Annotated in this window: 52 protein-coding genes and 1 pseudogene (1 of these 53 running past the window's edge); 16 read left to right on the forward strand and 37 right to left on the reverse strand. The window is 44.6% G+C overall.

Annotated elements, in window-relative coordinates:
• The first annotated feature begins 84 nt into the window (after positions 1-84).
• Positions 85-2,832: a UPF0182 family protein gene (locus tag K6T91_00005; GenBank protein ID MCL6471183.1), complete on the forward strand. Its 2,748-nt coding sequence runs from the start codon at positions 85-87 to the stop codon at positions 2,830-2,832.
• A 72-nt stretch (positions 2,833-2,904) separates the two neighbouring features.
• On the opposite strand, the gene K6T91_00010 is transcribed toward K6T91_00005, so the two are convergent.
• Both K6T91_00010 and K6T91_00015 read right to left on the reverse strand, forming a co-directional pair.
• Complete coding sequence (locus tag K6T91_00010) at positions 2,905-3,063, reverse strand: hypothetical protein (GenBank protein ID MCL6471184.1); 159 nt, start codon at positions 3,061-3,063, stop codon at positions 2,905-2,907.
• Between the two features lie 355 nt (positions 3,064-3,418).
• Positions 3,419-3,826, reverse strand: a complete 408-nt coding sequence (locus tag K6T91_00015) for a hypothetical protein (GenBank protein ID MCL6471185.1) — start codon at positions 3,824-3,826, stop codon at positions 3,419-3,421.
• A gap of 696 nt (positions 3,827-4,522) precedes the next feature.
• Here K6T91_00015 and K6T91_00020 point away from each other — a divergent pair.
• Positions 4,523-5,539: a D-alanine--D-alanine ligase gene (locus K6T91_00020; GenBank protein ID MCL6471186.1), complete on the forward strand. Its 1,017-nt coding sequence runs from the start codon at positions 4,523-4,525 to the stop codon at positions 5,537-5,539.
• Between the two features lie 150 nt (positions 5,540-5,689).
• Here the strand turns inward: K6T91_00020 and K6T91_00025 are convergent, their stop codons facing one another.
• The 7 genes from K6T91_00025 to K6T91_00055 all read right to left on the reverse strand — a co-directional run bounded on the left by K6T91_00025 (position 5,690) and on the right by K6T91_00055 (position 9,649).
• Positions 5,690-6,202, reverse strand: a complete 513-nt coding sequence (locus K6T91_00025; protein ID MCL6471187.1) for a hydrogenase maturation protease — start codon at positions 6,200-6,202, stop codon at positions 5,690-5,692.
• Entirely contained in the window at positions 6,199-6,861 is a 663-nt protein-coding gene (gene cybH, locus K6T91_00030) for a Ni/Fe-hydrogenase, b-type cytochrome subunit (protein ID MCL6471188.1), read from the reverse strand. Before cybH ends, K6T91_00025 begins: the two co-directional genes overlap by 4 nt.
• A 69-nt stretch (positions 6,862-6,930) precedes the next feature.
• Positions 6,931-7,659, reverse strand: a complete 729-nt coding sequence (locus tag K6T91_00035; GenBank protein MCL6471189.1) for a nickel-dependent hydrogenase large subunit — start codon at positions 7,657-7,659, stop codon at positions 6,931-6,933.
• A gap of 83 nt (positions 7,660-7,742) precedes the next feature.
• The gene (locus K6T91_00040; GenBank protein ID MCL6471190.1) at positions 7,743-8,519 is read right to left on the reverse strand and encodes a nickel-dependent hydrogenase large subunit; all 777 of its coding nucleotides are present in this window, start codon (positions 8,517-8,519) and stop codon (positions 7,743-7,745) included.
• Positions 8,519-9,238, reverse strand: coding sequence for a hydrogenase small subunit (locus tag K6T91_00045; GenBank protein ID MCL6471191.1), 720 nt, complete (start codon positions 9,236-9,238; stop codon positions 8,519-8,521). Before K6T91_00045 ends, K6T91_00040 begins: the two co-directional genes overlap by 1 nt.
• Positions 9,239-9,244: 6 nt before the next feature.
• Positions 9,245-9,448, reverse strand: a complete 204-nt coding sequence (locus K6T91_00050; GenBank protein MCL6471192.1) for a hypothetical protein — start codon at positions 9,446-9,448, stop codon at positions 9,245-9,247.
• Positions 9,449-9,460: 12 nt separating this feature from the next.
• Positions 9,461-9,649: a twin-arginine translocation signal domain-containing protein gene (locus K6T91_00055; protein MCL6471193.1), complete on the reverse strand. Its 189-nt coding sequence runs from the start codon at positions 9,647-9,649 to the stop codon at positions 9,461-9,463.
• Positions 9,650-9,983: 334 nt separating this feature from the next.
• Here K6T91_00055 and K6T91_00060 point away from each other — a divergent pair, with 334 nt between their 5' ends.
• The 3 genes from K6T91_00060 (at position 9,984) to K6T91_00070 (ending at position 12,277) form a co-directional block, all read left to right on the forward strand.
• Entirely contained in the window at positions 9,984-11,024 is a 1,041-nt protein-coding gene (locus tag K6T91_00060) for a hypothetical protein (protein MCL6471194.1), read from the forward strand.
• 254 nt (positions 11,025-11,278) lie between these two features.
• Positions 11,279-11,758 carry a ferritin-like domain-containing protein gene (locus K6T91_00065; GenBank protein MCL6471195.1) on the forward strand — a complete coding sequence of 160 codons (480 nt, stop codon included), beginning with the start codon at positions 11,279-11,281 and terminating at the stop codon, positions 11,756-11,758.
• Between the two features lie 27 nt (positions 11,759-11,785).
• Positions 11,786-12,277, forward strand: coding sequence for a hypothetical protein (locus K6T91_00070; GenBank protein MCL6471196.1), 492 nt, complete (start codon positions 11,786-11,788; stop codon positions 12,275-12,277).
• 78 nt (positions 12,278-12,355) lie between these two features.
• Here K6T91_00070 and K6T91_00075 read toward each other — a convergent pair whose 3' ends face one another.
• Together K6T91_00075 and K6T91_00080 are read right to left on the reverse strand one after the other, a co-directional pair.
• Entirely contained in the window at positions 12,356-13,999 is a 1,644-nt protein-coding gene (locus tag K6T91_00075; GenBank protein MCL6471197.1) for an MFS transporter, read from the reverse strand.
• A 101-nt stretch (positions 14,000-14,100) separates the two neighbouring features.
• Positions 14,101-14,370: an AbrB/MazE/SpoVT family DNA-binding domain-containing protein gene (locus K6T91_00080; GenBank protein ID MCL6471198.1), complete on the reverse strand. Its 270-nt coding sequence runs from the start codon at positions 14,368-14,370 to the stop codon at positions 14,101-14,103.
• A 649-nt stretch (positions 14,371-15,019) separates the two neighbouring features.
• Here K6T91_00080 and K6T91_00085 point away from each other — a divergent pair.
• Positions 15,020-16,555: an FAD-dependent oxidoreductase gene (locus K6T91_00085; protein MCL6471199.1), complete on the forward strand. Its 1,536-nt coding sequence runs from the start codon at positions 15,020-15,022 to the stop codon at positions 16,553-16,555.
• Between the two features lie 100 nt (positions 16,556-16,655).
• Here K6T91_00085 and K6T91_00090 read toward each other — a convergent pair whose 3' ends face one another.
• Positions 16,656-17,834, reverse strand: a complete 1,179-nt coding sequence (locus tag K6T91_00090) for a D-alanyl-D-alanine carboxypeptidase (GenBank protein MCL6471200.1) — start codon at positions 17,832-17,834, stop codon at positions 16,656-16,658.
• Between the two features lie 198 nt (positions 17,835-18,032).
• Complete coding sequence (locus K6T91_00095) at positions 18,033-19,148, reverse strand: trypsin-like peptidase domain-containing protein (GenBank protein MCL6471201.1); 1,116 nt, start codon at positions 19,146-19,148, stop codon at positions 18,033-18,035.
• A gap of 137 nt (positions 19,149-19,285) precedes the next feature.
• Between K6T91_00095 and K6T91_00100 the strand changes: the two genes are divergently transcribed.
• Entirely contained in the window at positions 19,286-20,251 is a 966-nt protein-coding gene (locus tag K6T91_00100; protein MCL6471202.1) for a calcium/sodium antiporter, read from the forward strand.
• 48 nt (positions 20,252-20,299) lie between these two features.
• Here K6T91_00100 and pfkA read toward each other — a convergent pair whose 3' ends face one another.
• Both pfkA and K6T91_00110 read right to left on the reverse strand, forming a co-directional pair.
• A complete protein-coding gene (pfkA, locus tag K6T91_00105; protein ID MCL6471203.1) occupies positions 20,300-21,271 on the reverse strand; it encodes a 6-phosphofructokinase in 972 nt (323 codons plus the stop codon).
• 197 nt (positions 21,272-21,468) lie between these two features.
• Entirely contained in the window at positions 21,469-21,933 is a 465-nt protein-coding gene (locus K6T91_00110; GenBank protein ID MCL6471204.1) for a flavodoxin family protein, read from the reverse strand.
• Between the two features lie 333 nt (positions 21,934-22,266).
• Here K6T91_00110 and K6T91_00115 point away from each other — a divergent pair, with 333 nt between their 5' ends.
• Positions 22,267-23,418, forward strand: coding sequence for an NAD(P)/FAD-dependent oxidoreductase (locus K6T91_00115; protein MCL6471205.1), 1,152 nt, complete (start codon positions 22,267-22,269; stop codon positions 23,416-23,418).
• A 61-nt stretch (positions 23,419-23,479) separates the two neighbouring features.
• On the opposite strand, the gene K6T91_00120 is transcribed toward K6T91_00115, so the two are convergent.
• Both K6T91_00120 and K6T91_00125 read right to left on the reverse strand, forming a co-directional pair.
• Positions 23,480-24,712: a serine/threonine-protein phosphatase gene (locus tag K6T91_00120; GenBank protein ID MCL6471206.1), complete on the reverse strand. Its 1,233-nt coding sequence runs from the start codon at positions 24,710-24,712 to the stop codon at positions 23,480-23,482.
• Positions 24,713-24,749: 37 nt separating this feature from the next.
• Complete coding sequence (locus K6T91_00125) at positions 24,750-26,039, reverse strand: erythromycin esterase family protein (GenBank protein MCL6471207.1); 1,290 nt, start codon at positions 26,037-26,039, stop codon at positions 24,750-24,752.
• Positions 26,040-26,627: 588 nt separating this feature from the next.
• On the opposite strand from K6T91_00125, the gene K6T91_00130 reads away from it, so the two are divergent.
• The 3 genes from K6T91_00130 (at position 26,628) to K6T91_00140 (ending at position 28,599) form a co-directional block, all read left to right on the forward strand.
• The gene (locus tag K6T91_00130) at positions 26,628-27,506 is read left to right on the forward strand and encodes a transglycosylase SLT domain-containing protein (GenBank protein MCL6471208.1); all 879 of its coding nucleotides are present in this window, start codon (positions 26,628-26,630) and stop codon (positions 27,504-27,506) included.
• A 283-nt stretch (positions 27,507-27,789) separates the two neighbouring features.
• Positions 27,790-28,314, forward strand: coding sequence for a cytochrome c (locus tag K6T91_00135; GenBank protein ID MCL6471209.1), 525 nt, complete (start codon positions 27,790-27,792; stop codon positions 28,312-28,314).
• A 63-nt stretch (positions 28,315-28,377) separates the two neighbouring features.
• Positions 28,378-28,599 carry an SHOCT domain-containing protein gene (locus K6T91_00140; GenBank protein ID MCL6471210.1) on the forward strand — a complete coding sequence of 74 codons (222 nt, stop codon included), beginning with the start codon at positions 28,378-28,380 and terminating at the stop codon, positions 28,597-28,599.
• Positions 28,600-28,762: 163 nt separating this feature from the next.
• Here the strand turns inward: K6T91_00140 and K6T91_00145 are convergent, their stop codons facing one another.
• From K6T91_00145 to K6T91_00165, 5 genes are all read right to left on the reverse strand, one after another.
• Positions 28,763-30,007 (reverse strand): HD domain-containing protein, encoded by a 1,245-nt coding sequence (locus K6T91_00145; protein ID MCL6471211.1) that lies wholly within the window; start codon positions 30,005-30,007, stop codon positions 28,763-28,765.
• On the reverse strand, positions 29,985-31,289 hold the full coding sequence (locus tag K6T91_00150; protein ID MCL6471212.1) for an HD-GYP domain-containing protein: 1,305 nt from the start codon (positions 31,287-31,289) through the stop codon (positions 29,985-29,987). The genes K6T91_00145 and K6T91_00150 overlap by 23 nt, the downstream gene beginning before the upstream one ends.
• A 329-nt stretch (positions 31,290-31,618) precedes the next feature.
• On the reverse strand, positions 31,619-32,266 hold the full coding sequence (locus tag K6T91_00155; GenBank protein ID MCL6471213.1) for a hypothetical protein: 648 nt from the start codon (positions 32,264-32,266) through the stop codon (positions 31,619-31,621).
• 125 nt (positions 32,267-32,391) lie between these two features.
• Positions 32,392-32,952, reverse strand: coding sequence for a ribosome-associated translation inhibitor RaiA (gene raiA, locus K6T91_00160; GenBank protein MCL6471214.1), 561 nt, complete (start codon positions 32,950-32,952; stop codon positions 32,392-32,394).
• Between the two features lie 349 nt (positions 32,953-33,301).
• A complete protein-coding gene (locus K6T91_00165) occupies positions 33,302-33,505 on the reverse strand; it encodes a cold shock domain-containing protein (GenBank protein MCL6471215.1) in 204 nt (67 codons plus the stop codon).
• A gap of 303 nt (positions 33,506-33,808) precedes the next feature.
• Here K6T91_00165 and K6T91_00170 point away from each other — a divergent pair, with 303 nt between their 5' ends.
• Positions 33,809-34,576 carry a ComF family protein gene (locus K6T91_00170; protein ID MCL6471216.1) on the forward strand — a complete coding sequence of 256 codons (768 nt, stop codon included), beginning with the start codon at positions 33,809-33,811 and terminating at the stop codon, positions 34,574-34,576.
• 358 nt (positions 34,577-34,934) lie between these two features.
• Here the strand turns inward: K6T91_00170 and K6T91_00175 are convergent, their stop codons facing one another.
• The 4 genes and pseudogenes from K6T91_00175 to K6T91_00190 all read right to left on the reverse strand — a co-directional run bounded on the left by K6T91_00175 (position 34,935) and on the right by K6T91_00190 (position 39,221).
• The gene (locus K6T91_00175) at positions 34,935-35,873 is read right to left on the reverse strand and encodes an AEC family transporter (GenBank protein ID MCL6471217.1); all 939 of its coding nucleotides are present in this window, start codon (positions 35,871-35,873) and stop codon (positions 34,935-34,937) included.
• Positions 35,874-36,917 (reverse strand): annotated as a pseudogene (mtnA, locus tag K6T91_00180) (S-methyl-5-thioribose-1-phosphate isomerase). It lies immediately after the preceding gene.
• Between the two features lie 202 nt (positions 36,918-37,119).
• Positions 37,120-38,376 (reverse strand): adenosylhomocysteinase, encoded by a 1,257-nt coding sequence (ahcY, locus tag K6T91_00185; GenBank protein MCL6471218.1) that lies wholly within the window; start codon positions 38,374-38,376, stop codon positions 37,120-37,122.
• Between the two features lie 23 nt (positions 38,377-38,399).
• Positions 38,400-39,221 (reverse strand): purine-nucleoside phosphorylase, encoded by an 822-nt coding sequence (locus K6T91_00190; GenBank protein MCL6471219.1) that lies wholly within the window; start codon positions 39,219-39,221, stop codon positions 38,400-38,402.
• 312 nt (positions 39,222-39,533) lie between these two features.
• Between K6T91_00190 and K6T91_00195 the strand changes: the two genes are divergently transcribed.
• Positions 39,534-40,037: a CAP domain-containing protein gene (locus K6T91_00195; protein ID MCL6471220.1), complete on the forward strand. Its 504-nt coding sequence runs from the start codon at positions 39,534-39,536 to the stop codon at positions 40,035-40,037.
• Between the two features lie 11 nt (positions 40,038-40,048).
• On the opposite strand, the gene K6T91_00200 is transcribed toward K6T91_00195, so the two are convergent.
• The 6 genes from K6T91_00200 to K6T91_00225 all read right to left on the reverse strand — a co-directional run bounded on the left by K6T91_00200 (position 40,049) and on the right by K6T91_00225 (position 47,401).
• Complete coding sequence (locus K6T91_00200; GenBank protein MCL6471221.1) at positions 40,049-41,446, reverse strand: DUF5667 domain-containing protein; 1,398 nt, start codon at positions 41,444-41,446, stop codon at positions 40,049-40,051.
• A 39-nt stretch (positions 41,447-41,485) separates the two neighbouring features.
• Positions 41,486-42,145 (reverse strand): sigma-70 family RNA polymerase sigma factor, encoded by a 660-nt coding sequence (locus tag K6T91_00205; GenBank protein MCL6471222.1) that lies wholly within the window; start codon positions 42,143-42,145, stop codon positions 41,486-41,488.
• A 319-nt stretch (positions 42,146-42,464) separates the two neighbouring features.
• Entirely contained in the window at positions 42,465-44,069 is a 1,605-nt protein-coding gene (locus tag K6T91_00210; GenBank protein ID MCL6471223.1) for a SpoIID/LytB domain-containing protein, read from the reverse strand.
• A gap of 19 nt (positions 44,070-44,088) precedes the next feature.
• Complete coding sequence (locus K6T91_00215) at positions 44,089-44,700, reverse strand: GerMN domain-containing protein (GenBank protein MCL6471224.1); 612 nt, start codon at positions 44,698-44,700, stop codon at positions 44,089-44,091.
• Between the two features lie 58 nt (positions 44,701-44,758).
• Entirely contained in the window at positions 44,759-45,979 is a 1,221-nt protein-coding gene (locus tag K6T91_00220; GenBank protein ID MCL6471225.1) for an N-acetylmuramoyl-L-alanine amidase, read from the reverse strand.
• A gap of 237 nt (positions 45,980-46,216) precedes the next feature.
• Entirely contained in the window at positions 46,217-47,401 is a 1,185-nt protein-coding gene (locus K6T91_00225) for an N-acetylmuramoyl-L-alanine amidase (GenBank protein MCL6471226.1), read from the reverse strand.
• A 321-nt stretch (positions 47,402-47,722) separates the two neighbouring features.
• Between K6T91_00225 and K6T91_00230 the strand changes: the two genes are divergently transcribed.
• Positions 47,723-48,697, forward strand: coding sequence for a glycosyltransferase family 4 protein (locus K6T91_00230; protein MCL6471227.1), 975 nt, complete (start codon positions 47,723-47,725; stop codon positions 48,695-48,697).
• 73 nt (positions 48,698-48,770) lie between these two features.
• Here the strand turns inward: K6T91_00230 and K6T91_00235 are convergent, their stop codons facing one another.
• The gene (locus tag K6T91_00235; protein MCL6471228.1) at positions 48,771-50,135 is read right to left on the reverse strand and encodes an LCP family protein; all 1,365 of its coding nucleotides are present in this window, start codon (positions 50,133-50,135) and stop codon (positions 48,771-48,773) included.
• A 199-nt stretch (positions 50,136-50,334) separates the two neighbouring features.
• Here K6T91_00235 and K6T91_00240 point away from each other — a divergent pair, with 199 nt between their 5' ends.
• Together K6T91_00240 and K6T91_00245 are read left to right on the forward strand one after the other, a co-directional pair.
• Positions 50,335-51,315, forward strand: a complete 981-nt coding sequence (locus K6T91_00240; protein MCL6471229.1) for a sugar transferase — start codon at positions 50,335-50,337, stop codon at positions 51,313-51,315.
• Positions 51,316-51,439: 124 nt separating this feature from the next.
• Positions 51,440-53,677: a glycosyltransferase family 39 protein gene (locus K6T91_00245; protein MCL6471230.1), complete on the forward strand. Its 2,238-nt coding sequence runs from the start codon at positions 51,440-51,442 to the stop codon at positions 53,675-53,677.
• On the opposite strand, the gene K6T91_00250 is transcribed toward K6T91_00245, so the two are convergent.
• From K6T91_00250 to wecB, 4 genes are all read right to left on the reverse strand, one after another.
• The gene (locus tag K6T91_00250; protein MCL6471231.1) at positions 53,674-55,419 is read right to left on the reverse strand and encodes an O-antigen ligase family protein; all 1,746 of its coding nucleotides are present in this window, start codon (positions 55,417-55,419) and stop codon (positions 53,674-53,676) included. The two genes, K6T91_00245 and K6T91_00250, sit on opposite strands and share 4 nt — an antisense overlap.
• 66 nt (positions 55,420-55,485) lie before the next feature.
• Complete coding sequence (locus tag K6T91_00255) at positions 55,486-55,986, reverse strand: DUF4330 domain-containing protein (protein MCL6471232.1); 501 nt, start codon at positions 55,984-55,986, stop codon at positions 55,486-55,488.
• Positions 55,987-56,077: 91 nt separating this feature from the next.
• Complete coding sequence (locus K6T91_00260) at positions 56,078-57,115, reverse strand: DUF354 domain-containing protein (GenBank protein ID MCL6471233.1); 1,038 nt, start codon at positions 57,113-57,115, stop codon at positions 56,078-56,080.
• Between the two features lie 87 nt (positions 57,116-57,202).
• Positions 57,203-57,671, reverse strand: the end of a protein-coding gene (gene wecB, locus K6T91_00265; protein ID MCL6471234.1) for a UDP-N-acetylglucosamine 2-epimerase (non-hydrolyzing). 596 nt of this gene lie beyond the right edge of the window; the window shows 469 of its 1,065 coding nt (coding positions 597-1,065); its start codon lies beyond the right edge, outside the window; its stop codon occupies positions 57,203-57,205.

The following is a 57,671-nucleotide window of genomic DNA, read 5'->3' on the forward strand; positions in this document are numbered from 1 at the left end:
GTCCCCGGTTTGCCGGTTTGCTTTTCTTGTACGCCTTTAGTTTAATTAGGTAGAGGCATTTATCTCTTTGTAACGGAGGTCACTTTGAAAACCAATAAAGCCAAGCTAATTATTGCCCTTTTAATCGCAGCAATCTTCTTAATCTTTGGTCTTTCAAAGTCACTCGTAATTCTATTTACGGACTGGCTTTGGTTTAAGAGCGTGGGCTACGCTTCAGTCTTTACGAGCATCCTCAGCCTACAGGTAACTATTGGCCTCATCGCTGGTTTTGCATTCTTCATCTTTTTATACATTAACCTGCTCATCGCCAAGAAGCTGGCGCCATCTTTTACTTACTGGCGTGGATCTCCTGATGATCCGCTATATAACTTACTTAAGTTCCTCAAGTCGCCGACCTTAAAAAAGTTCTTCAATCTCATAATGCTTGCGATAGCAGCGGTCTTTGCGTTCTTTGTTGGTCTTTCAGCATCGACCAACTGGGAAGTCGTCTTAAGATACCTAAACCAGGTGCCCTTTGGAATAAAAGATCCTATCTTTGGTCAGGATGTAGCATTTCATGTGTTTTCAATTCCCTTTTACGGGGCAATACTTAATATCGGATATTCAGCAATCATTCTTACCATCATCTTGACTGCGCTTGTTCACTGGATTAATGGCAACATATCGCTTCGCCCTGGTGCAAGGACGTTTGCCCCACACGCAAAGGCACATCTTTCGGTGCTTTTCGGGCTTTTCTTTGTCTTGCTTGCGGCAACGCTTAAGCTAAATTCATATGATTTGCTGTTATCCAGCGTCGGTGTGGTCTTTGGGGCAGGTTATACTGATATTCACGCAAAGCTGCCGGCACTTACCATTCTTATCTTTTCATCCCTGGTTACAGCAATTTTGTTTCTGGTCAATATCCACCACAGAGGATGGAAGCTGCCCGCTATCGGTGTCGTTTTTATTATCGCTGTTTATATCCTCACAATAGGAATATATCCTGCACTTGTACAGCAATACTTGGTGGCTCCAAACGAGATTGAAAAAGAAACCCCGTATATTAAGCAGGCCATTAAGTTTACCAACCAAGCTTATGGGTTAAATCAGGTTAAGGAAAAGCCTTTTTCTTCCGAACAAGTCTTGGATAAGGTGGCTATAGACCGCAACAAGCAGGTAATTGATAATATAAGGCTCTGGGATTGGATGCCGCTGGGCAAAACATATAAGCAGATTCAAAGTATCCGTCTTTACTACGACTTTGGTGATGTTGATATCGACCGTTACCTGATCGATGGCAACTACCGCCAGGTTGCTATCTCGGCCCGTGAGCTAGATACTGAAAATCTACCTGACAACGCAAAAACATGGGTTAACCAGCATCTCGTCTACACCCATGGCTACGGTATAGTCGCCAACAGGGTAAATGAGTTCACCGACGAAGGTCTGCCCAAGCTTATTGTTAAAGATATCCCTCCGAAATCAGATACCGAAGTTTTAAAAGTGACAAGGCCTGAGATTTATTTTGGCGAGAAAACAAATGACTTTATAATCGTAGATACAAAGACCCGCGAGTTCGATTATCCGCTTGGAAACGAAAACAGCTACACGAAATACAGGGGCAATGACGGTCTTGTTCTTGATAGCCTGCTAAAAAAAGCGGCTTTCGCTTGGCGTTTTGACAGCATACAGCTCCTGCTCTCCGGATCGCTAACCGATAGCAGCAAGATACTGTTTAACCGTAATATCACTGAGCGGGCAAGCTTGATTGCGCCGTTTTTGCAGTACGAGAGCGACCCATATATTGTCATAGACAAAGGAAGGCTTTACTGGATAATAGATGCTTACACTACCGATAGCAGGTATCCATACTCGCAGCCGTTTGATGAAACAACCAAGAGCAACTACATACGAAACTCCGTTAAAGTAGTGGTCGACGCATATAACGGCGACACCAGCTTCTACCTTTTCGATAAGAAAGACCCAATAATCCAAACATATAAAAAGGCATTTCCAAAACTATTCAAGGACTCATCTGAGATGCCTGCCGGTCTCATGTCGCATATCAGATACCCAGAAGAGCTTTTTATGGTGCAGAGCCAAATGTTTGCAATATTTCATATGACTGACCCACAAGTCTTCTATAACAAAGAAGACCTATGGACCATATCAAACGAGATGATAGAAGGCAAGCAAACTGAGATCGAGCCCTACTATATGGTGATGAGGCTTCCCGGCGAGTCCAAAGAGGCCTACATGATAATGGCGCCGTTTACGCCGAACAAAAAGAATAATATGATCGCCTGGATGGCAGCAAAATGCGACCCTCGGGATTATGGGAAGATGCTGGTATATAAATTCCCTAAACAGAAGCTGGTTTACGGTCCAATGCAAATCGAGGCACGGATCAACCAGACACCTGATATATCGCAGGAGCTTACCCTTTGGAACCAGCAAGGCTCTCGCGTTATAAGAGGAAATCTCTTTGTAATACCAATAGAAGATTCAATTCTTTATGTAGAGCCGCTCTACCTACAGGCCGAGCAAACGGAACTTCCGGAGCTCAAGCGGGTCATCGTTTCGTACGGATCAAAGGTCATTATGGCAGATGACTTAACTAAGGCACTTGATGCAATATTTGGCCAAAGCGAGACCCAGGCTAAATCTAGCGAAAAAACCACCCTAGTCGGCTCCACACCAGTCACACTTATCGACCTGATCAACCAGGCGCAACAGGCTTTTGATAGCGCACAAAAGAAACAGCGCGACGGCGACTGGGCAGGCTACGGCGATGAGTTAAAGAAACTTGAGAAGGCATTGGCCGACTTAAAAGATAAAGCATCTAAGCAGTAAGCGGCAAGCAGCAAGACATAAAACCGCATAGAAAATTACGTTTAGGTGTAGGTAAATAAACCTTATTAAAGTCTATTTGATTCCCATGCGCACGAGTACCTCACGTACTGCACCTGTATCGATATAGCCGCTAAGAACCGGCTTATCGCCGATAAATACCGCCGGGAGCTTGATGCCGTCCCAGTGAACTCTTTCCATAAGGTCGGATATTTCGGAGATATCATCAATCACAGCCACCTGCTATGAAGGTAGATCCTCATCCCATAAGCCGAAGCATGGGCGAATATTACTGTGATTTTAGCTATCTTTACAGAATGCATTTCTTGCTACCTCTCTAAATTAAAGCTAATAGCTTATCCGCTATTTAAGAGTAAGAGGATATTAAATAAAAGAATAATGGTTGACGCTAATAGATGTCCAGGAACAAGATAAAAGATGGCCCATTTTTGAGCCATCTTTCTAAGCTTTCTAGGCTTAATCTCTTTTGTCGGTCTTTGAATACAACCTGTGATTTACTCAAGCTGACCCCACCAACCCCACTTACACAACAAATTGAGGGTTACGGGCTCTACATGAGCTTTGAAAATTACCTTACAAACTTCCTTGCAGTTCTGCTAAGGTTCTGGATCGTCATTTTACCCTTGATGATCTCCTTAGCAATTTCTTTTGCCTTATCCATGTCGGTGTTAGGAACGAGAAGCTCCTTCCTCGGCTTACCAGAAGCTGCCAGACGCTTAATGGCGGCCCTTATCATTGCAGGATTTCCGCTTTTCTCTATCTCGGTTGCGATATCTTTTGGTCTTGCAGCAGCTTTGGTTTTTGGCTTGGCAGCTACTTTAGCTTTCGCCTTCTTAACAACTGCCTTAGCCTTGGTTGCTGTCCCTGCCTTTGCGGAGGCTTTGCTAGCTGTAGCCTTTGTAGTGGCTTTCTTTTTCAGCTTGCTTAAGACAGCATCCTTCGCTTTTGCTTTCGGTTTTGTCTTTACAGTTGCCATGTTCCCTCCTACATCTTATCTGCTTCTAATGGTTGGTATAGTGGACAAAGCAAAGGTTGTATTCCTAGCGATAATTATAATACATAACGCTAAGTATGCAAAGCCTCTATACCAAACTAGTTTAATTAATCGGACAATCAACCTACTACTTTAGTGTTTACTTAAAAAAATTTAAAAATTTTTTTCAAAGTAGTGACTTGATACGAACTAAATCAAGTTAACTCAAGTCGACTCAAGTCGACTTGATTCGACATGGCTGCCAAATTTCTTATTTCCCAATCTCAATCCCAATCCCGCCTTAAAGTAACTTAAATATTTCTATCCGCGCGACTTGGCACTGACTTGGCAGTCATCCTTAACTTTTGCATTCCAGCCAGCATCCTGCAGCATTATTCGAATCTTGCCCGTTTCGCTTTGTATATGCTTATATAATTTATAAGTGCCTTTATTTATCAGGATACTTTAGCTCTTCTTAATCGTAGAGCAATCATATATGATGGGGATAATAAATAATACAATCGCTCTTTTGCAATTCCAAGCGGCACAAGCCTTGATATAGCCAATTGATCATCAAGTCGGTTTACAATGTATTAGATAATAATTATGCGCTAAAAGTTTGGTGCATACACCAAACCAAGTTTAAACCATCGACTGTCTTAATCAACTTACGCCGAAAAATAGAAAGGGTTTTTTATTATGCACAAAAAGACTCGGGTTGGAATACTCTTTGGAGGCAAGTCGGCTGAACACGAGGTGTCACTCCAATCTGCCAAAAGTATAATAGAGGCAATTGACAAGGAAAAGTATGAAGTAGCCCTGATTGGCATCGACAAGCAAGGCCGATGGTATAGTCCTGGCAAAGACTTAAATCAACCATCTCGCTTTCTAAGCTATGGTTCGTTAGAAGCAATTGATGTAGTGTTTCCTGTTCTTCATGGACCATTCGGTGAAGATGGGACGGTACAAGGGCTGCTTAAGCTTGCAGACATTCCTTTTGTCGGAGCCGGAGTGCTGGGGTCTGCCGTGGGTATGGATAAAGACGTCATGAAGCGTCTGTTAAGAGATGCTGGGCTCCCTACAGCCAAGTTCCTTGTTTTCAACCGCTCCTTAAAAAACAAAATCAATTTTGACAAGGTGGTCAAAGAATTAGGCCTGCCGCTTTTTGTAAAACCGGCCAATCTTGGTTCCTCAGTTGGCATAAACAAAGTCAAAAGTAAAGACGATTTCGATTACTCAGTAGCCGATGCTTTTAAATACGATAACAAGATTTTAATTGAGGAGTTTATTAAAGCGCGCGAGATTGAATGCTCTGTTTTAGGAAATGAGGACCCTATCGCCTCTTTACCCGGAGAGATAATCCCACAACATGAGTTCTACGCCTATGAAACCAAGTATATCGATGATGAGGGAGCCATCCTTAAGATTCCGGCAGAATTGCCCGATGATACAGTTAAGAATATCCAGGAGCTTGCAATCAAGACTTTTAAAACACTTTGCTGTGAGGGAATGGGCCGGGTCGATTTCTTTCTCGCAGATAGCGGAGAGATACTGGTGAATGAGATTAACACAATACCTGGCTTTACTAAAATCAGCATGTACCCGAAGCTTTGGGAGGCCAGCGGTATCTCATATAAGGAGCTGATAGACAGGCTTATCCAACTTGCAATTGAAAGGCATAAAAGAGAGTGCGAGTTGCAGACATCGTTATCATAGTCGTAGGCGATTAAAAATTTTTCAACAGTCAGCTAAAATTTCCAAGTAAAAGATATGTAAACCATTACATAACTACAGGTATACATATAGAGCTGCTTAATGTAAACCAATAGCAGTATTTGAGTAGACAATAAACAACGCAAAAGCGCTCTAACTGCATGCAACCCGGCTGAAAGTTTCTAATTCCTTTAAGATAAGTTCCCGCACGCTTGAAATAGAAGATTTTACCGGAGAAGTCAGGATGCCATCCATTGGCCTTACATCCCCAACCTGTACGGCAAAGATAACCACTTCTGGGTTTACTCCAATAAGCCTAGCATTTGCGATAAGATGAGGCACGCCCATCCCATGTATATTGTTCGAGCGCAGGCGTACCAAGCCGACATCGTCGGGCGAAAAGCGGAAAACTGCTCCAGGGTCAGACTTACTGTCAATAGCATCTACCACGATAACCACATCGGATTCTCTAAAATACCTGATAAGCGACATGCCTGCGACCTCACCCACTACAATTCCGATGTCCAACCCAGGAAAATCCACAGAAGGGATGATGGGAAGCAGGTTTTGCACAACCGCAACACCTATGCCGTCATCACCCATCAGCGTATTGCCAATGCCGATGATAGTTATCCTTTTAACCTGCCTCCCATTTTCCACCTTCAAGCTCTTTCTCTTTCGGGCTTAGAGGCCGTCTCTTGCCGCCAGAACATAAGCGGAACTTCGCGAATCTCTTCTGTTAGCACCAAATATATATGTAGAGTAACCGTAGATATGAATATCCACATAATTAAATAGTGAATGATGCGCACATTAACCGGACCACCTAAAGCATATGTGAGCGGTAAAAAGAAGCTTGATGTTGGAGTCCAAAGCTCAAAACCTGTAATCGCTTGTAGGGCAATTAGCACTCCCCAAAGAGCAAATACTGCCTTTTGCAATGGGTTATATTTAGATGTCTTTGGAGGCGTGCTCTGAAGAAAAAAATAATACCTTAGAAGCGGCACCAATGAGCCTTTGTTTTGTTCCTCCGGCGCAAAAAATGTATAATCACGCCGCATATGCCGTGAGCCGGGCGGAGCCGAAAACCCAACAAAAGACCAGTAGAGACGAACAACCGCAGAGAAAATAAATAGAAACATGAATATGAAATGAAGTGTCCGGTCGATCTGCATTGAACCGCTATAAAATGGATTGTGGATAAAGAACCCCGTCCATACCAGCACGGCTATGGATACCAGATGAACCCAATGGGTTACCACCGGTGTTAATGGATGCTCCTGAAGAGTTGTTCTTGTTTTAGACTGCAAACTCATCACTGTCATAACTTAGCAAACCCTAAATTTAAGTACCCGATTATGTTCTGGTTCAATCACGTGAACCGCGCAAGCCATTCATGGGTCAAACGTGTGAACAACCCGCAGTATCTCAAGCGGCTTTGCTGGGTCCACAACTTGCGTTCCTATTAGAGCCTCCTCGACCGGACCGCGTACTCCTTTATCGTCGCGAGGCGATAGATTCCAGTTCGATGGTGGTACAGCTGCATATTCACCAATAACACCGTTTTTTATGCGGATGTAGTGACAAAGGGCACCACGCGGTGCATCCCATCCTCCTATTCCTTCACCGCTTGTAGGTACTGCCTTGTCTATAAAAGTATTAGTTTTACCTGCCCTGATATTTGCGAGAAGTTCCTCAGCCCAGCGAACTGCGTTATCCGCGTTGATTTTAGCCTTAAGTACGCGGGCTGCAATTCGACCAAGGTTTGACATCAAAACCTGTACCTGCCCAGGCGCGCCAATTGCTGCAAGCGTGCTGTCCACAAGCTGCTTTGCCTCGGTTCGGCCCGCAAGATATGCAATAAGTATTTGGGCAAGCGGTCCAACCTCCATTGGACGATCTTCTTTGCCCAGGCGAGCAGCTTGTGTCCAGTCATATTTTCCTTTTACCGGTTCTGGGTTGTTAAGCGGATCAATTCCAGTATATTTTACTCCCTCCACCTGACCCTGCTTTTTAAACACGCCCTGCCCAACATCAAGCGGGTGCTTGCCCTCGCCAAGACTATCCTCAAACCATGAGAATTTTGTGTACATCCTCGTATCGTTTGGGTCGGGCTTTTGCAACTCCAGTTTGCCATCAAATATCGCCCCCCTAGGAAAGAGCCTATCATATGGGTCTTGGCTCTTCTCATCAAATACTCCCCATGTCAGATAGTTGCGATGTCCTTGTCCAGAATTTGCAAGGTCTTTATAGAACGGGACAACGTTAGAAGATCTTGCAACATAACGTTGGTGACAAACTCCTGTACCACCTGCATTCGCCCAATGTAAAACTCGATCTCTTCGACACTCGGCAGCTGCGTAACGCCACCGGGGGCTAAGTTCATAATCATCGGGTACTTTCCACCTAAATATGCAGCAGCATCATTTGCCGCTTGTTGGGCATCTATTGCCTGCAAATAATGAGCTGTAAGCTCGAGATCCAGCTCAGGAGTCAATTTATACCCAGGATGATCCCAAAACATATTGGCAAACGGTCCTAGCTGTCCCGAATTTACAACTGCCCTTAATTGGTCTTGAACTTGCTTTAACGTTGGCGTCGATGCGGTGGCGTTAAGAGCATTAGGGACGTTGACATAGTCAAACGCATTTAAGATATAGAACCACAAGATATGGTCATACCCAACCTGCGCCGCCTCCATCATGTTTCGAATAAGGCGAGCATTATCGCCGATTTTCTCTATTCCAAACGCGCGCTCAGTTGCCTGCACTGAGTTTATTGCATGGGGAGTCGGGCAGACACCACAAATCCTCTGCGCGAAGTGCCACGCATCGCGTGGATCCCGCTCTTTCATAAATATTTCGAACCCACGAAAGAGAGTTGCTGTGTTCCATGCCTCAGTAACTTTGCCGCCCTCAACTATGCAGGTTATGCGAAGGTGACCCTCAATGCGGGTAATCGGATCGATAATTACTTTCGGCATTAGGAACGACCTTCTCCCGGCTCAAATTCTTTTGTGCCTTTCTTTTCTTCAAAAGACTCTCCCCTGCCAAGTCTTCCCGATGCAGCTTGCCCAATTAAGTGCGCTCCAATACCAACCGCTGTTGCTACGCCCAATGCCTCACCTATCCTGGTAGGAGTAAGCCCGATAGCTCCTGGAGGAGCTACGTTTGCTGACTGGTTGCGAAATGGTGTTAGCTTGTCCCAAAAAGCCGGCTCAGCGCAACCAATGCACGGGCCGTTATGTACGCACCAGCTTAAATGACCGTTCCACCTGGTCGTGGGACATGGTGCAAAAGTCTGAGGTCCCTTACACCCCATCTTAAATAAACACCAGCGGTTCTGGGACGCCTCATCCCCAAAAGTTTCGACGAACTCACCAGCTTCAAAATGACCCCGGCGCTCGCAGTTATCATGTATTAATTGCCCATAGAGAAATAGTGGGCGACCGATTGAATCCAGAGGCGGAATTTTACCGATAGTAAGTATGTAGACAAGTGTGCTTATCATATCCTCGGCGTTGCCCGGACACCTTGATATGTTAATAACAGTTGGGCTGGCGATACCGGCGTTCTCTTTCAGGAAAGCTGAGACGCCTTTGGCGCCAGTCGGGTTCGGTGCCGCTGCTTGGATGTTTCCATAAGTCGCACAGCTACCTATAGCAATAGTTGCCTTGGCCTTCTTGTAGGTATCTGTAACTATTTCTTCTTAGGTCTTGCCATGTACTGTCATTGCCCCAGGAATCCCTGTAGCGATAGCACCTTCAACGACGTAATAAAAGTTTCCGCTATCTACTGTATCGCGAAAACTTTTCTCTGCCTGACTACCGGCTGGTGCCATGACCGCCTCGTGGTAGTCAAGCGATATCTGTCTCAATATTAAATTGGCTACGCTCGGCGTCCTGCTTTGCAAAAGGTTGACACTTCAGCCTAGGCATTCCTGAAATAGCGACCAAATCACCGACGGTCTTCTAGCTAGATTTTCCAGGGCTGATGCTATCTCGGGAGCTGCTACCTCCCCTACTCCAATCAAAACTCCTAGCATGCCGCAGAATTTAAGAAATTCTCTTCGCGACACCCGCGGCAAGAATGATACCTCATTATCGCCTTGCATATCTATTCCTCTGCTTGTACTAACTGCTAATATACCTCAACAGTATGAACTAGTGCTAAACTAGATAATGTAAATATATTCTTGCGATTTGCCACACCTGCTGCTGAAACTTATATACCCATTAATACAATCATTAACTACTTAAACGCCGATTTTTATCTTCTAAGCAATACGGATACTTAAGGCAATAAAATTTTTAAGGTTTTGTATGCCATAAATTTATATCTCTACCTGCAGATAGTAAGATTAGAATTCTAGTAGCGGCTGATATAAAGAAATGCTCAGGGGTATATACCGCGCATTAAAATAGAACATTTTCGGCGGGGAGATGCTTATGGAAATAACTGCTTATAACGATATGGAGCTTAGCCAAATAGAAGATATGGTAGATAGCTGGACTAAACAGCCGGTAAGCAAAACCCATCTAGACCCGGTTGAGGCTATCAAAATAACTTCAGGATATGCAATTGAGCAACACCAATGGGCTAATTACCACCAACTCATGGAATTGACTACTAACCAGGATATTAAAGAGCTGTTTGCGGCTATCGGTGCATGGGAGGAATCGCATCAGGCAACCTTTGGTTCACTGGTAGATCCAGAAACAACCCCATTGGAGGCAAGCCTAACACTACAGATGACCGCCATTCAGAGTTTTTCCGACGCCGCCCAGCTTGAGCCAAGCGAAAACTGCAAAATGACGTACGACTACATATTATTAGACCATCTGACGCAGGCAAAAGCCCTCTCAGATACCATGTCAAGTGTTGGTACAAATCCTGAAGGGGTTATCAAGGAAAGCATGCAGTTAATGGAGGGTAGACCATTTAGCAAGCAATACATTCCAACGAAAGATCTGTTGAAGCGGCCCTTAGATAAAAACAGCGACAATATAATGAGCTTCGTTAACCTGCACACCCTTTTAGCTAACGAGAAGCAGCTAAGAAACGAGTTTCAGACGATAAGGAAAATGCTGCCTTCGCAAAATATACGCAGACTCTATAATAGGATAACTTCCGTTGAGACTGAACATGTTACGATGCTTGCATCGTTGCGCGACCCCAACATTACCCTGCTTGAGTACGCAATGATCAATGAATTGATGGAAATAAGGAACCACCAGCTTGGCATGCAGATAGCTAAAAATGATGCCGCGCGGGAAGCTTTTGAGTACGCTTTAAATGGGGACCAGGGACACCTCAGCTGGTTAAGAGATGCCTACTCCAGCATTGAAAAAGGAGATTCGAGCAAATTCGCAATACCGGATAACCTTTTTGCTACACCGCCTTTGCCGGTTAACGATTATGTTAAGCAGGTCATGCAAACACAAATGGGCATAACACCAAAAGGTATGGGCTTTGAGAAAGCCGCATAATCCTGCAGCTTACATATGCTTATTCTTAAAAAGACCGCCTGGGGCAGGCGGTCTTTTTTATGTCTTACTTGGGAATATATAAGTTGGCTTTATCAAAGCAATGCAAAATTAAAAACTAAAAATAAGAATTTAAATTATCTCAAATTGCCGGTTGAACACATAATAGCAATTGGTTTAAACGCAAATAGATCCATGGCTATTTTGATTTTTAATCGGTAAGCATCAGGACGTGATAAGTGCAGGAGGGATATATCGTGCGCACCGCCAAAGATATGTTTGTATACTTTTTAAACGATATGTATTCTATCGAATCGGCCACACTAAGTTTAACCAGAGACCTTGCAAATAAAGCCAGAGATCCTGAAATAAAAAGGGATTTGGAGGAGCATATAGAAGAAACTAGAAGGCAGATGAGACGGCTCAGATCCATTGTGCGCCGGTACGGCGGTAAAATTGCCGCAACGAAGGCGGCTATCTTCTCAATCCTATCTATAGGTTCAAACGCCTTCCAGTGGACACAAACCAATCTCAAACAAGAAGAGTTAAGGATGCTCTATGATGGGATAATGATTGAAAACATGGAGGTTGGGAGTTATAAAGCACTAATCGCAATGGCCAAAAGCCTAGATGATATGCAATCAGTAAGTGAGCTGCTATTAAGCCTTGAAGAAGAGAAAGCTATGTCAGAGAAAACCGAAAAGCAGATATTAAACTATCTAAAACAAGCAGCATAGGAAAGGCTAATATCAAGGAGAGGACCAATGGGCAAAAGTGAGCGCTGGGGTGGATTGATAGCCGGCATTATCTTAATCATAATCGGAATCGCCATACTGCTTATAAACCTTAGATTGGTCGAGCCGGGGTTTATTCTGGTAGCACTGGGAGCATCATTCTTGGTGGCATTTATATTTAAGCGCCTTATCGGATTTCTCATCCCCGGCATGATACTTTTCTGGCTTGGCATTGCCGTAACTTTGAATCAGTCGAATATTCTAAACCCAAGACTGGATGGACCAATTGTATTGACCGCACTTGGACTATCTTTTGTATTCATTTACATATTCATGGGAAGGAGACGGCACTGGTGGCCGCTTATCCCGGGCGGCATATTGCTGATTATTGGAGTTGGCAGCCTGTTAGCATTACAAAACCTGCTCCCATTTACTATAAGCCAGTTAGCAAACTTAATACTGCCCACCATTCTTATCATTATTGGACTCTGGCTTATATTCCGGCAATTCTATACAAGATAATGTAAAAGCCCCTGGAAATCACGCTTAAGATCGAAGCGTGATTTCCAGGGGCGAGCACTAAAACCGGTAGGCTATTTATTAGTCAAACGCGGGTTCGTTTTCGGGTTGCAGCTGTGCCTGTTCGGCTAGCAGTTCAAGGCCAACTTCCTCACCGACTGGACGCTCTGCATGTGACTTGCGAAGCGCAATCTCTCTCATAAAGAACATGAGAATAGCGCCAACGGCTATCATAAAGGTCGCGATATAAAAAATTCCAGTTATGCTATCAGATAAAGCCAGGCGCAAATCTCCTAAGACAACAAGAAACGATTTTTGCGCTGCCGGCGGCATCTTTGCTAATATATCCTTTAACTGGCCCATCTTCATAAGCGACTCAGGATTACTCATACCATCAAGCAATTGCTTAGGCAATAACTGAATGGTTTGAGCGTGTTTTGCAAAAAGATTCGCCAACTCATCTTTGAGATTGTTATTCATAACACTTCCCATGATGGCAACGCCAACGGTGCCACCAATTTGGCGGAAGAACTGAGTCGCTGCAGACACCACGCCAAGCTTACTGTGCGGAAACGCGTTTTGCGTTGCGATTGTAAAGATCGGAAACGTGGTTCCCAAACCGCCGCCCAGCAGAATCATATCCCTTACGACCTCAGAGTACTGTGTATGAACTGTCATGGTTGATAACAGGTACATCCCCCCTGTGGCGGCCATAAGGCCCAAGATACCTATGAGTTTATACTTGCCAACTCGAGACATTATCTGGCCGGTAACTGTACTACCAACAACTGAAGATAGCATCATTGGCAAGAGCAATAACCCCGAGTTAGTTGCAGTCTTTCCTAAGACCCCTTGTATGAATACCGGTATGTAAGCAATAGTTCCAAACATACCCACTCCGGTAAGAAACAGTATAAAAACCGATATGCTAAAGATACTGTTTTTAAATAAGCCAAGCGAAAGTATAGGCTCTTTTGCTTTTTTCTCAGCTATAATAAACCCTATAAGCATTACCGCAGAGAAGGAAAAAAGCTCTATTATCTGCTTCGAGTCCCATGGATATGTCGAGCCTCCCCATACCAGAGCGAGCAGGAGCGGTATAACGCATCCCAAAAGAGTTGCTGAGCCCCACCAATCAATCTTGCGTCCTTTTTGTCCAGCTATTGCCGGTATCACCTTAGCTAAAACCAGGATCGCCATAATACCGATCGGAATATTTATATAAAAGTTCCACCGCCAGCTTAAATTGTCTGTAATATATCCACCAACAAGTGGTCCTATTATACTCGCGATTCCAAATACAGCACCCATAACCCCGCCCCATTTGCCCCTTTCGGCAGGCGGGAAAATATCGCCAATTATGGCAATCGCATTTGCCATCATTGCACCGCCACCTATGCCCTGCAAGCCGCGAAAAATTATAAGTTGAGTCATGGACTGAGACGCACCGGATAGTATTGAACCAAGAACAAAAATTATGATTCCACCAATATAAAACCACTTACGACCGTAAATATCGGAAAGCTTGCCATAAATAGGAACTGACGCCGTCGAGCCAAGCATATATGCGGTGAAAACCCACGATAACATATCAAGGCCACCAAGCTCGCTAACAACCTTTGGCATTGCCGTCCCCACTATGGTCTGGTCAAGGGCACCAAGCAGCATGCCAAAAAACACACCAACCATGATCATAATTTTTTGTCTTTTCGGAAGCGTATCCAATCACATCACCTCTCAAATCTATTACTAAAGCGTTTACTTCACACCTATTGCTATCAGTAAACCGCCCTTGGGTAAGCAACAAGCCACTAAAACCGCTAGAACTAATCTTCTTTTAGGCTATTTTGGGCTTGCTCAAACTTCTGTGCCTCACTTAGAAGTTGCTCAAACCTCTGTGCCTTGTTGGTGAGGTGCTCGACCAATCTACTGAGCTCTTCCGCCTTTATCAGCAAAAGACCCATATCATTAGGTGCAGCAAAAAAAAGCAGTTTATTGCCGGGGCCGATGCTCAGAGAGCGCCTTGCTTCGGCAGGTATCGCCACCTGGCCACGCTCGCCGACCGTAGCTGTGCCTAAAAAAGATTTCTCATGCACTTTATTCCCCTCCTATATGTATTTTCATGCATTGCATGAAAATATCACGTATACAAGCACAAGTCAATAACCTTTTGGGCATTACATATGGTAAGCTAATAATCGCAAAAGTGCTTAATTTCCTACCCGGCGGAAGCGGGCACGTTAGATAGGATATAATACAGACAAAGCCGATAAGTACATAAAGCCACCATTCAACAAGGAAAGTCATGGTTTAGAGGAGTCATATGGCTACCAATGGTAAGTCGGACATTTATGTTATAAAAATTTACTGTACTAGATGCAATACCTTCCTTTATAAGTATAGAAAGAGATCAAACGGTGCACTTGTTAAGTGCCATCCTGACAGAATTATGGAAGATCATACGAAAGGCGATTTAAAATGCCCTAGCTGTGGGCAGGAATTCGCCCGGCACAAGCTGATGAAAAACAAGCTCGTGCAAAAGATAATTCGTGGCCGGGTCTTCGTTAAAGGCCATCTTAAAAGGTAACCACCAGTCGCAATGCATTAATTAGCCCTCTTTACTCTCCCACCTTAAGTTTCTCTCAGGTTACATTTGGGTAACGAATGCCTATCTCTGAAACTGGAATTATGGCCAATTCTTTTTAATTCCGGTCTAGTTTATTTTTTAAGGGTTGAGGTGGCACGATGAACAATTTAAACAACAATAAAGCATCACGAGGTTGGGCGCACTCGTTATGGATAGATACCACCCCAGATACCAACTATCCAGCTCTAGAGCAAGGTATTGAAGTAGATACTGCAGTTATAGGTGGCGGCATCACCGGCATAACAACCGCACTGCTCCTAAAACAGGCCGGTCAAAAAGTAGCGCTCATTGAAATGCATAGAATAGCTAAGAGTACAACTGGACATACAACGGCAAAACTATCATCTTTGCAAGGACTCAAATACCAGACTCTTCTAAGCAATTTTTCTGCTGATAAGGTTCGCATTTATGCTAAAGCCAATCAGTTCGCAATAGACAAAATTGCTTCTATAGTAAGTGATCAAAAAATAGACTGTGATTTCAAGCGCACCTCAGCTTATACCTACACCGAATCAAAGAAAAACATAAGGGCTATAGAGAAAGAGGTCGAAGCGACCCAAAAAGTGGGGTTAAATACATCGTTTTTCGAATCCGCAGACCTACCCTTTGAGATTAGAGGAGCAGTATATCTTGACAACCAGGCCCAATTCCACCCCAGGAAATATTTACTTGTGCTGTCAAGCTATATCAATAACGGCGATAGCTATATCTTCGAAAACACCCGGGTAGTTAATATAGATGACGGTAATCCATGTATCATCACCACGGACCAAGGCAAGATAAGGGCTAGAAATGTAGTGCTGGCGACTGCCTTTCCCTTTAAAGATACCGGTCACTTTTATACAAAACTCTATCCTTACTACTTTTATTTAACCGGCATGCGCATAAATAGTAATGTGCCAGAGGGTATGTACTATGGCATTGACGACGATGCCTACACGATTCGCAACCATCCAACTAAGGACGGACCCCTTCTGATAGTCGGCAGTGGTCACCACAAGACAGGTCAAGGTGGGGATACCTTTAAGTGGTACCAAAGGGTTGAAAATTACGCAAAAGAGCGTTTTGATGTGGAATCGATCGATTACTACTGGTCTACCGAAGATTACCGAACACCAGATGGGATTCCATACATTGGAAGATTGCCAAAGGCAAAACACATATACATGGCAAGCGGATTTGGCGGCTGGGGTATGACAAACAGCATGGTTGCAGCAATCATTATCTCCGACGAGATTCTGGAAAAGGACAACCCGTGGGCCTCCTTCTTTAGCCCCTCGCGGCACGACATTGCCCAGTACGGTGCAACTTTTCTAACCGAGGGCATAAATATCGTCGAACAATATGGGAAAGAATACCTAGTAACCCCTAAAAAGATGAACCCTGCCGACCTGCAAAAAGGCGAAGGCAAGCTTATTGCCGTGGACAATAAAAAAATTGCGGCTTACAAAGACGAGGAAGGCAATATCTATACTCTTTCGACCAAGTGTGTCCATATGGGATGTTTGGTTAATTGGAACGGAGCTGAGAAGACATGGGATTGCACATGCCATGGCTCTCGCTACAGCTACAATGGCGAGTTGATACATGGCCCAGCGCTTGCTGACCTGCCTGAAGCAGAAGATTTAGATTAGATTCTGGATTTAAGACTTAAAGATCATACAATTTCGATGCTCAAGTATTAATAATAGTCTTCAAGGTCGGCAAGAAAAGAAGCGCATCTAACCGGGACTACTAAGAGGCCTTAATTTTAAACTGCATCGAGTAAGGACTGGTAAGTTGTTGTAAGGTCGGTTTTTTGGCCTCTTCTTTTGCAACAAAATTCGAAACTGCGATGATTCTTCCCGCCTGCTCAACGGTAACTCGCCCAAATATTGTGCCTTTCTTTACAGGTACGGCAACCTCTGCAACACCGGATGCTTTCACATTAACCGGAAGAGCATCTCTTACAACAGCATTTACGTCCTCTGTTGCAACCAGATCGATTTGCCGATCGTTTTCAGGAGACTTGATCTTAAAGATTGTGCCCCTTGTTATTAATTGTTTCTCCTTATAAAGACCAAAGCCAAAATCAAGCAGGCGTGCAGACTCCTCGAAAAGAGCTGCACGGTTTTTGACTCCAAGCACCACCGATATTAGTGAAACTCCGTTTCTGGTTGCAGTTGAAACTAAACAGTTGCCGGCTCCTCTGGTATATCCAGTTTTCCCGCCGGTAGCCCCGGGATAGGTCGATAAGAGTTTGTTGTAATTCTTCACAGTTAAAGATAGCGCCGGGTTAGAGCGGTTAATGTTTGTGGCTCTTGTCGAGACAACTTGAGTAAACACTTCGTTTTGCATAGCGTGTATGGTAATTAGGGCGAGATCGTGCGCGGTCGAATAATGCAATGCATTGTCAAGGCCGTGTGGATTCACAAAATGAGTATTTAGCGCGCCAATTTGGCTGGCTTCCTTATTCATCATCGCAGCAAAGTTTTCAACTGAGCCGCCGATGTGGTCGGCTATCGCTACTGCAGCGTCATTTGCTGAAGGCAGCAGCAGCGCATAGAGCAGGTCCCTCAGCTTAATCTGCTCTCCAGGAATGAGTCCGATGCCCCCTTGCTTTCCAGGTCCGAGTACATCCGCATTAACAGTTACCGTATCGTCGAGATTTCCGTATTTAATTGCCACCAGAGCAGTCATAATTTTTGTTGTACTTGCTATCGGACGCTTATTATCAGAGTTCTTCCCCCAGAGCACGTCCCCGGTTTTTGCGTCGATTAGTATAGCCGATTCAGCGGTTATACCTGATATATCGGGCATGCTCGGTGCGACCGTTTCATCAACGCTCAACGAGCCAGCCGATGCAATAAGTTGCAATGGCGCACTGCTCAACATCAATAATGCTATTAGCAGGATAAAAATAATTCGCTTCATTTCCCACCTACCAACAAACCTTACGCATAATACAACGCCTTTTTAAAATAGAAAAGAAAAGAGGGGTTGCCTACATGACAATCAAAGCCTTAAACAGAGTGTTTTACTGGTGAAACAAAGAAGCTGATTCAGAAGATTATTGCGCTGTTGATTCCGCTCTTCCCCAGGCCCGATTCCCTTTGGTGTGCCGCGTAGAAATTATTGTTCTGGCCTTTCTGCAAGCGTTACTTTAACTGTATTCCTAGCGCCATTTCTAACATAGGTTAGCTCGATGGTATCACCGACTTTGTGTTCCCTGATCTGAGCAATAAGGTCAGCGATATCCTCAACGGGCTCGCCGTTGATTGAAGTAATTATATCTCCCCTCCGCAGGCCAGCTCTTGCCGCTGGACCTCCGGCAACAACATCAATTACCAGCACACCTTGGTTAACACCGGCATTTTCCCTCAACGGTAGCTCACCGACATTGCGCCCGGTTATACCTATATATGGGTGGCTGGCCCTACCGTTTTTTATAAGCTGGTCAGCAACATTTGTTGCGGTATCCGCTGGAATAGCAAAGCCGATACCGCTAAATGCACCACTGCCCGATACAATAAGCGTGTTTATCCCGATAACCTGGCCACTGGTATTACTTAACGCACCACCGCTATTGCCCGGATTTATGGCGGCGTCCGTTTGAATAAGGTCAGTCAGAACCTCACCACCTCCAGCTTGGTCGGCCGGAATCGTCAGATTTCGATTGAGCGCACTTATAATACCAAAGGTCACCGTGTGCTCAAATCCAAAAGGACTGCCGATGGCGACAACCGGATCGCCGACTTGAAGGTCTTTTACTGAGCCAAACTTAGCCGCGTTTAAGTTATTCCTGTCAACCTTGATAACCGCAATATCGGTATCAGCATCCGCAGCAATTAACCTGGCCCCTACCTCATCGGCTCCTAAAATAACCACAATATCTGTCGCCCCCGACACAACATGGTTATTGGTTATAATATAGCCATCCCTTCTATATATAACGCCAGAGCCAATTCCGGTCACTGTACCTGTTTGAGGTGTACCTTGTGGCTGCCTCCTTATACCAATACTGACAACCGATGGGCTGACCTGTTTTGCAACATCGGTAACCTCGCTAAACGAAAAACTCTCCGTGCCAGTGTCATCACGCGATGTAGTAGTTGATGTAGCGCCAGTTTCACGCTGAGCGCTGCATGAAGTGAGCAGTATACCGGCAACAATGGCCAGCAATATAACGGCTTTCGCAAGGCCAGTAAAATTTTTAATGAACCCTTTATGCTTACACTTCTTATACATAACCATTCCTTCTTTGCATGCTGAAGTAACATGTCGGATACTTTGTACCCAAACAGGTGCAAAGTATAAGCAAGGCGCAAGAGTTACTTTCTGTATTCAGTTTGGGCTGCGCTACACTTTGGGGTACCTATGTAGATATGGCTTACGTATATTTGGTCATAGGCTTAGCTTTATTGGTCAGGGGTGCCGACTATCTTATAGATGGTTCAACTTCCCTTGCAAAGCGGCTGGGTATACCAAGCTTGATAATTGGTCTTACTGTTGTGGCACTGGGCACATCGTTGCCAGAATTCATAATCAACGTTATCTCAGCCTTAAGAGGTGCTACAGGAGTGGCTTTCGGCAATGTTGTTGGTAGCAACATTGCCAACACCCTCTTAATACTGGGAACGGCGTCTCTGGTTAACCCGCTAAGGATAGCCCACTCCACAGTTTGGAGAGAAATTCCCTTTAATCTTCTAGCTGCCCTGGTTTTGCTTGTCATCTCCAATATACCACCAATGCAAGAAACAGGGCCGTCTTACATTGCCAAAGCCGACGGGATAGTTTTATTATTCTGTTTTGTAGTTTTCTTATTCTACCTATACAACTCAGCCATAAAATATAGGACAAACCTGGTTGATGAGAAGCTGGAAATCGAACTTCTCACCCCTAAGAAAACGACGATATACATCGTTGTTGGTATTATAGGACTTTATGTGGGTGGTGTTTGGGCGGTAAACGGGGCTGTGTCAATAGCAAGAAGTATTGGGGCACCCGAGTTTTTGATCTCAGCAACCATTGTTGCTTTCGGCACCTCACTGCCTGAGCTAATAACAAGCATCAGGGCTGCTTTGAGAGGAGACAGCGATCTTGTGGTCGGAAACATAGTCGGATCCAACATCCTCAACATCCTATTTGTCTTAGGCATAACAACCATTATCACCCCGGTTGTGCTCCCAAAAGGCATTAATACCGACCTTCTATTCTTAATCGTATCGTCTTTTTTGTTTTTTGCTTTTATGTTTGTCGGGCAGAAGCATACGCTAGACAGATGGCAGGGGTTTTTGTTCTTGTCTGGCTATCTGGCCTACATCGTTCTCTCGATTTTCAGAAGCTTATAGCAAATATAATCACTACTCCATTTTGAGAGCGCTGGTCTGGTAACGCGATCACTCTGCAAGAATTTGGGCAAGCTGCCATAGATTTATATCTAGCGTTTTCTTGTTTGAAATCACCTCATCAAGCGAAGTGTATGCTACTTGACCATCTATCCACCCTACAAGCTTTCCATAGTTGCCTTCGATTAAGAGGTTGACTGCTGCAGCGCCTAGCCGGGTAGCTAGAAGACGATCGAAGGCAGTCGGCGAGCCCCCGCGCTGGACATGACCTAAAATTGTCACCCTTAATTCAAAGCCGATCTCTTCGCCGTGGTCTCTAAAATACTTTGCGATCTCCTCCGCGTTATTTTTAGCTCCATCTGTAACTACAACAAGCGCATATTTTTTCCCCCGCTCGTAAGCCGAGCGCAACTCACCCGCAATAGTTTCGGGGTCGATCTCAAGTTCTGGAGTTACCACTACTTCCGCGCCGCCAGCAATACCGGACATCAGTGCAAGATATCCATAGTGCCTGCCCATCACCTCAATTAAGAAAGCACGTGCATGCGATTCAGCGGTCGTCTTAATGCGGTCTATTGATTCGATGATGATATTTAATGCGGTATCAACCCCAATTGAGATATCTGACCCATAAAGGTCGTTATCAACAGTCGATGCCACGCCAACTACCGGTAAGCCTTTCTGCCAAAGTGCATAGGACCCCATCTGGGAGCCATTGCCACCAATTACTATAAGACCTTCTATACCCCGGCGCCGAAGATTATCGATAGCTCTGTGCTGCGCCACATCGGCCTTGAACTCTTCGCTTCTAGCAGTACCAAGAAAGGTCCCCCCGAGTTGCAATATCCCACTTACATTACGCATGGTAAGGGGAATGATGTCGTCTTCTATCAAACCCGCATAACCTCTGCGTACTCCAAACACCTCTTTGCCAGTATCAATGCCCACCCTTGTTATGGCCCGCACGGCAGCATTCATGCCGGGTGCGTCTCCTCCGCTTGTAACTACCGCTATGCGCTTCATATAATCTCTCGCTCCGCCGACATATATTTATAGGCTCCTATCAATTTGTGCTGATACACTGGATTATTCACCTTGGTTATCTCTAATTGCAATTTTCCCTTTTCCCAGAGCGTTTCAACCGTCCTACAATATCTGCAGTTTTTAAAAATATTTATAAGTGTGTAAACGGCCGCTCTTATGCAAACTGCGTTAGAGGATTAAGCTATGCGACGCGTGGCCGGCTGCCCACTTGCATCGATAACTTGTTTCGTCCAATCCTTTGCTCTGTCTAGTTCGCCCTCGGCAAGGGGACCTTCCGAACCACTTACAATAAATCCCTGTGGCGGCACCACTACCTGGCAGCCCGCCTGTTTAAGCACCTGAGCGATTCGCCTTGCGGCATTGCCGGAGAAAATCGATTTTAAGCGGGTATCGAAAGCTGCTGCAGCCATCCCAGATAGATTCTGCCCTTTAAGCTTATCAAGAAACTTCTTTGTCGGCTCTGACGGTCTCCATCCGTGGATTGGACTACCAACAATTAAAATATCAACTCCCTTTAACATCTCTGGGTTGAAGTCATCCACGTGAACGACCCTCCCACCCTGCCCAAAAACGCTGCCGATTGCTTCTGCAATCTTTTGCGTGTTTCCGTATTTTGAGTCATAAACAATAAGAGCAGTCATTTTAACTCCCTCACTTAGATTATCTTGATAGAACTAGCTCCCTTCTTGTTTCATACCGCAGTTAAAAATTAACTAACAGGCAGAGTGGCAGATTTCAAAATACATTCTTCTAAAATCGTCATATGCAGAGTGAAATTTGCTAATACTTTCACAAAATCAGCGCCTATATTTATTGGCAGTATTATAAATACTACCGTTTACCTCGGAATTCGCAAACTATTTTAAGGTTATTTGTTGAAATATTAACTATTAATGCCTAATATAGAATTCAGTACATTATTGGTAAAACGATTGTCAGATAATATATGGGTTGCAATTTTGGAGGTAGCTGGGATGACTAAGATTTTGGTTATTGGCGGTGGCAGCGCCGGTATAATGACTGCCGCACGGCTGAGAAATGAGCTTACGCCCGAGGAGGCCGAGATAACGATCGTTGAGCCGAGCGATTATCACATTTATCAGCCTGCATTTACTCTAGTGGTATTCGGTGTCGAGAGCCCTGAAAAAATTAAAAGGCCCATCGAAGAAGTGATCCCGCAGGGATGTAGTCTTGTAAAAGATGAGCTTGCCAGCTTAAATACCGACGAGAATTACATCGAGACAAAAAGCGGGCAAAGACTTGACTATGACTACTTGATTCTCGCAACGGGTGCAAGGCCGGTGCTTGATGATATAGTCGGCCTTGAGGAAAACCTAGGCAAAAACGGTATTCACGACTTTTACACCTTTGAGGGCGCGCTGCGCTTGAGGGAAGCGATAGAAAAGTTCGAAGGTGGAAACTTCGTTGTTGTGCAGCCCCCAATGCCGTTTAAATGCCCGGGTGCTCCAATAAAGATGGCGCTTATGGCCGATGATTACTTCAGAAGAAAAGGCATAAGAGACAAGGTAAATATAACCGTGACGTCAACTCTTGCCTCGGTATTTACCCGCGAACCATACAAGAGTAAGTTCGACCAGATTTTTGCAGAGCGCGGGCTCAATGCGGTTCCTAAGTTCAACCCGGGAATCATCGATGTCGAGAGGAAAGTTATCAAAGCCTGGGAAGGTACAGAAGTGCCTTATGATATAGCGGTCGTCATACCACCCAATGAGGGACAAACCGTATACGAAGACTCAGATATAGCCGATGCAAGCAACTTTATCCGTGCCGACAAGCACTTGCTTGTATCTGACAGCCATGACAATATCTATCCGGTAGGCGATGCAAGCGGCATCCCTGCATCAAAGACAGCCTCAGGCGCAAAGAAGCAGGCCGAAGTCATCACATTTAACCTGATTGCTAAAATCAAGGGTGAAGAAACAGCGGCAAGCTACAGCGGCCTAGTCTCCTGCCCGATTCTCACTGGGTTTGGTAAAGCTATTTTCGCGGAGTTTGATTATGAACAATCGCTATCGCCGGCCCAAGAGTCTTCTTCCAGCTGGACGTTTATGACTCAGGGCATGATGCCAATATACTGGGATTATATGCTGACCGGTAAGATTTAGATTGTATAGCTGCCGTAGATATAGCACTTAAAGGACGTGCCAATTACCCAGCACTAAATAGCTATTTAGTGCTGGGTAATCCAACCCTTTTTAGAACTAAAATTGCGACATCATCGGTAAGCCTGCCACCAGTAAAGCGGATTGCCTCATCTTTTAAATTCTCGGCAATTGCGCCAGCTGATAAGTGTTTCTTTTGGCTGGCAATCTCGGTGACTCTTTCGACGCCAAAAAAGCCCTCTTTGCCCCGTGCCTCAATTAGCCCATCGGTATAAGCTACAAAAACGCCCTCCATATCCAGGCGGGTTTCATAAAGCGAAAAAACCGCCTCCTCTTCTATTCCAAGTGCAATACCGCCTGGCTCTAACAGGCGGCAATTATCCGTGCAGAGAATAGGCTCTGGGTGGCCTGCGCTGACCAATCTCAGATGACCGGGTTCTTTGTATGTTCCAGCAAGAGCAGTAGCAAAATGCCCGCTCGGAAGCTCATCTTTTAGTATCCTATTGAGCCTGTCCATGGTCTCAACCAAACCCGTGCGCTCACGCATAAATCCCCTAAAAAGATAGCGAAGCATAGCGGCATCCGTTGCAGCCTCAAGGCCATGGCCGGATAGATCGCCCACTATAAAAGCAGCTTCATGCGGGTCGATTTGAATTAAATCGACAAGGTCTCCCCCAACCCGAGTTCGTACTCCTGACGGGATATAGATGTGAGCTATATCGAGGTCTATTGCCTTCGACGGTATATCCGGAAGCAAGCCCTCCTGCACAAGTCGTCCAACTTCGGCTTCTTCAAGTAACGCTTTTCGGTACACCTGGAAATAAGAAGTAGCAATAGCGGCAAGGGCAGCATGTAAAAACTCATCCAACTGCAATAGCCAATATATCGCTTTATCTGAAGGTTTTTTAAGCAAGAAAGGCAAGTAGCTTTCCTCAAGAAAGTGCAGACTGATGATTAAAGCCTCATAAGGAAAATCTCTGCGGGCGAGGTCCGCACCAGCTTTCTCTAGATTCTTGATGCATTGCTCAAGCTGCCGCGTGAGCATACAAGAGAGCATATCGTGAAAAATATCTCCAAAAACCTGCTCTATCTCCTGGCGGGTGTAAGTCGGCGGTTGGTAGGCTTTATACTGTGCTTCTACCCATCGCCGAACAATCTCTTCTTCGTGGGGAATAAGAACCTCTGCGACCTCTTTTAACGTATCCTTGCTTGCCGGGGCAAACTCTAAAACACGGTATCCCGAAAAACTGGTTTCATCTCTGTTGTTCTGTTCTTTAAAACTGCGCTCTATATTCATAATTGCAATTATAACCCGTTTTGGCTAAAAAATCTGGCTATACCGCCGATGGAAAAGTGCCCGGCATTTCTCCTGTTTTTGGTTCTGTCGGAAAAGGATGAAGCGCGGATGTTGTATCGATATGTAAAAAGGCATCATAGGCTTCATCTAGATACGTCTCTATGTAATTCGGAAACTCAGAATTTGGGTCGTAGACGACGCCAACTGTCCTATGGCTCCTTTTTTCCAAAAACAACTCATTTCTTGCCTTATGGCGTGAAAAAAGAAGGAGTCTATTTTTTTCGCCCAGGTTGTGCAACACGCTCTCCCAGCTGCCATATATCGCAGGCGGCAGCTCCATATCTCTTACTGGTGCATCCCAATCATAAGCAGCCACGACCCTGCCTTGAAAAGTGCCAAAACCGATAAGGTATGCCTCATCCTTCCCGAGTCTCTCCCTTACTAGTTGGCCTACGCTGGTCTCACTTCTATCTGCCATCTCGGTAGCCCCAGCATCGCATATATGGGCATTGTGTGCCCAAATTATCCCTTTTGCTTCAAAGGTTTTTCCATGGAACTCGCGTAGCCGAAAGAATGTGTTTGCCATGTGTTGCTCACGCAAGTTCCATGTATCTGGGTCACCTGTCGGCATAACCCGGTAATACCGTTCGGCATCTACGACAGCCAGAGCATTTTGCTCTGCATTGAACCTTTCCTCTGTATCCGCAGATTTTGCAGGCGGGAGATGCTGAAGCGAAGTTAAAAACTTCGCAATGTCTTCTTCGCACGATTCGGATACCAACGCGATTGTCCATTTATGCCCATCGATATCGCGCCTTTGCGGCTCAAAACACCGATAAACCTGCCTGGCGGTCTGTGCCGCTTCGGGGACTGTTTCCTCCAGGTACTTAACCGCCATACTTAGAGAGTCCCACAGGCTGTAAAAATCAAGGCCATAGAACCCAACCTTTTGCTCATCTGAAATGCCAGTATTATATTCTGCAAGCCATCTGATAAAATCCAGAGTTTCATAGTTTGCCCATATCCAGGTTGGCCAGCGGTTAAAAACATAAAGGATATCTTCTGCTTCCAGACCTCTATTTATTACGCCCTTGACATAGCGGTTTACCTCATAGCAATGAGGCCAGTCACCCTCAACCGAAACAAACGAAAATCCCTTTTCTTCAATAAGACGCTTGGTAATATTGGCCCGCCATTTATAAAACTCGGCCGTACCATGCGTCGATCCACCTATCAATACCGCGCGCCTGTGGCCGGCATGCTCTATTAGAAGGTCTAGATCACTTTCAGTTTCAAGAGAATATGAGATATTTTCTATATCGTCCATTGCACTCTTAAAGTACCCATTATCTTAGGCTTTTTGTCAGGATGCCAATAAAGGCATTTCGGGCGATCTGTTGCAAAGCATGGCAACTGCGTCTTTAATGTTTTTAAAGGTTCATAGTTAACAAAAACAACAAAGCATACAAAAGATTTCTGTAAGGAATACTAAACCCGCCATGGATGATATGAAAGTAAGCCTGCTAAAATGATTAGTTTTTAAAATTTTAAAAACTGCACTTAATCGAACAAATCGCTGATGTTAAGGCTGTTGTCTTAACTCATTCGCGCAGCTAATTGAGCTTGTAGTAAACTACAATATCTTTAAAACCACAACCGGTCAGTGCTTGATTCTTATTAAAAATCAGGCTAAGTTTAAACAAGCAATGGTTACAGTCAGCAATACCACCTGAATGTTGCATAATTACCGGCTAGATGGCTGACATAACCGCCTTAACAACTGGATTGACTCGCCGAGCGATTTGAGTCAAGTAGCATACTGGCACTAGACATCTACTTAGATATAACCCTACTGATTAAGCAATAATGAAGTCAGCAAACGTAGCAAGAAATCTCCTAGAATTGAAGGAATACGATGCCAAGATATGTAGTACTAATTATTAGCACACTGATTTTCAGCTCGTGTGTAAGCTCGCTTGTCTGGGTGGCCACGCAGCAAAGCGTTAAAGCCGAGATACCTAAAGAATCTAAAAAAGAGACAATAGCCATAACTAATAAACCAGTTAAAATACCCAAAACCGCTGCAGCAGTTACAGCGCTTGATACAACATCGACTATAAACGCAACTTCAACAGCCGAAGAAACTAAAACGCTTTCAGCCGAAACCACCCAGACACTTTTTATTAGCGAGGTAACAGCAACGGTACCAGCCGTAGAGACAACCTTTACATCTCTAACTCCCCTGTCAATTACAGGCTCGGAAACAACCGAAACGGCCCCAAGCGATACAGCAACCTCTACTGTTCTGGCTTCGCCAGAACAGGATGTCGTATCGGCTCAGCCATCACAGGATTCAACTTCCACTGCTCCCAGTCCGTTTGCCATTAAAGGATTGTCAACTCGCGACCTGGCGGCATCTGTTGCTGATAAATACGCCATCCCGCAAAACTTGTTTTTTGCGCTTATTAAACAAGAATCAGGCTGGAATTACAAAGCGTGCTCTAGGGTAGGAGCGCTAGGTTTAACCCAGGTAATGCCGTTTAACATTACTGCCATGGGTTATGATGTCGAGACGTTTAAGGACTCACCCGTACTCCAACTCGAGCTTGGCGCAAGAATCCTTAGTGAGAATTTCTCAACCTTTGGGCGTTGGGATTATGCGCTTGCGGCATATAATGCCGGCCCAAATGCAGTCATAAAGTATGGTGGAATCCCGCCGTATGAAGAAACCACAAATTATGTGCGCTCGATTCTTGCAATGGCTGAGCAGTATGAAAGCGAATCAAAACAATGATCAATCCGCACAGACTTAGCTACTATAAGATAAATCATCGCAGCACTTTTAGCCTGCTAGCTTACCCCTACTTTACCCTCTTATACCTTTGAAAAGCCCGAGTTTACATTATTCAGCTATAAAGACCAGTAGCGAAAAAGCCCTTAAGATAAGATTGAAGATAAATCTGAGAGAATTTGGCTACAAAATAACTGGCTGATGCGGCTTTAAAGCCAGCAGTTTACGTGCGTTTAGCTAAACCGTATAAGGGTACAAACGCCTCATAGTAAAAAGGAGCATAACAATGAGGTGGATTTTGCCAACCGCAATAATCCTAATAATAGTGGGGCTAGTCGGACTTTTTATAGTCAACTACTATATGTTTACACCAGCCCAGCCAGGCACTATCCGGGTACCTGTACGCGGACCTGGCACACCATTTCCTTCGGGAAGCTTTAGAAGCAACGGCGAGCAGATATTTTTTACTGGCACCAGCTCTAGAGATACTATAACAACCACAGGCGGGCCATTTTGGTTTCAGATGCATGGCGGGGGCTGCGCCACCTGCCACGGCCCGGATGGTCGCGGTGGTAGGGTTGTAATGATGGGTACTTTTGAGGCACCTAACATTACATACAAAGTTCTTACCGGCAAAGCCCCTGGCCTGGAAGAAGGACATAAACCTTTTACAGATAACCTCATTAAGCGTGCTATCACGCGGGGTATCGATTCGGAGGGAAACAGGTTAAGCTTGAATATGCCCCGCTGGCATATGTCTGATCAAGACCTAAACGACGTAATCAACTATCTAAAAACATTGGAGCCTTAAGAGGAGGAGTCAGTTATGCCATGCCCATTTTGACCCGGTGGAGGATTTGGCTTTGGAGGAGGCCTGGGATTTATAATCAGCCTAATTTTTACTTTAATATTGTTAGCTGGGCTCGGATTTTTGATCTGGTGGATAGTAAGGCAAGCAAGTGCAGGAAGGTATGGTGCTCCTGGCGGGCCACCGCCTACAAGCCGTGCCCTTGAAATCTTAAACGAAAGATATGTTAAAGGCGAGATTAGTAAAGAAGAATACGAGGAGAAAAAACGTGAATTAACAGCAGGTTAATTAAGAAGGAACGGCCCCCTGAAGCTTGCGAGTTTTCGCAAGAACTTGTAAGTTGGACCGGTTTGGAGCGTTGTTTTGCTGTTTAGCTTTTTCAGGGATATCAGGCGCGTCCTTATCCTCTCCAACGCTAGGCTTAAGAACTCCGACTTAAACCTAGCAAGATTTAGCTGACATACTCCATAAGTTTGCCCTGCTTGCGAAGTACATTAATTAACGCCCTTATGACCTTAGGGTCAAATTTCATACCCTGGTCTTTTTTCATCCGACTTATAGCCTGGTACGATGTTAGCTTTTCTTCAAAGGCATCCCCTCTTGTAAGCTTGTCGAAACAGCTTGCAGCGTTAATGATGCGTGCACCAATTGGAATATCCTCAGGCGATTTTGCGCGATCGATTGGAAAGTGATGCTTTCGAACCATATCTGCCGCGTCTTTTAGGAAATCTACCTGCTCCATAACCTCAGCACCCATTATGGCATGGGGAGCTTCCCCGCTTTGGGAGCTCGTCTGTTCAAGCAGCTGATCAAGGGAGTCCTCATCAACGCCAAGCAGCCCGATATCGTGAAGCAGTGCAGCATAACCGATTAGCTCTAATTCGCGACCGTGTATCCCTATCTCTTTAGCAATATCCACTGAGTAATTAGCAACCCTTCGCCCATGGCCATGGCGGCTTGGATTTTGAGCTTCAATTGCATTAGCCAGTGCCTCGATAGTCTTTCGGTAAACATTTCTGATGTCCAGAAAAGACTTAAAAGATAGCCTCGCTACCGATAGCGGAAGAAAAAATACTATAAGACTCCAGTAACCCATTCCCCTATACATAAGGGCAAGCAGCATGCCGATAGATGAAAGCGAGAGATATATTGGACCTAGAAACCGGATAGCGGATACAAAACCTGGGATATAAGGAGTCCCCCTTCTAAAAGCAATAGTTAGCTGATCTAAACCAAGATCGATTAAAATATAAACTCCGCACGCTATTAAAAGGGACAAAAGTCCGTAGAACGGTTCAATCTTTCCAGGCCTTCCGCCAACGTAGTAAAAAACATACGTTGAAGCGAAAGTCGCATTAATCTTAAGCGATAGCGGAAAGGCATTTCGGGCTAAAGCAATTTTAAATTGCTTTATGATAGCTGAAGCAATTATGCCTATTAGAATAATGACCAGAGTATCAGAAATTGGAAAGAGAATAATGCTTGCGATGATAACTGCCGTGTCAATGTGAAGCTTTCCGCCTTGGGGCAACTGGATATCGAGAAGCCTACTGCCCGCTAAAGCAGCAGCAAAAAGAAGCACGGGAAGGATATGCCCTGCCGAAAACCTCGGCAAGAAATAAACAAGTATTGCAAGCCCCGAGAGCATAGATAACGCCTGCAATAATATGAGTTTATACGGAATCTTCAATCGCAATTTTTAACTGCAACTCCTCTATCTCATAGTCCTTGTCTTCAAGCGATATACCTGAGGCTTTTATAAAAGCCTCGACAACCCTTGGGTCAAACTGGCTACCGCTACAGGCAACAAGCTCTGCAGCTGCTTCTTTAGCGCTTAAAGCCGGTCGGTAAGAGCGAGTCGATGTCATAGCGTCGTAGCTATCGGCAACGGTCATTATCCGAGCAAGAAGCGGTATCCTGTCTCCCGATAACCCTTCAGCATAGCCAGTACCGTTTAGCCGTTCGTGGTGATAGTAAACTGCAGGGACCGCTGATTTTAAGAAATCGATATCTCCTATTATCTCAGCCCCTATTCCAGGATGTGCCTGGATACGCTTAAACTCATCATTGGTAAGCCTCCCTGGCTTGTTCAGTATCCTGCGGGCAATACCAACTTTACCTATATCATGGAGAAGTGCGGCATAGCGAAGTGTTTCAATCTTATCGTCCGGGAGCTTCAGCTCTCTAGCCATCATCTCGGCATACCTGGCAACTCTTTCGGAATGACCTCGCGTATAAGGATCTTTTGCCTCAAGCGCCTGGACGAGCGCACTTACTGTATCGACATAAGCGCTTTTTAGGTTCATATAAACCTGAAAAGTCTGGCGGGCGATGAGAAGCGGAATGATAAGAAGAATTATGCTTGCCGGTCCGGATGTCACATATATTTGAGCAAGAATAAGGCCGAGGATACCGAGCGCATAGTAATTTGGGATCAGCCACTGGAAATTGTACCGCCAGGTATTGATAACCGACTCGTTATAGAGTAACGCCACCGCCAGAGCGATCAGGGCGGTATTTATGATGAAAAAAACGGTTGATGAGACAACTACCGGAAGGATAATAAACGGAAAATCAGATGCTGCAATGCTGCCGGTAGAGCCACCGAAAAGCATATAGGCATACCCCGCCGCAAAAGCGGATATGATGTAGTTGCAAGCGCTAAAGACCATCTTATACCAGGGTATCTTGTTTCTTATATCACTTATATTAACAACAGTAATTAAGCTTGCTATCGTGGCGACCCACGGCCCAAACATAAGAATTGTTGCAAATATTATCGAGAAGCTAACTGAGATAGAGGCCTTTTTAGGCAGCCCAATCGTAAACGAGTCGGCGATAAATATAAGCAGCGCAAAAAAAGCGACCTCAGTCCAGGGTACTTCTGGTTTCATGATCAGACTCACAACCAGAATCACTATCGCCGCTACATAAAGGCTATAAAAAAGTGCTCTTGCTCTTGTCGGGACATCTTTCACGACTTCAGGTGCTTTTGTATTATCTTTATTACTTGCTAGATAATTGCGGTTGCAAACTCACCGCATTTTCTAAATCTTAGATTTAGAAAATGCGGACCGACACCAAAAATCAAATTATCCTAACCGACCACCGGCGCCGCCGGCGAGTATTAGGCTTGCGAGGGCGGCAAGAGTCATTAAAATACGAGCCTTCACTTAAAGACCTCCTCTTTGGGTTTTCTCTCTACCTCCGCTAATTATTAGAGAGATCACTACCGCTCCGCTAGTTTAAGTTAAAATTGTTGAGTCAGTTTAAGTCCAAAATATTTGATGTCGGTCCAATACTCAGCTTATGCGGTTATCAAAATACCTAATCGCCTGTTTACAGCATCTAGAACCGCTTTTACTATTGTCTCGCGCTGGTCACCCTTTACAAAGGCACAACCTATGACCGTCTCCTCTTCGCTTATGCTTAGTATAGCAATTGATACGATAACTGCCATATCCCTGCCTAAACTAATAGCGGTGATATCCTCAAGTGAGAGGCAATAGGAATCTGGAATTAACTGTTCCACGGCTTTGATGGTAGCAAGAGCTACCAATCTTAGACGCCCTACCCTTGACGCAGGTCCTAATTCAACTCCCTCATACTTATTGCTGCCATACTCAAGAGTTACTGTAACCTGCGCCTTCTGGCCAAAAATCTCGTGTTTAACCGATGTAAGCTTTGGCCTTGAACTTGCTATCCTCGCATCCTGGGTATTTATCAAGGCAATACTTATCTTGCGGTGATTGACCGGAAGGCCGTACTTTGCCATTAAAACCGATTCGATATCGCGTGCTAATTGTTTCGGGCCCCTTGAAGAATCGGCTAGGATATGAATTTCTTCGATATTTTGTTCGGAATCTACGACTATTCGAGCTGCCTCAACTGCATCGATCTGACACAACGAGTTCTCAATCTCATCGAGCGAAAACTTCTCGACCATAGGACTCATGGTATATCCTTTGCAACTAAGTTCTTACTTGCTAAAAAAGTAAAAGCCCTACATACACTGCAACAACTGTTTTATCCGGCGGTCACATGGTTTATCAAGTGAGACATCTCACCATTCGAAATTCGTTAGGCCTTCCCGTGTATGGGTTCGATCAATCCATAGTTATGATCTTTTCTCTTGTATACGACATTAATTTCTTCAGTCTCCGCGTTGGTAAAAACAAAGAAGTCGTGTCCCAGCAGCTCCATCTGCATGGTGGCTTCTTCTGGGACCATCGGTTTGACCGCAACTTGTTTTACTTTGACGATTCTAGGCCCTCTTTCCTCCGCTTCGCCTTCCTCAATTTTTGCTTTTGCAATCTCGCCTAAACCTGGAGCGCTCTTCGACGACTTATACGTCTTGTTCTTATACCGTTTTACTTGCCTTTCAAGCTTGTCCACAACCATATCTATAGACGCATACATATCACCGGAAGATTCTTTTGCTCTGAGGATAGGCCCCTTTGGGAAAACAGTTACCTCAACGGTCTTAGAATTTACAATGCTGGGGTTTTTCTCATCGGTGAATTCGATCTCTATTTTCTGTATCTGGTCAAAGTATTTAGTTATCCTTCCTATTTTATCTTCTGCGTATGCGCGAAGCGCATCTGTGACATTTATGTGCCTGCCTTTAATGATGATTTCCATATTGCCACCCCCATCGGCGATCTTTGATTATCTCTATACCGATTATCTCTATATAAACCATCGGCTATATTTGAGGAGTAAATGACATAAACGGCTCGGTAATTAGATTTTTCCCGTTTATACTAATAGTTTACCTTAAAACGGAATCAATAGAAATTCAAAGCGATATGAGAGCCCTCCGTAGAAAGGCCTGGCTAAAACTTGCTTGGTTTATCCTCCCAGGTTAACCTGGTTTATTGGCAAGGCTACCTATTATTATAAACCAAGCAATAAAAAATAACACCGCTAAATGGAAAACCCCATGCATAAAAACACATGGGGTGTTGTTGGTCTTGGTTCTTATTTGCCCCTAAACCATTTTCTGCACATTTGCAGCCTGAGGACCGCGTTCACCCTGTACGATTTCAAACATCACTTTTTGCCCTTCGCTAAGGGTTCTAAAGCCGTCCTCAGCGATTGCAGAAAAGTGCACGAATACGTCATCTCCACTTTCTTGCTCGATGAATCCGTAGCCTTTTTCCGCGCTAAACCATTTGACCGTTCCCTGAAGCACGTGCACCTCCTAAAACATGCAACCAACAACTGAAGCCAAGCACTCCATGTGGTTTGTCAAATAACCAACATGATAGTGCCTCTAGTTTATACATATCATTAGACCGATTTATTGACCAGGTAAATATTGTCATATTGTTAAGTTATTCCATAACTAGCCAGGCCGTCTTGAACCAGTTTTAACATGTAAAACACCTCGTAAATGGCATAAGAGATAATTTACCGCTGTGAAAAATTATTTGGTAATAATTTTTTGCCCAAAGTTAATACATTTGTATTGTAAGACAACATTCGAAGGATGATAATGATTGTCAATAAAATAGTTAATCGTATCGGCAGGCATCTATTACTTACCCGCCATACAATTAATAAGGAAATGGCGCTTATGCTAAAGAGCATCCTTGATTTACTGTTTCCTCCAAGATGTAGAATTTGCAAAAAGGTAGCTTCTGATCCCATATGCGAAAGTTGCGCCGGAAGCTTTATGAGAATTGCTGGCAATCTTTGCACTAAATGCGGAAAGCCCTGTCTAAGAGAAGTAAGCATGTGCCGGGATTGTTCTGGTAAAACGCTCTACTTTACCTGCGCCCGTTCGGGTGGAAGTTATGCTGGAGCACTAAAAGATGCGATTCGCCATCTTAAGTACAAAAACGGCAAGAAGCTTGCCCCACACCTGGCCCGGTTTGCCTCTAAAGCAGCAGCCGAGTTCATCGATGATATCAGTGCAATCGCTTTTGTACCGCTGACTGCACAAAAAGAGGCAAAGCGTGGTTATAACCAATCGCACCTGATAGCGCAAGAGCTTGCAGCTATTTATAATAAACCGCTATACAGAGGGTTAATAAAAATTAAAAATACCCCTGATCAAAATAAACTTGGTCTTATTGAGAGGTCAAAAAATGTCAAGGGGGCTTTCGAGCTCAATTTACCTATAAAAGGTAAAATACTTCTGGTCGATGACGTATATACCACAGGAAGCACTGTAAACGAATGCGCACAGCAGCTTATAAAAGGCGGTGCGGAAGAGGTGTTCGTGTTAACTGTAGCAAGGACACCACTCGGTGGGACATAGCTTGACTACCCTGTTGTTATATTGCGAAATTGCAGGTACAATTTATTTCGAGGCTTCTGTTTAGGTCTGTGGTTGCCCCGGTATTTTCGGTTTTACCGGATGTGCCGGGTAGTCCAAGCTAGACGCAGGCGAAAGGATCCACGTAAGGCACGCGCCTCAGAATCTTTAAATGCGCAGGCTGAGCATGGTGCGTCTTAGGGGTAAGACCTGCCGTTCCAGTAGAACGAGAGGGGTTGCAGTGGCTTAAAAAGAGCTGCGAAGCCTCCAGCAGGCGAGTGTGGGGTCAAAGACCAGGTCAGCTAAACAGGAGCCCTCTTTATTGTGGATTTAGAAAGTGGATTGCCTCTAAGTTTACCGTTTATATAACCGCTCTCAACACATACTGCCACACTGGGATAGTCAGCATACTCAAAGATGTGGTTACAACTATTACTGTGGCTAAGAAATCAATGTCTAACCTGTAGCGCAAACCAATAACGAGTGAGAGCAAAAATGAGGGCATTGATGCTTCAAGGACAATAACACCTAGGTCCGTGCCGGCCATACCTACCATAACTCCACTGAACAACGCGACTAGCGGTGTTAAGAATAGCTTGATTAAAATCACCACTGCGATTGCAAGTTTATAATCCTTTGCCCTGGCAGGCTCAAGAGAAAGCCCAATGGTGAGCATGACTAATGGCACCGTGGCGTCAGCTAAAAACCCAATTGTATCGGCTAGGAATTTCGGCAATCCGATACCTTTTAAAGCTAGCGCAGGAATAAGTGCGGCAAACAAGCCAAGAAGCGGTGGGAACGTAAACATCTCTTTTAAAATATTTACCTTGCCCTCGCTCTCCCCATATCTCTGCGCAACGATAAGGCCAATTGTAAACGTGAAAACAACCGTGCCCGCGAGGTCATAGAAGACTGCTTTAACAAGATTTTGCAAGCCAAAGAGCTGTAGAGTCAAAGGATAGCCAAGGTAGCCGGTATTTCCGATTGCTGCAACAAGTATCAGGGCCCCTAAGGTTGGACGCCTTAGCCTCAAAAAGCGCCCGACAACAAAAGCTATTGCCATACTTACTGAGCCAATAGCAATAGCCAGGATGGGTATATTAATAAGCGATAGTGAAATCTTAGCCTCAAAGATAGCGCGAAAGATGAGTGCTGGCATCGTGAGGTAAATGATAATGTTATTAAGGGCGGCAGTATGCTCTTTTTTAAGAAGGCCAACCTTCTTGCTTAAAAAACCTACCGATATAAGTATTAAGACTGATAGAATAATATTGATCAGCTCGCCTATTTGGTTCCCCACCTATCGACGAGAAAATAGCTTTGCGATTGCATCCTTAAAGGGCGGCTTCAGCACTCCCCTATCGGTAACAATACCCGTCACCAGATGATTCGGCGTAACATCAAAAGCTGGGCTCGCTACTTTTATACCGTCCGGCGCGATTTTTACACCAGCAAACTGCGTTACCTCTTCTATTGCCCTCTCCTCTATTGGAATCTTGCTCCCATCGCTTAACGATATGTCAATAGTCGATAGTGGTGCGACTGTATAAAACGGAATATTGTGGGCTTTGGCTAAAACGGCTATAGTATAGGTGCCGATCTTGTTGGCAAAGTCCCCATTTGCCGTTATCCTGTCGGCCCCTACAAAGACTTTGTCTATCTCACCACGGCTCATTAAATGGCCGATCATGTTGTCGGTGATAAGCGTTACCGGAATTTTATCCTTCATGAGCTCCCATGTGGTAAGGCGTGCCCCCTGAAGTAGCGGCCGCGTCTCGCCAATATATACATGCACTTTCTTTCCTTGCCCGTGCGCTGAGCGCACCACTGCAAGTGCGGTACCGTAGCCTACGGTTGCAAGCGCACCTGCATTTCAATGGTGAAGAATATTGTCTCCGCTTTTTACAAGCTTGGCACCGTACTCACCCATTCTCTTGCTCATGGCAAGTTCTTCCTCTGCAATAGCCTCAGCCTCTTCTTTCAAAACCCTTTTCAATCTGCTAACTGAAAGATGCTCGTTTGCATAGGCTTTCTTCTTCATGCGCTCCAAAGCCCAGAAAAGATTTACAGCAGTGGGCCTGGTTGCACCTAAAACTTGAGCAGCTTTCTCAAGCTCTTTTAAAAACTCCGAAGTGCTTTTTGCGCTGGATTGCTGTGCTGCAAGCACCATACCATAAGCAGCGGCAACACCAATCGCCGGAGCACCCCGCACGCTTAAGACCTTTATTGCTTTGGCAACCCGATGGTAATCATCCGTCTCTATATATTCTTCCTTAAGAGGCAGCTTGGTCTGGTCTATTAAGACCACCTTGCCCCTATTCCACCAAATTGTCCGCATCGCAATTCCTTTCAACCTGCGCCTTGTATATGCATTAGATTGATTATCAGATAAAGTGGTGCATATTTTCAAGTTAAAAGGGCGGATACAAGATCCGCCCTTTCGATAATCGATAATTGATAACCAAGAATCAACCGAATCGAAAATAGTCAGAGCCAACAAAGACCCTTTCTTTCTAACTTTTCCCTCATTAATCCAATCGATTTTTCTACGTCCCCATCTCCCATGAATGCAGATACTTATCCTGCTCCTCGGTAAGCTTATCGATGCGTATCCCCATCGAATCGAGCTTCAGTCTTGCAATATTGGCATCAATCTCAGGCGGCACGGCATAAACTTTTTTCTCCAACTTCTCGGCATTGTTTAGCATATACTCGGCTGAGAGTGCCTGGTTTGCAAAGCTCATGTCCATAACGCTTGCCGGGTGACCCTCAGCAGCTGCAAGATTAACCAGGCGGCCGTCCGCCAGTAGATGTATTTTCCTTCCACCATCTAATGTATATTCCTCGACAAAATCACGAACTGGCTTATGAGATACCGCCATATCCTCTAAGGCAGGAATATTTATCTCGACATTAAAGTGGCCACTGTTAGCTATAATTGCCCCGTCCTTCATAACTTCAAAATGCCTTTTATCAATGACGTGCAGGTCGCCAGTTACCGTTACCCAAACATCAGCAATCATTGCAGCCTCAATCGATGGCAACACCCGAAATCCATCCATTACTGCTTCAAGAGCTCTTAGCGGATTTACTTCCGTTATCACCACATTGGCTCCCATCCCTTTTGCGCGCATGGCAACCCCTTTACCACACCATCCATACCCTGAGACAACAAACGTCTTTCCGGCAAGCAGGATGTTAGTTGCCCGCAGTATCCCATCGATCGTGCTTTGGCCTGTACCATAACGGTTATCAAAGAAATGTTTTGTTTGCGCATCGTTTACAGCAACAATCGGGTATTTTAAGACTCCCTGCTCAGCCATACTTTTAAGCCTTATAACACCTGTCGTCGTCTCTTCAGTTCCTCCAATAACATCGTTAAGCTTTTCGGTTCTCTCTGTATGAAGAACCGAGACTAAATCAGCTCCATCATCCATAGTGATTTTAGGCCCATGGTCTATGGCTGCCTTGATATGGTCGTAGTAGGTCTTCTCGTCTTCTCCCTTAATTGCGAAAACTGGGATTTCATAGTCCTTTACCAAAGATGCTGCAACGTCATCCTGTGTGCTTAAAGGGTTGGAAGCACAAAGAACCACATCCGCACCGCCAGCTTTAAGGGTCCTCATAAGGTTAGCTGTCTCAGATGTGACATGAAGGCAAGCGGACATTCTTACCCCCTCCAGGGGCTTTTCCTTCTCAAAACGCGCTCTTATAAGACCTAAAACCGGCATGTCTTTATCGGCCCATTCGATTCTTCTTTTCCCATGCTCTGCCAGGTTAAGATCTTTTACATCGTAATCCATAAATTCTCTCCTTTTGATATCTATTAAGCTTCTTGCAAGACGTCTTTTATTAATCTTATCAATTTTTTAGAGGCTTTATGTGCCTCTTCCAGCACTTCACTGTGACTTAACTTTTGCTTCGCGCCGTGAGTATTGGTTATAACAGCAAGGCCAAGCACCTTAATTCCCAGATACCTGGCAACAATAACCTCCGGAACTACCGACATGCCCACCGCATCGCCAATGTTAGATAAGAACCTGGCTTCAGCCGGGGTCTCATAAGTAGGCCCAAGCATGGCAACATACACACCCTCTTTTAGGCCTACCCCTTCTTTTCTGGACGCATCCTCGGCAAGCTTTAAAAGCCCTTTATCATATGCCTCCGACATATCGACAAAGCGGGGGCCTGCAGAGTCATCGTTTGGTCCAACGAGAGGATTTACGCCCATCATGTTTACATGATCCGTTATAGCCATAATATCTCCCGCGCGAAGGTCTGCCCTCAGGCCGCCAGCCGCACATGTAACAACAAGCGTCCTTGCCCCCAAACCATGCAGGACTCGAACCGGAAGCGATACCCCAGCCGATGTATAACCTTCATAATAATGAAACCGCCCCTGCGCTATGGCAACCCTTTTCCCGGCAAGCGCCCCAATCACTAAATTTCCGGCATGGCCCTGTGTTGTTGATTTTGGGAAATGCGGTATTTCATTATACGCAAACACATCGGGGTGTTCAACTTCGTCGGCAAGCTCCCCAAGTCCGGAGCCAAGAATAATCCCGATATCAACCTTGCCTACCGTGCGATCTGTTAAAAACCTGATAATATCTTTTGTGTTTTGCCTGATTTGCTCGGTTAAATCCATGATTTTCTCCTAGACCAAGATGTCAAGATGAGTCTATTTTATCATTTATGCCTTAAAGTTGCCTTTCTGCTTGTCGATAAAACCAAATAACGGCCGGCAGGCTTAAGCAGGCGACTGGCAAGACCTATTTCAAGCAAAGAACGCGAAGGAAAGGGTGTTTTTTAGTTGATATTTAAAATGCGCTTGACAATGCTTAGCGCAATAGTATTAATCATTACCACAATAACATTGATCTTGTTCAGCCCCTTTGCTGTACCGGCAACCCAAGCATCGGCTCCTGATACCGTAGTATTGAGCACAGATGAGCAGAATATGCTAAGCCTTCTAAATGAACAAAGGAGGATAAACGGTCTGTCTGCTCTTAAAATCGACCCTAAACTTGAAGCGATGGCCCGTCGCTACTGCCAGGAAATGATAACCAACAGGTTCTTCAGCCATACATCGCCTGTCTCAGGAGGGCTACTGAACAGGATCATGGACTCAGAGATACCCAACGGCTGGCTGCTTGCAGGCGAGAACCTTGCGGGAGCGCCTACGGTTGAAGCGGCATTTGAAGGGCTTATGCAGAGCCCATCACATAAAGACAACATGCTCGAGCCCAAATACACACACGCAGGAATTGCAGTTATCGATGGCGGCCCATACGGAAAGATGTTTGTACAGGAATTTATAGAATATCCGGAGGATATGTTGAGTAAGGCAGCAAACGATTCGCAATCCAATCTTGCTGCTTTTTTAAGCGCCAACCTGTTCTATCCCGAATCATCTATTTTAGATTTTAGTAAATCTACAGGTAATACCGCGGATAATACGTAACTAAACGTGACCTAATCCTGAGGCATAGAACCGCGGATGTAAGTAAAATCCTTGTAGGCAGAGTAAGCCAGCTTCCCGTTGGTATCGGTTGCGATAATGCGCCATGAGAAACTGCCCTGTCCAAGCGCAAGCATTTTCTGCAAATCGCTGCTATCCGGCTTATACTGGCTTTGCCTGGCATCTAGTAATTTTTCGATGACAGTACGTGAACCTGACTTTACGTACAGAGTATAAGCTGTGGCATCCGTCACCTCGCTCCAGACAAATTTAAAAGCAGGAGCCTCAAAATCGACCTGCCCTTCAGGTTCTTGAAGGGCAACATCTGAAAGCGACGCGACGAAAATTTCGGCAGTTGCCGACGCAAACCTGCCGTTGCTATCCACCACTTTTACTGAATACATGCCATCGTCCACAAAGCTGCCATTGACCTTGCCGTCCCAGGAAAACTCATTTACCGATATCGGCTTTGCAACTGCAACTTTATCTGAATCTTTATAGATACCAACCTCAAAGCCAGCGGTAGTTGCACCTGATATCTTTATATGGATAATATCGTTTTCCTTGCTAGTATTGATGCAATCATCAGGTTGTAGATCTATGCTTTCTACCTCAAATGAAGGAACCGGTGGCTTATAAGTAGCGCTAGTTGCTGTGGCTGCTGCGGTTGTTGTATTTGCAGCAGTACGTACCGCTACAGCTTTACTTCTTCGCTTTTTTGATGTTTGCTTAGAAGAGCTAGCTTGCGGAGTTACGCTTGAACTGCCTTTGCTGGTTGAGTCGTTAAGCGGCCGGTTTTCGGTTTTCCCTTTTGAGCTATCCTTTGCAACCTTGTAGCCAAGTACCGCTGTCCTATCTTTGTTTTTCCGTCCGAGTCGATTGGCCTCGTCCATTCTTCTTGCTGAGAACTGCCGAAGTAGCTCTTCTCTTTTTTTGTTGTCGAAGGTTAATGCAAGGTGTAGACCTTCAAGCGTCCTTTTTACACTATACAGGGGATTTCCTGGCAAGATATCATCTGATGCGTAGATATAGCCGCCCAGAATCATAAGCATTACGGCAGCCACAACTGCCGCTCCCACATAGATCCTAACGAGCCGTCCCAGGTCAGGATTGGAGGTTCGAGAGGCCATTGGTTTAAACAACTCACGTTCTATCGCATCGGGTCCACCTTCAATTGCAGCCAAAAATTTCTCACGACTGATTTTAGTATAAAGCTTGGAGGGTCTAAGTTCTGGGTAACCTGGATAGGCCTGTTTGAGCCTGGCCGCAACAGGCAAAAGATCTCTTAGCTCTTTACGCAAGTTTGGATAAAGCCTTAAACACTCCTCAATTGTAGCCCCGGAATTCATCAGCTTCATGCAATAATCAAATGCATTTTCCAATTTTTTATTATGCGAACCTGACTTACTCATATGCTCATCCCCGCACTAACGACATTTAGCTGCCGGTTTTTACCTTACCTGCTTTACCCTGAACCTTAAACCCCGGCCCCTGGCTCCCGATGCGGCAGACTTTTTCTCATGACGAGCCGCAAAAGGCTCAACCCGCTCGCCTGAATCGTCTCTCTTCTCAAGCAATTTCTTTAAAGCCACCAACGAGCTTATCTGGAGCGTCTTTATGGAAGCCTCGGACTTGCCCAGCACTTCGGTAACTTCGTTATTGGAAAGACCCATGGCAAACTTTAATATAAGCACCTGCTTCTGCTCATCGGGCAATTTATTTACGGCTTTTTTTATCTCGGCAATATCGATTGTCGCTATATCTTGCGGTTTGAGGTCATGCTTATTGCCAATAAAAAGCTCATCTATTTCCTCATCAAGAAATATTTCTTGGCTTGATCGGGATTTTAAATAACTAAGGATTGTGTCACTTGCGATTCTCAACAACCATGGATAAAATGTCTTGCCGTCTCCTGTAAAATCCGGAATAGCCATTAACATCTTAAGAAACGTTTCAGTTGTAAGATTTTCGGCTGCTGGCCTGTTGTCAACCTGATAATAGATAAAGCGGAAAATATGCGGGAGGTAGTTATCATAGAGAGCTAAAAGAGCATCCTCGTTTAGCTGCCTGGCGTTCATTACTAATACATCGAGGTTCTTAAGTGTACCCATAAGTTCTAAGTCCCTTGCTGCTACTTGATATTTATCAATGGCTTAAATTAAAACTGAGTTTAATTTTTACGTTAGTTTATCAACTGCTACTAAGTATACCGAGAGAATCTCATGGCCCAGCTTTTTCTACAAGCATTGTACAACAAAAGCGGCCCTATAAAAAGTAAATCAGGCCAGAGAATCTACATGTACCAATTTTCTTAGGATCAGTTAATTATAAATATGCTATGGGCAGCATTACCAGCGCACAATAGTAAACACAGCAGTAAAGCTCCGCACAAAGTGCGGAGCTTTGTCACTTAAATAAATCACCAGTAGTCTATCTGCGCTTCCTAACGGCAACTCTCCTTACCCTGGCTTTACTTTTGACAACCTTCTTTACGGTTCGCGCACTGACTTTTGTTGTTTTCTTACTCCTGGTTACCTTGGCCTTTGTTTTCTTGGGCGGCTGGAAGCTCGACGTTACGTCATAGGCTCCCGATGCGGTAATCTTTGTTACATAGGCTTTTGTCTTAAGGCGAACACACACAGAAACTATATTTCTTGCTACAGCTTCGTTCGTCGTCCTTGCTTGCAGGCGCCCGTTTGACAACCTGCTGAATTGGTAGCCATAACGTGCAAGACCTCGTTGCTTGGAATACGCAGTTCTCTTATTAGTCGCTATCGTTATCAGAAAAACATCTGGCTGGACCGGTCGACTTAACTGGATGATTTGTGGCAGATTTATGCCATCAATCCAGGTGCTGTTCAATCCTAATCTAGATCGGAAATCAGACCCCTTCATGGTGACAGTCGATCCGTCTGCCTTTGAGATAACTAGTTGGGTAACCCTTGGAGATACTCCTCTTCCAGTTATTGTAAGTCCAGTAATGCCCGGGATACCTAACCGCGATTCCAGGTCACTTTTACTTTTCTGCACAGACCAGCGAAATATTGTATTACCTGGCTGATCACAATAAGCCCTGCCTGTTGCAGGATTTATATCGCTTACTCCTCTTATATATCCTAGTGCACTTGACCAAACGTTTTCCGAGTTCTCGGTATGGCCTCCACAACTTGAGTGATAATAGGCAGCTATTACCTTGCCACCGTAGATGAGAACCTGCCCGGTAGTCTGAGACACCGCACTGGCCCAATTTGCTCCATATGGGCCATTTACCTTATCAACCCCAACATAAACCTGACTCGAAACAGAATCGTACAGGTCGTATGTAGCTGATGGACGCATGCATGCGATTGCATAGCTTCTAGCAGCAACAGCCTGGGCTTTTAAAGCTTCGATGTTCCAACTCGAAGGCATCTCCCCTAAGCCATTTAAATAGTCAGGATCAAATCCAACATGGTTTACCAGGTAGAGATAGCCTGAATTTGGATATATCCAAATACTTCCTTTATACGCGTGATATCTAACGCCAGCGCTATTATATACAATTAGATTTTCGCCAGCTCCCGTTACGATAACAGGACCTAATAGCCCATCAGCAACAATGCTGCCATCTGGCCTGCGAAGCTGAGCTAAACCATCTCCTCTTGCGGCAACCATCCACCTACCGGTAACACCGGTTGCGCCCTCTATGGGAACTCCATTATTCTGGAAGCTAAATGCCGCACCACCTTCACCCTCGATGTATGTTTGAGGCAGGTTGGCACCGCCAAAAAGCAGCACTCTAATTTCCGTCGGAACTGGATATCCCGTTAGTTGAGTATTCTGGTAGTAAGCGGCAAGTATCTGCTGATAATTCTGGCCACTTAAAGCCCTTCCCTGTGCACCCCACTGGCACATACCAAGACCGTGACCCCAGCCGGCACCACTTATAGTGTAAACCACATCTTCAGCTAAGCCGGTTGATGGGAAAACGATCACCGAACCGATCAAGCTTATTATTGTTGCCATTGCGACCAAAATATAATATCTTCGCCTCACAGAAATACCTACCCCCATACTACCTTTTAATAATGGAATCATCCCTTGCTAGCGGCTCACTTGTATCTAAATGTCCAGTTATCGTATCAACTGGTTTTCCATCAATAAGTATTTGAACTTTTTGAATGCCCGGGAGCTCGGTTAGCGTATTAACTACTGAATAGACAGCCATAATCTCCCCGGTGCTTCCGCCAGGATTTCCATCAATAAATGACCTCGAAAAATCTACAGATGCGACGCCGCCATTTATGGTAACTGCGTTAATCTTGGTATCTGGTGGTACCGTCGGATATAACCCTTTATCTTTTGGCCCTTTGACTAGTTCCTCCATGATAGACTTGGCCACGTCCTGGGTTTTTGCTATTTGGCGGGTCTCAGCTACTAACTTCTCTGCCTGGCTATCACTAAAATAAAGAGTTACTTGCTCTGTTTTCGCCTCTGGCATTGTCTTTGCGCTATCTGCTTTTACTCCTTCTTTGTTCAGGGAAGCCTCTTCTTTATTAGCTGCTGGCTTCCCTTCATTGTTTGATGCCGAGGAGGATTTAATGCTCGCTTCCTGGCAACCAGCTAATGTTATAACAATTAGGGCAACCAAGGCTGCGATTAAAAGTGCTGTGATGGTTCTCTTCATCTTATTTCCTTTCACTCAGTCCCTTACTTTTGCTGAAAGACGGACAGGTAAAGAATCTTTACAGCCTGCCGGTATTTCTAAGCACCTGCCTCAAAAACACAAGTGCACCGTTAATTATTCCTGCGGCCTCTTTTGCACGAAATTCATCACTGGCAAGAAGAGCCGCCTCACCTGCGTTACTCATATATGCAGACTCGGTAAGTGCTTTTGCAGCACCTGTGATTGAAGTTGTAGACTCGGTGCTATCTACCGAACGTCTCAGTACCCAGTAGTTTGCTGCAGCGATACCGTCATCTTTGCCAGGAACACCTGACCATCCGAAAGCTTTTGTCAGCTCTTGCTGAAGCGACATCGCCAACAAATAGCCGATGTAATTTTCATGCGTCCTGTTATCATATGTGCGGTAATAGACCTGGGTGCCCACGGCATCCGGCGAGGTTGACCCGTTATGGTGAATACTGATAAATACATCGGCTTTAACAGCCGCCGATAAGTCCACCCGCGCCTGCAAATCTGATTCGTATTCGTAAGGATTAACTATCGAGTTATCACCAGTGCGGGTTAAGACCACGTTAAATGTTTTGGTAAACCCACGTGCCTTGAGCCGCTCGTTTATCTGACCAAAGAAGTCGCGAACTTTAAGAGCGACGTCCAGATTGACATCTTTCTCTTTAAGACCACTCTTTGCTACCGCACCCGAGGCCGCCCCTCCATGACCGGCATCGATAACAATAGTAACCCGCCCGTCATCGCCTGCGGTCATAGTGTTTTCAAGAATCGCTCTAAGCTCGGCATCGGACACGGGAAGATTATTTGGGTCAAACCTGTAGGATGGATTTATGACTATTGCGCCTACTTTTGTAACGTAAGCCTTAGCCCTTAATTTCTTACAAGCGGCAACTATGACACTGGCAATACCGCCGTTTACTTTAGCTTGCAGCCTGTAGTTACTCGCCCTGCTAAAGCCCACACCTGTTCTTTGGGTGAGCTTTCTCTGCAGCAAACTTATCTTTTTCTTGCTGCTTGGTATGGTTACAAGGTAGTAAAAGCTCTGGCTGTAAACAACACTTTTTGATGATTTGCTGGTTTTTATGGTCTTTTTTGTTTTTTTGACCTTTTTGGCGGATTTTTTCTTTACAGTGCGCTTAGCAGCCCTATTAACTTTAACTGTTTTATAACGTATGCGTGTTTTTGCAAAAGCTGCCGAATAGACAGGAGATAACGGGGCGAGGCTTATAGATATCGCTATAAATATTGCCAGCAGTCCCTTTTTTGCCACTTGGGAAACCTCCTGGTGCAAGAATCCTATGAAAAGCGCCTTAAACTTGCTATACTGCTAAGCTAATTACTCAATATTTATCGGCAAATTATGGTAAAGTCTTTAGAAAGCGGTATTTGCAATCCCTTGCTTATTAAATAGTTGTGTTTTTCCTAACCACTTAAATGCCCTGTTTACAACTGCTTGGTAACATTGTTGCCATTATAACTATTACTAAATCTTAGCAAAGCAAGGTTTTTATAATGGCTGGTTATTCTGCAAATGATTAAGGTATTTAGTTATGCCGTTGAATATACCCTGGGCTTCCTGTTGTCTGAAAGGCTCAGTTGCCAGCAGGGCTGCCTCACCTGGATTGCTCATAAATGCAGCCTCTGAGAGCGCAGCAGTCATCACCGTCTCTCTTAAAACCGCAAAATTTGCTGTATTGGTGCCACGATTCTTGCTTGGGTCGTCAGACCACAGGGACTTCATAAGCTCGGATTGAATTGCGCTTGCGAGCATCGCTCCTGTTGGTGAACCTGGATAGCTATAGACCTCAGTACCGTCTGCAGCTGGCAAGGTGCTTGCATTATGATGTATGCTCACATATATATTAGCATGTGCTCGATTAGCGATTGCAGCACGCTCGTACAGGTCGGCTTTCTGCTCGAACGGATGCACCACAGAATCATCAGTTGTACGTGTCATAATTACTTCGTGGCCGGCCGATTTAAGAAGGTCTCGCAATCTTAAGGCAACGTCGAGATTAACATCCTTTTCTCTTAGCACTATATTGCCATTGGCATCTTTTGTAACCGCACCTGAGTCGGCTCCACCATGACCTGGGTCTATGCAAATAATTAACTTCTGGTTATTGGTAGCAGTTGAGGTAGTATTGAGAGAAATCGTCTGCACTGTTACTTTCACTACGGGCGGTGTATAGTTAGCCGGAGCAGCTACTACCTTTGGTGCTGGCGGCGGTGGCGTTACATCATTTACATAGGCTCTGTATCCAAGCTGCCTTGCAGCTGTGATTACCCTTGGCACCAAGCCACCGGACACTTTAACCTGTATTTGATAATTCGGCGTTCTGTAAAAACCAAGCCTTGTTTTCTGCTGAATTCGTCTCTGAACTGAAGTCACATTTCGCTTGCTGGTCGGGATGGTTACAAGGTAGGTTCTGTTTTGCGCAAATGAGAGGTTTGATACCGAAGTTACTTTGGCCTTGCTACTTTTCTTCTTTATGGTTTTCTTCCTGCTTTGCTTTGAGCTTTTCTTTGAACTTTTCTTTTTTACGCTAACTTTCTTCTTGCTAGCTTTTTTCTTTACCGTCTTTGCATAGGCAATGCTGCTTGAGTTTAAGCTCAAAATCGGCACTGCCGAGGTTAGACTCAAGCTCAAGCAGAGGACAATAATTACTGCAATCAGCCGTTTCTTCATCATTTACATAACCCCCAGGTACGAAATAGAACGCAAAAATCCGTGTGTTTATCCAATCTATCGGAAGTTTCTGGAAGGCACTTGAGGCATGAATATTTCTTAAGTACTTACCTGAAAGTAAAAGGTTAGTAAACTAATTAGTGAAAGCAGGGTCATAAGCCAAATATAATATGATGAGAACTGTTAGAGCGGATTTAGGCACCGCAAATCTTTTACTACAAGACAAATTAGCAATTAAGGATTAGAATATTTGCGTATCAAACAATACTTTATTTTGCAGATCACGTGCTAGCCTGTGACATAAATCTAATCAAGGAATGGTAAATGAAAGTTTTACATGTAAACAACGTAGCCAACGTCCCAGAGGGGCTTGTAAGAGGCCTAAACAGCATTGGAGTTGAAGCCCATCTTTTTCAACCATTTACAGGAATCAATAAGACAGGCAGATTTGCCAAACTAAGTGTGCTGGCGCACAGAATTAGAGATACGAGGCTGGTTGCAAAGCAAGTCCTAAAAGAGAACTATGACATTGTCCACATTCATTACGCCTATTTTGGGATATTAGGAATACTGGGCGGATATCAGTATTGGCTTCATTGCCATGGTACTGATATCCGCCGCAATTTAAATAACCCGGCATACGGCAAAATAACATCGCTAAGCCTTATGCGAGCCAAGCGCGTGCTCTATTCAACACCAGACTTAAAAAAATACGCCGACAAAATAAGACCTGATGCAGTTTTTCTTCCAAATCCGATACAAACGGATAAGTTTAAGCCGAGAAGCCTAAAGGGAACCGACGGTAAAATTCTTCTTATCAGCCGCATAGATAAAGTCAAAGGGATAGATACGGCATTTAAAGCCTTCGAAATACTTAAAAAACAAAACCCAACCGTGCAAATTGATGTATTCTCGTGGGGTCCAGACCTCGCCAGATTTAAGAATAAACAATTTGTCAACTTTATCCCAACGGTCAAACATGAAGAGCTGGGAGAGTTAATATCAAACTACCAGATAATAGTAGGCCAGTTTGATTTGGGTATCATGGGAATGTCTGAGATGGAGGCAATGGCCTGCGCAAGACCAGTTGTCAGCTATTTTAAGTACCAGGATTGGTATGCTGAGGCCCCTCCTCTTATCTCAACAAAAAACGAAGTTGAGATCGCGGCACAAATTGAAGGGCTTCTGGCAAAACCAAAACTCTGCGAAGAGATCGGACAAGCCGGGCGGGGCTGGGTTATTAAATATCATGACTATATAGCTGTCGCAAAAAAACTGGCTGAACTGTACAAGAGATGATATCTCTGACTCTAAATTCTATCTTTAATACTGCTCGAGGTATACTAGCTCTGTATTTTGCATATGTGCCATTCTATCTGCCTGATTTCGTGCCGACATTGCCATACCTGCCGGTACTCTTTAAGTTGCTTGTGCCAAAGCTGCTATCCAGCCTGTCGTTGTTCATATAGATAAAGTCCCTTCCTACTATAACCACCACATCAGCGGACCCGGACGGTCTCGCATCTGTAGATACATGTCCAAAGCCAAGTGCAGATTGAACTCGTCTTCCCAGTTCTTCTTTCTCAGCGGCAACAACAATCTGGGTCTCATAGTAGTTGAAATTGTTAGCATTTCCAAGCTCGATAACTTTGAACTGAAGCGATGTTAGCTTGTCACCCATAGCTTTTGCCATACCAGGTTTGCCGCTACCGTTTTGAACCTCTATCTTAATATTTTTGTTTTGTTTTTCTTCTTCGGTCAGTGTAAGCGGCATGTCGTTTTTAATGCGTTCAAATATCCAATCGGTTTGGCGTTTATCGAGAATGACATAGCTTATTCCGCCGATTGTCTCCGTTCCTCCGGGCAGTGTTAACATGTGGATATTCTGGCGGCCTATGGTTCTTACCTGCTGACCATAGTTTATCATCTGCGTAATTCCAAGACCTTTGTCTGTTCGTACATTACGGGATGCTATCTCTGCTAGTTGAGGTATTCTTATGACATTGCTCAAGCGCAAGAGTTTATCCATAACTGCCCTTATGAACTTCTGCTGCCGACCCATCCTGCCAAAATCGTCATCACAGTGGCGTATTCTTACGTATTTTAAGGCTTCTTCCCCATCCATATGCTGATATCCAGGCCGGATGTTTATTCCGTGCCGCAGGTCTACCAGTTTTTTCTCGACATCGATATCGATACCACCCAGCGCATCGACAATTTCTTTAAATCCCTCAAAGTCAACAACAGCATAATGGTTAATTTTCAAACCGGAAAGCTTCTCCACAGTCTTTATAACAAGCCTTGGGCCGCCAAACTGATAAGCAGCGTTTATTTTTTGCTTTCCGTGCCCCGGAATATCAACTCTTGCATCTCTGGGTATCGAGAGAAGATAGCCGACTTTTTTCTTAGGATTAATTCTAAAGACCATCAGGGTATCAGAGCGTCCGATGTCGCCCTCTTCTCCCCTGCTATCACTTCCAAGGAGAACAAATGTAACAGGCTTATCCTCAACTGGTGGAGTCAACTCGAAGTCATCATCGTTTCCCGCGTACGCCTGGTCCTCATTGTGGATTCTCGCCTCAAGGTATTTGGCATAAACAAAGCCAACCCCTGCCAGGATGATAAATATTAAAATTGACCATAGAATAAAGACCCGCAAATAGCCTCTTTTGCGCCGTCTTTCAGGTTTCTTTGGCCTTACTGGATTTTGCTTGACTACATGCTTACCTACGTACAAAAAATCCTCCAAACGGTAACCCAAACAAGGTTATCATAAAAATTAAGCAATCCTCAAGTTCCGCAGCTAAGCAAGATAAACAATTACTACGATACTCTTCCCAACGGATATCTCTCAACAATATGGATGCCCGCTTTTGATATGTTAAGATAGAGAAAGCTAATTTTCTACAGCAAAATATCACCCGTGGGGAAGAAATATGCTCAATAAGTTTCGCTCGGTAATCGAATCAGGACTCCTTTCGTTCTTGCTGTTCTGGTCGTTTGTACAATTTTACAATTTATTCTTGGTGCGAGAAGCACCGCTAACCGTTATTCTTATTATTATCGCTCATTATATAACCTCAGTATTTTGTGGTTACTGGGCTGGATGGCGTTCTAAAAATGACGGCTGGCTATATGGAATTATAGGGTACGTCCTGTTCAGAACCCTGGCCCTAAAGTTTAACGTACATGCCGTATTGCCGTTTCCTCTCCATATAAGATTACTTGGTTTTATACCCGTCCTCACACTCCTTATGTTTGGGGGAGTCATCGGGGAGCAGCGGGCACGCTATGCATCGATAAACCAACGCAACCAGGTCATCTACCCAGTAATAAAAAGAATACTGGATTTTGTCTTAAGCACTTTTGCCTTGCTCGTGCTGGGTCCTTTAATGCTGGTTATCGCAATCGGAATCAAACTTGCGTCACCCGGACCGATTTTTTTTCACCAGAGAAGAATTGGACAGCATGGCCGTCTAATTAACATAATTAAATTCCGCACGATGAATGAGGGTGCAGACAAGATAAACCACCTGCAACTTCTTAAAGCTCAGAACGATAATGCCTGCCAGATAAAAGACGACCCGAGAGTTTTTCCATTTGGGAAGCTTTTGCGAACAACCAGCTTGGATGAACTACCGCAGCTTATAAACGTTGCAACCGGTGAAATGAGCTTGATCGGCCCGAGACCACTTGTTCCTGAGGAGCTAGAAGTATCCGACGGAGCCACCTTAAAGAGATTGGAAGTAAAACCGGGCCTGACTGGGCTTGCGCAAATAAGCGGTCGAGGAAATCTAACACCTGAAGAGAGGCTGCGGATGGATATAGACTACGTTGAAAAGCAATCGTTCTTTCTTGACTTAAAGATAATGTTAATTACAGCCTGGCGAGTGCTGACCCGCCACGGCGCATATTGATGTCAATGCAATAAATTAAGCACTGCCGTGCTGCAGCCTGATGCCCTCGCTTAAAAATCCCACTTATAGCGTTAACATGGCTCGTTTAGGGAAAATATAAGAGCAAAAACCAAGGGGCAAAGGATTGGGATTTGCAGTTGTCAGTTGGGTTAAAATATTTGCAAAGCGCACGATAGTACTACTTGCATTGATTTGGGCCTTATGGATATATTACCTATTTTTCAAGTCGTTATCTTACCCAAGACTTCCTACCGCCATTTTTCTTGGTTTTTCTTTGGTGTTTTTTCTTGCCATTTATGGTTTATTCTGGTATCTGGTAAGGGGCCGCCACGGCTATCCAACCATGGACTTAGGTGACTTCCCGTTGCTTCTCTTTGCTGCATTTACTGCCATAATTGCCGATTCTTTTGTGGTTGCCGCAACAGTTGGCGATTTTCATAGCTACCTTAGCAACAACCTCCAAGAAGTCACCTTTCTTCTCACCCTTATTGCCGCCGTATTTTACCTGGGAGAACTTGTAACCAAGCGACTGAGGACTGATAATTCAGTTGTCGAGAGGATATTCATATCTGTTGTAGCCGGTCTTGGAGTCATGGCCATATTGATCCTGGTGGCAGGCGTAATTGGCTTTTTGCATCCACTGCCGATCCGCATTGTTGTACTCCTGCTGGCCACCTTAGGCGCTATTCAGCTTACCCGCCTTAGGAAACAAAGAAGTGTAGATCGTGAAGACCTTGATTTCTTGCCAAATCCTATCTCTCTTAGTCTGACCGTTATCCTTGCCTTCGGGTTTGTCGTAAGCTGGGCGCCACTATGGAACTATGATTCACTCCTTTACCATATTGGCATTCCTAAGCTCTATTTACAGACACATGGGATCTACTATATCCGCGACTTTCTCCCTGCTAACTATCCGCTAAACGGTGAGATGCTGTTTATGCTCTCACTAGCCTTAAAAGACGATATTTTAACGCAGCTACTGAGCTATTTCATTTCACTCTGGCTTATCCTTGGAGTTTTTCTCATTACCAAGCGTCTCTATTCTGACCGGGCGGCAGCTATAAGCATAGTACTCATGCTTACCCTTTCGGCATTTGTTCATAAAATTCCAGTTAGCGACAACGATGCTTTACTTTCTCTCTTTATATTGGCGTGTCTTTTTGCCTTTGCGGTCTGGCGGGAGAAAAAGCAGAACGGATGGCTTTATCTATCTGCACTAATGCTTGGATTTGCCGCAGGCACGAAGTATTCAGGCTTTCTTGTTCTGGTTACTTTTGGCCTGCCAGCACTCATAATAATTGCTACTGTAAAAGGAAAAGAGACAAGCGATAAAGCCCAAGTCGGCAAGGTTTTAGCTATCTATTTAGCTCTAACGTTAGTCGGTTTTGGACCTTGGCTTTTCAAAAACTACTTATTCACCGGAAACCCAACTTGCTCTATGTTGATGGGCATATTTGAAGATCGGGATTGCATAGCGTCCTTGACCAACCTCTTCCAAAATACGGTTAAAAATCCTAATTTACTATCCAATGGCAATGGGCCTCTTGGCTACTCCTTTATCCCCAGGTTTTTATTAATTGGAGAACCATCTGACCTGTCTATGGGTCCCGCATTACTATCCTTTTTGCCGCTTGCTTTAAGAAAAGATATCCTGGCGAAACCAATGAGTATAATCTTGGTAGTTGTGGCAGCTGGCTTCTTGATTCCCTGGTTGGTTCTTCCAGTTCAGGTCACACAATTTGCACTTCCTGGTTTAGTGCTTATCATGCCGCTTATCTCGGCAGGTATAGACAGTCTCACGTCGAACAACCGTATCATTAAAGTAGCCATCGTATTATTGCTCCTGGCCGGGGTATTTACCAACATTTTCTTGCTTACCGTAAGCCAGATCAAAGCTTTTTCTGCTGGCATGGCTTATAGTAGCCATCAGCAATTTATGCGCAACAATGCATTATATCAAGCATATAATTATATCAACAAGCACATTCCCTCCGATGAGAAAATCGCAATGGTAATTGGCGATGGCATCTACTATCTTAACAAGCGGCCTTTACTGATCTTAAACCCCCTAAACAACAGCAAGTTGAAACAAGCCGGTTTTGGTAGTCCCGAAAGGCTTATGTGGCTTCTGAGGCGTGAGGGCATTGATTATGTCCTGATAAGTAGTGAGGTTAAAAGATATGTATATAACCAGAAGGAAAATGCGTCCTATAGTATCTACCGCCCACTGGTTGAAGACCTTGACCTGCTTATTTTAAGTGAGCAACTCGACATGGTATATAAATACCAAGATATCTACTTATATAAAATAGCTGAAATACCAGCCACCCGGACACCGACTAAAAGCCAGAATAACAACTAGCCGACAATTATTTTGGTTACTGACCTAACAATTAGAGACAATGCAATGAAAAGAAACGCGGATAAAGCTTTATGGGCAGATATATCTCGAAAGATTGCCGCAAACACAGAATCCTTAAGGTATAAACGCACCTTATTTAATAGAGTCATTGCCAGCATACAAGTGAGGCTCCCTTCACTTGCCGGCAGCTGAATTGGCTTCTTAAAAATCCACGTTATAATCTTACTGTTATACCAAGCACTCTTAAGCAGTTCAATACTCCGCCGCCCGGGAAGGCTTGGAATAGCATTTTTATAGTAAACGTGCACGGCGCTTAATTTTGCGGGTGCAAGACTACTATTAACGGTGGCAGATATCCGGGTGTGAGCTTGCTCAGACTTAAGGCCGTCGATTGTTATCTGTAGACCCAGCAGGACCCAAAAGAATACGGCAGCCTGCGGGTGCTGAAAACTATTGCTAGTCAATCCATTTATCGAAAAACCTGCCACAGCAGCAAGAATAGCAGAGTTAACCCAAGAGAGAAGATTGTCTTTGGCTTTTTCTCTTGCCATATAAAGCCCATATTTGACAGAAATAAGAATAATTGCAGCAAATGAGAGCATTCCAAAAACGCCGGTCTCGGCCCATATGGTTAAAAAGGAGTTGTGTGCCCCGTAGGCGACCCATCCGACACTTGCTCCGGGATGTGTAAATACATATGCAGTAAAAGCCGCATAAAAATTGCCGATTCCTGTACCGACCCAGGGGTGCTCACATATAACGCCAATCGCAATATTCCATAGCTTCATCCTGAACCCGGCTGAACCACCGGTAATATCAATAATGCTTATAAGGCGGCTAGCTACCCTTGGCTCTATAATCAATGCTATAACAAATACTGCAACCCATAACCAGAGCAGCCGGACTTGCATGAGAGCCGACATCAGCACAACACCCACACCAGTTGCAAGCCAGCTTCCACGTGTATACGTTTGAACCAGGATGGATAGCAGAAATATAGCTATGGCAAGCATAGCAAGCTTTTGTATAAACCTGCGCTGGCTAAAAGCCAGCGCAAAGGTTATAGGTATTAGAATAACCAGGTATTCTGCATAAAAGTTAGAGTTTCCAAATGTCGAAGCGATCCGCGGGATAACATCTCCAGTTGCAATAAAGTAAAATTCTTTCTCCGCCTGCGGCAAGTTCATAAAACGGTAGATTTCATAAACACCGTAAATAGCGGAGGCCACACCACTAGCGATCATAAGATAAAGTATCTTTGTTAACTTTTCTCTAGAATCAATTGTACGCCCAACGATAAATGCAAGCGCAAAATACCCCGAGTAGCGAACAATGGCCGATACCGCCTCAGTTATCGATGGGGCAACAATAGACGAAACAGCAGCAAATAATATAAAGACAAGAAAGGTCCAGGTAAAAGGAATTGGCTGGATACCCACTCTCTTTCCAAAATAATTTATGGCATAGGAGGCAATAACCAATCCAACACACATTGAAACCGTATCTACAGGTATCGAACCTAGATTAAACCTGAAATTTACAAGCGGAACAGCAAGCACAAGTAATGACAGGGCAAATTCTATCCTCGCTAATGCCATCACAGCAACGAGAGCGCCCATTAGCGTTAACATAAAATGAGGTAAAGGTAAGAATAACCCAACTGTACCAAACAGTACGCCCAGTAAAGCAATGGCAGCAAAGGAAGGTATAAAGTCTTTTTTCAAAATAGCAAGTTCAGACAAGGCGACCCTTTCCGAATTTTAGCTCCCGGTGCATTAAGCAACATTACTTGCCAAATAAATTATTGCCTAAGATTGGTCGTCTTTAACCGCTATTCTAATTATAGTCGCCTCACCTATAAACCATTTGGTAGTAATAATAAATCTATCTCCAGCTCTGAGAATTTCGTTGCCCGTAGATATCATATCGCTCCCAGATCGACCTTTTGTTGTAATGGTTACATAAACGTCTTTATCAACAGGCGAATCAGATACTATTCTTCTACTCCCATCAAAATCTACCACCTGGGCGGGTTTGATATCGATGCTCTTTATCTTCCCAATCGATGCCTGTGCCGCCTGTTTCTTTACCAAGTCGCCTATTCTTATAGATTTGGCGACGTCGGGGCGTATATCTTTGAGTAGTATCGTATATTCAATCGTCTTATTCTCAGGAACGCTCTTTGCTTTACCCTTATTGGTTAATGTAGTGGCTGCTAAAGCAATAAGGATAAACACGCTAAGAACGATCATCAAATCAACTAAATTTATACGCCCGAAAAGCCTTCCCCTCTCATCTACCAATACCATGGAAAACAACCATCCCTAATTATTCGTTCAGCGTTTAACAGATGAGGGTCCGGTGAGTGAGAGCCATTGGCGCCAATACGCCAAACGCATCTTATCTTGCCACTACCAAAACCTTGTCCAACAGCAAGCCGATATCTCGCTTCTCACCCTGCCCATAAATTTGCTTTTTCCTTACCTCGATTTGATCCGGGTCGGTCAACTTAAACATCTTGCCTTCTGCAATAAGATGTTTATCGATCGAACCCATCCTCCCAGAGAAGAGCGTGTAAACAGGTGTCTTTAATGCAACCGCTTCGCGGTTCATAGTGCCACCGGCACTTATCACCAGGTCTGAGTAGTAGATCAAACTTTGTGCATCAATAGCCCTCTCAGGGATAATAACGTTTTTATATCCCAACATAGAAATTTCTTCACGCTGCTTCGGCGTTCTAGGAAGCAAAACTACCTGCACGTCATCGCGCGTACCTAGCTTGCGCAAGACGTCTATAAAAACCGGATTATGAAACCTGTGATAAAGCGCAACGTCAGGCGGTGTGCGCATAACAGCAATCACCTTGTTTATTTCCAATCCAAGTTCTTTGATAACCGATTCATCCGGCTTAAAATCTGCAAGGTAGTATTCCTCTTTAAGGCCCGGGTATTTGTCAATCTTTTTGTCGGTTGCACCATACGCATATAGAAGCTCGGAAGGGATAAGGTCAGGTATTAACGCTTTTGTCGATACCCTTAGATTGATGTGATGCATCGCTTTGGCAAACTCGTAGTCAAACATGGTAACGTGGGGAATTCGGAGGAAAAAGGAAGCCAGAGCGCAATCGTTTGACCCGTGGCTTATCGCAAGATTAAATCTCTTTCGAGCGGCATAAGCGATGAGTTTGCTTGTGCGGCTAAGAAGCCCGTAGATTTTCCGGTACACCTCTCTGCCCTGGTGTTTTCCAATTAAGGTATGTTCTATACCAAAGCGTTCCAGAAGCTGGGTTGTCTGGGCAAATTCACGCGCAGTCACGAATACCTCGTGTCCCTGTTCTCTAAGAGCCTTAATAAAGGGGCGGAAAATAAGCACGTGCGGCGTATTGGTCATATCTATCCAAACCCGCAATTTCTTGTCATAAGCTCCTGCTTCCTTCAAATTTTGCACCTCTTACTTAAACAAAAACCGAAAATTTAAGGATGAGACCGCATGTCACCGATTCACCGATTTTAACCCTGGACTCTATTATATTGATGTTAAGCGCTTTGCGATATATAAAGAAGCTTTTCCGTCCCCATAGAGCTTGGGAGGCTCACCTGTGGGGTTAAAGTCAGCAATATATTTGAGTATTAGATTCTCATTAGTGCCAGCAAGAATGTTCCATCCATTCTCTACCGTCTCGACCCACTCGGTTGTATTGCGAAGCGTAATACAGGGAACAGCGAAGAAAAAGGCCTCCTTCTGAACCCCCCCTGAGTCGGTAAGAATTTTTGCAGCATTTTTCTCGAGCTTTAAGAAATCGATATATCCTACAGGCTCTACTAGCCTGACCTTGGTTCCCTTAACTATATCGCTTAGGCCATGATCCTCCATGGTTTTTCTGGTTCTCGGGTGAACTGGAAACACAATCAATTTTTGTGATTTTACAAACGCCTCAAGAAGCACTTTTAGGTTGGCAGGCTCATCAGTATTAGAAGCACGATGTATCGTCGCA

Source organism: Bacillota bacterium, from assembly GCA_023511485.1.
GTDB lineage: Bacteria > Actinomycetota > Aquicultoria > Aquicultorales > Aquicultoraceae > CADDYS01.

Bases quoted from the DNA above. Each gene is read 5' to 3' on its own strand.
- K6T91_00015 (MCL6471185.1), bottom strand. From the start codon at position 3,826: ATGGCAACTGTAAAGACAAAACCGAAAGCAAAAGCGAAGGATGCTGTC.
- K6T91_00020 (MCL6471186.1), top strand. From the start codon at position 4,523: ATGCACAAAAAGACTCGGGTTGGAATACTCTTTGGAGGCAAGTCGGCT.
- cybH (MCL6471188.1), bottom strand. From the start codon at position 6,861: ATGACAGTGATGAGTTTGCAGTCTAAAACAAGAACAACTCTTCAGGAG.
- K6T91_00040 (MCL6471190.1), bottom strand. From the start codon at position 8,519: ATGCCGAAAGTAATTATCGATCCGATTACCCGCATTGAGGGTCACCTT.
- K6T91_00055 (MCL6471193.1), bottom strand. From the start codon at position 9,649: ATGCAAGGCGATAATGAGGTATCATTCTTGCCGCGGGTGTCGCGAAGA.
- K6T91_00060 (MCL6471194.1), top strand. From the start codon at position 9,984: ATGGAAATAACTGCTTATAACGATATGGAGCTTAGCCAAATAGAAGAT.
- K6T91_00070 (MCL6471196.1), top strand. From the start codon at position 11,786: ATGGGCAAAAGTGAGCGCTGGGGTGGATTGATAGCCGGCATTATCTTA.
- K6T91_00085 (MCL6471199.1), top strand. From the start codon at position 15,020: ATGAACAATTTAAACAACAATAAAGCATCACGAGGTTGGGCGCACTCG.
- K6T91_00090 (MCL6471200.1), bottom strand. From the start codon at position 17,834: ATGAAGCGAATTATTTTTATCCTGCTAATAGCATTATTGATGTTGAGC.
- K6T91_00095 (MCL6471201.1), bottom strand. From the start codon at position 19,148: ATGTATAAGAAGTGTAAGCATAAAGGGTTCATTAAAAATTTTACTGGC.
- K6T91_00100 (MCL6471202.1), top strand. From the start codon at position 19,286: ATGGCTTACGTATATTTGGTCATAGGCTTAGCTTTATTGGTCAGGGGT.
- pfkA (MCL6471203.1), bottom strand. From the start codon at position 21,271: ATGAAGCGCATAGCGGTAGTTACAAGCGGAGGAGACGCACCCGGCATG.
- K6T91_00110 (MCL6471204.1), bottom strand. From the start codon at position 21,933: ATGACTGCTCTTATTGTTTATGACTCAAAATACGGAAACACGCAAAAG.
- K6T91_00115 (MCL6471205.1), top strand. From the start codon at position 22,267: ATGACTAAGATTTTGGTTATTGGCGGTGGCAGCGCCGGTATAATGACT.
- K6T91_00120 (MCL6471206.1), bottom strand. From the start codon at position 24,712: ATGAATATAGAGCGCAGTTTTAAAGAACAGAACAACAGAGATGAAACC.
- K6T91_00125 (MCL6471207.1), bottom strand. From the start codon at position 26,039: ATGGACGATATAGAAAATATCTCATATTCTCTTGAAACTGAAAGTGAT.
- K6T91_00130 (MCL6471208.1), top strand. From the start codon at position 26,628: ATGCCAAGATATGTAGTACTAATTATTAGCACACTGATTTTCAGCTCG.
- K6T91_00135 (MCL6471209.1), top strand. From the start codon at position 27,790: ATGAGGTGGATTTTGCCAACCGCAATAATCCTAATAATAGTGGGGCTA.
- K6T91_00155 (MCL6471213.1), bottom strand. From the start codon at position 32,266: ATGAGTCCTATGGTCGAGAAGTTTTCGCTCGATGAGATTGAGAACTCG.
- raiA (MCL6471214.1), bottom strand. From the start codon at position 32,952: ATGGAAATCATCATTAAAGGCAGGCACATAAATGTCACAGATGCGCTT.
- K6T91_00170 (MCL6471216.1), top strand. From the start codon at position 33,809: ATGATTGTCAATAAAATAGTTAATCGTATCGGCAGGCATCTATTACTT.
- ahcY (MCL6471218.1), bottom strand. From the start codon at position 38,376: ATGGATTACGATGTAAAAGATCTTAACCTGGCAGAGCATGGGAAAAGA.
- K6T91_00190 (MCL6471219.1), bottom strand. From the start codon at position 39,221: ATGGATTTAACCGAGCAAATCAGGCAAAACACAAAAGATATTATCAGG.
- K6T91_00195 (MCL6471220.1), top strand. From the start codon at position 39,534: ATGCTAAGCCTTCTAAATGAACAAAGGAGGATAAACGGTCTGTCTGCT.
- K6T91_00200 (MCL6471221.1), bottom strand. From the start codon at position 41,446: ATGAGTAAGTCAGGTTCGCATAATAAAAAATTGGAAAATGCATTTGAT.
- K6T91_00205 (MCL6471222.1), bottom strand. From the start codon at position 42,145: ATGGGTACACTTAAGAACCTCGATGTATTAGTAATGAACGCCAGGCAG.
- K6T91_00215 (MCL6471224.1), bottom strand. From the start codon at position 44,700: ATGAAGAGAACCATCACAGCACTTTTAATCGCAGCCTTGGTTGCCCTA.
- K6T91_00225 (MCL6471226.1), bottom strand. From the start codon at position 47,401: ATGATGAAGAAACGGCTGATTGCAGTAATTATTGTCCTCTGCTTGAGC.
- K6T91_00230 (MCL6471227.1), top strand. From the start codon at position 47,723: ATGAAAGTTTTACATGTAAACAACGTAGCCAACGTCCCAGAGGGGCTT.
- K6T91_00240 (MCL6471229.1), top strand. From the start codon at position 50,335: ATGCTCAATAAGTTTCGCTCGGTAATCGAATCAGGACTCCTTTCGTTC.
- K6T91_00255 (MCL6471232.1), bottom strand. From the start codon at position 55,986: ATGGTATTGGTAGATGAGAGGGGAAGGCTTTTCGGGCGTATAAATTTA.